Origin of the sequence: Amycolatopsis pithecellobii, assembly GCF_009707865.1 — a bacterium.
GTDB lineage: Bacteria > Actinomycetota > Actinomycetes > Mycobacteriales > Pseudonocardiaceae > Amycolatopsis_E > Amycolatopsis_E pithecellobii.
In genome coordinates this window covers 1-43,935 of the sequence record NZ_WMBA01000066.1, presented here as the reverse complement: position 1 = coordinate 43,935, position 43,935 = coordinate 1, and the positions used below count along the sequence as shown (strand labels likewise).

Genomic DNA, 43,935 nt, shown 5'->3' with positions numbered 1-43,935 from the left:
TTCGTGTTGGTCCGGGGGTGGGAGTGGGCGGTGGGTCCCTCGGCGGCTTTTTGTTGCACGGCGGCGGTTTTGTGCGTGGGGTGGCTGGCCCCCTTACGGCGTGAAGGCGTTCCCCGTGGGGATCTTGGGGCGGCCCAAGATCCCCCGCTCACTGACCCGGGCACGGCGGTACACGTCAGCTGTCGCGGTGGCGATGTGGGTCCAGTCGAAGTCTTCCGCCAGGCGGGCGCGGGCTGTGCGGGCTCGGCGGCGGGCCGACTTCCGGTCCCGCAGTACCGAATCCACCGCCGCGCGGATGGCGGCGCTGTCACCAGGTTCGAAGGCCAGGCCGGTGATGCCGTCGATGATCACCTCACCGAGCCCACCCGCCGTGGAGGCGACCAGCGGGGCTTCGGCAGCCGCGGCTTCCAGCGCGACAATTCCGAAAGGTTCATACCTACTCGGCAAAACTACCGCATCCGCAGCACCCAAAGCGGTCCGCAGTTCCCGGTCCGGTAGGTGGCCGGCGAAGTGAACGGCCCGCCGCACGCGCAGTTTTCGTGCCTGGGCAACCAATTCTTCCTGGTGCCGACCCCGGCCGGCGACCACGAGCCGCGTGCCGGGGTGGTCACGCCGGATCGACGGTAACGCCGCCAGCAGATCCTGCACCCCTTTTTCCCATTCCAGCCGCCCGAAATATAACAGCAACGGTTCCCCGTTCGGTGCGAAAGCCGAGCGGGCGCGTGCGATCTCGTCCGCCGGCACCCGCCAGCCCCGGCCCTCGATACCGTTGTGGATCACCGTGATCTCGTCGGCCGGGACCTCGAACAAGCCGGACACCTCGGCACGCATCGCCTGGGAGCAGGTGATCAGCTCGTCCGCGCGGTTGGCGAGCCACCATTCCGCGGAGTGCACCTGCTGGTTCAGCGGATGTGACAACCATCCCGAATGCCGCCCGGCTTCCGTCGCGTGAATCGTCGCGACCAGTGGCCGTGCGGACGTTTCGGCCAGCGCGATCGCGGGATGGGCGACGAGCCAGTCGTGTGCATGCACCACATCCGGTTGCCACGTGCGCAACAGCTCCAAGCCGCGCCGCACCATGGCGTGGCCCATCGCGAGGGTCCACGCGATCAGGTCCTGCTCGAAGGTGACGTGCATCGGATCCTCGGCGACCCGGATCACCCGCACCCCGTCGACCATGCGATCCGTCGTCGGATGGGTCTGCGCGTCCGTGCCCGCGACATGCCGGCACAGCACCACGACTTCGTGCCCGTCCCGCGCCAGGTGTCGCGCCAGGGCGTGCACATGACGCGCCAGCCCGCCCACGACAACCGGCGGGTACTCCCAGGACAGCATCAGCACGCGCATGGAACGAGGTTACTCACTGGTCAACTTAGGCTTTACGACCGTTACTTCCCGAAGTGCGAGCCGTCCGTGCCCGTTTCGCCCGAAAGGCATGGTGGTGCTGGTGGCCGGTGCAATCCTCGGGTCCTCCGGCCGAGCCCGGCCGGCAACGAGAAAGGACTCTCAATGGGTTCGACTTCGAAGAAGACCAAGAGGAGCGCCAGGGCCGCCATTGTGCTCGCTGCCGCAGCGGCGCTGGGGCTCCTGGCGGTGACCGTGGCGGACGCGGCCGCGCCCAGCACCACGACGGGGGTCGCAGCCTCGGCTACGGATCCCGCCAACTTCATCAACTTCTGACACCCACCGGAAAGGATTCGAAAGTGCGTTCCAAGACCAGGAAGGGTGCCCGTGCGGCCATCGTGCTCGCGGCTGCGGCCGCGCTGGGGCTGCTGGCGGTGACCGTCGCGGCCGCGCCCAGCACCACGACGGGGGCCACCGTCTCCGCCGAGAAGAACTTCAACCCCTTCTGACCGTTCCGCAATCTCGGGAGCTGCGGACCTCTGTCACGGTCCGCAGCTCCGCACTACAGCAGCCGCGCGTCCAGGTGGCCGAACACCCGGTCCTCCCACGGAATCGGGGTCTCGCCACGGACGAGGGCGTCGAACCGGTCGGTGTGCACGCGTGCCCTGCGCCGGGCGTAGTCGGCGGCCGAATCCTTCGTGACCATGAACGCCCAGTCGCTCGAGAGCGCGAGCATCGCCTCGTTGACCGCCAGGTCCAGCACCGGATCGCGGAACGTGCCGGGCCGGATCGCGAGCAGGCGGCGCTGCACCGCGGCGTTGTCCGCCACCATGTCCGCGACCTGCTCACCGTCCCACACCCGCCAGTCCTTGCCCGAACCCCAGGAAGACGCGGGCAGGTCCACCGGTGCGCCCACGTGACCGGCCTCCAGCGCACCCCGCAGCGTGGTGACCCGCACCCCGGCTTCCGGGAGCGCGCGCAGGATCCCTTCCAGCCACGCCGGTCCTTCGTGCCACCAGTGTCCGAAAAGCTCGGTGTCGTAGGCCGCGACGACCAATGCTTCTCGCCCGTTCCGCGCACGCAGGCGGCGCAGCCTGGTCACCACCGTGTCCACGAAGTCCTTGACGTGCAAGCGAAGCGTGTCCGCGGCCAGCGCCGGATCGTAGGGGGCCTTGTCCTGCGGGGCGACGTGATGACCGGTGACCCGCGACGGCTTCACGCCGACTTCGTGCGCCCAGGTATGGAAATCGCGGTAGTTCGGATGCCCGGGGTAACCCGCCTTCGGTGACCAGACCCGGTACGTGACTTCGAGATCCCGTCCGAAACAGACCACAGTGGACGAACCGACCGGACGCGCCACCGAAGTATCACCGCGCAGTGCGGGACCGTCCACAAGGAACCGTTCTACCCCGGCTGAGGCGTAACCGTGCTCCATCCCGGGCGCGTACCCACACTCCGGCGCCCAAATGCCCGCCGGGCGATGGCCGATCCGCAGCGCGGTGTCCTCGAGACCGGAACGCAGCGCGAACGCGCGGATCCGTTCGTCCAGCAGCGGCTGGAACGGATGCGTCAGTGGGCCGCCCAGCAGCTCGATCGTACCACCGTCCACAAGGGACCGTAGTACTGGTGAAAATCCGTGCCGCCACTGGGTTTCGAGCGCTTCGCTTGCCTTGAGTGCGGCTCGGTGCTCGGCCGCGGCCAGCTCCCGGAGCAAGGGATCGTCACGCCACAGCGTGCCGGCCTGTAGTGCCCGCAGCTGCCAGTGACCGAGCCACTCATGGAATGTCCGCAGGCTGTACGGGTCGTCGAGTTGTGCCGCGAGCACTGGGGTGACACCGAGCGTCAGCACCTCCCGGCGACCCTCGTCGGCGAGCCGGCGCAACAACTCGACCACGGGCAGGTACGAATGCGCCCACGCCTGGTAGAGCCATTCCTCGCCGACCGGCCACGACCCGTGATGCGGCAACCACGGCAGATGACTGTGCAGGACAAGGCAAAACGTGCCTTCGCTGCTCATGTCCGGACCGCCACCGCGACCAGATCGAGCGACCGGTCCAGCTCGTCGCCGGTGATCTCGAAGTCCTCCGCGCGAATCGTGCTGATGTCCGCGAGCAGCTCCGCCGGCCATTCGGCCTGCCCAGGCAACTGCCCCATGACGACGTCGAGCTGCGCGTCGATGATCGAGCCGCCGTACTTCTCGTCGAGCGCCCGTACGCCGGGGCCGTGCCGCAAACCGTGCAACAGCTCGACTTCGAACCCGGCTTCACGGAGCAACGAGTCCAATTCGGACGGTGCTAGCTCACGGGTGTGGTAGGGGTTGAGCGGAGTATCGCTGTCGGGCGTGAAGGTCAGCCGGTTCGGCGTGGTCACGATGAGCCGGCCTCCCGGTCGCAGCACCCGCCGGCACTCGGCGAGAAAACCGGCCTGGTCCCACAGATGCTCGATCACCTGGAAGTTCGCTACGACGTCCACAGTGGACGATCCCAGCGGCAGGAACGCGAGGTTTCCTTGAACGACTGACAGTTCCGGGTAGCGCCGCGCGACATGCCTGACGGTCGGCTCGTCGTAGTCGAGTGCCAGTACGTGCGCCGCCCGCCGCGCGATGAGCGCCGCGCCGTACCCCTCACCGCAGCCGGCCTCCAGCACGATCGCCCCCGCGCACTGCGGAAGCAGGGCAAGGTAAGCGGCCTCGTGCCGGCGGAACCAGTACGTCTCCTCCGGTATCCCGGGCACGGTCCGTTCCCCGGTCAGATGCAGCGCTTCGGTGCGTCCGGACGTCGTCACCCGCCCGACCCTACTGGCTGAATGCTCAGGGCCACTTGCGCAGGACGACGCACCACGAGGTCTCGTCGATGTGGAACTCGGGCACCGGGCTGCCCGCGCGAGCCATCGCCGTGCGAATACGCCAGATCCCGCGCCCGAAGCGGTTCACGTACCCGAGCGCCTTCATCGCGCGGGCAAGGCCCGGGTTGCGGTAGTCGCTGACGCGGTCGAAGTTGTCCGCCCGCACCTGGCCGTACGGCCCGCCCGGGTTGGTCACCTCGATCCGATCGTCGAACCAGGCGATGCGTACCGGCGCATTCGACCGCTCGTAATCACGATGCATCAACGCGTTCATGCACGTCTCCCGGAGCGCTTCGAGCGGGTAATCCGGCAGCGTCTCCTCCCGGAACAGCCCCTCGCCCTCGGTGAGTTTCGTGCGCAGGTTCGCGCTCAGCAACGCGCCCAGCCGGGTCGCGGTGCCCACGAGGTTCCCGCGCAACTCGTGCTGGTCGCCGACGGGCGCACCCAGATCCAGCCCCTGGTACCGGACGAACTGCACGTAGGCGCCCGGCACATGCGCGCTGGGGTCCTTGCCGATCGTGAGCACACCGAGGTTCGTGGGCGCGGCGGCCGGCGTGACCAGGCGCAGCCACGCCAGATCCGTCTCGACGGGGCGACGGTTGTCCTCGAGTGACTCGGGAGCGACGAACGACGGGAGGTAGGTCGTGTGGAACAGCCGCAGGTCGAGGTCGTCGATGTCGGCGGTCGGGGCCGGTCTGGCGTCGAATGGCGCGGCCGCGAACCGCCGGATCTCGGCCACCAGCCGCTGCTCGTCACCGGCCGGCTCGTGCGTGGTGATCGTCACCCGGGGCCCCCGGTCAGACGGGGGAGACCGTGACGCTCATGGCGCCGGGCCCCACATGTGAGCCGACCACGACGCTGGACTCGACGATCGACAGGTCGCGCAGGTTGCGTACCCGCCGCCGCAGCGTCCGGACGACGGACAGTTCACGTTCGGTCGGCCGGAAACACGACACCGCCACCTCACTCGGGTACGAGTTCGCCCGCTGCGCGGCGATGTCGATCAGCTTGTTCATCGCCCGCTTCGCCCCCGGTACCCGCGAAAGCGGCGCGACCTCGCCGCGCTGAACGGTGAGCAGTGGCTTGATCGACAGCGCCGTCCCGAGCAACGCCTGCGCCGCACCGATCCGGCCGCCGCGGCGCAGATATTCGAGAGTGTCCACATAGATCAGTTCTGACGTGCTGGTGAACCGCCGTTCCGCCGCCTCGATCACGCGGTTGACGTGTGCTCCCGCGGCGGCGGCGCGCGCGGCCGAGAGCACCCCGAACCCCAGGCTCATCCCGACCGTGCCGCTGTCGACGGTGTACACCGGGATCCGGATCTGTTCCGCGGCCTGGCGGGCGGCCTCCACGGTCGCCGACATCCGCCCGGAGATGTGCACGCTGACGATCGCCGTCGCGCCCTCGCTGACCGCGTCCTGGTAGGTCCAGAAGAACGCGCCCGGGTCGGGTGGCGCGGTCGCCACGAGCCGGTTCGCGCGCAGCGACTCCACGAGCTCGTCGCGGTCGAATCTCGCTTCGTCGTCGATCCGCTCGTCCACCTGGAGCTGCAGCTGGATGACCTTGATGCCCCACTGCCTGACGAGCTGGCCGGAAAGTGACGCGGTCGAGTCGGTCACTACTGCTACGTGAGGAGACACGGTGTGTGAGATTAACCCGAAAGGTCTACGCCGTGTAGCCCGTGCGCCACTGGCGTCCACTTGGAGTAGTGCTATGTCGTGAAAAAATTACTGGGACGATGGTCCCGGTAAATTGGGATTCCAGGTGAATGCGGTCACCTCAGCGCGCCACAGCCCGAAAAGCTCCCTACGCTACCGGCTGGTAGGGCTGGACAACGGACAGGTCGAAGGGGACCCATGACGAAGATTGTTGTTCTGGTCAAGCAGGTGCCGGACACCTATTCGGAGCGAAAGCTCTCCGAAGCGGACCACACGCTTGACCGCGCATCCGCAGACGACGCGGTACTCGACGAGATCAACGAGAAGGCCGTCGAAGAGGCCCTCAAGATCAAGGAAGCCGGCGAGGGCGAGGTCACCGTCATCTCCGTCGGACCGGACCGCGCCACCGACGCCATCCGCAAGGCACTGTCGATGGGTGCCGACAAGGCCATCCACGTCTCCGACGAGACGCTGCACGGTTCCGATGTGATCGCCACCGCCAAGGTGCTCGCCGCCGCGATCGGCAAGGTCGAGGACTACGACCTGATCATCACCGGCAACGAGGCTTCCGACGGCAGCGCGGGCGCGGTGCCCGCCATCCTGGCCGAGCTGCTGGGGCTGCCCCAGCTGACCTACGTGCGCGAGCTGACCGTCGACGGCACCAGCGTCAAGGCCGATCGCGAGACCGAGGACGGGCTCACTCACCTCGAAGCGAGCCTGCCGGCCCTGGTGAGCGTGAGCGAGAAGATCAACGAGCCGCGTTACCCGTCGTTCAAGGGCATCATGGCCGCGAAGAAGAAGCCGGTCGACACGCTCACGATTGCCGATCTGGGCATCGACGCGGGCGAGGTCGGGCTGGCCAACGCGTGGTCGCAGGTCACCGAGGCAGCGCCCAAGCCGCCGCGCACCGCCGGTCAGCGTGTCGACGACGAAGGTGACGGCGGTTCGAAGATCGCCGAGTACCTGGTCGGCCAGAAGCTCATCTGAGAGAGGAGACCGACAAATGGCTGAGGTTCTGGTTCTCGTCGACCACGTCGGTGGCGAGCTCAAGAAGCTGACGTTCGAGCTGCTGACCGCCGCCCGCGAGCTGGGCGAGCCGTCGGCCGTCGTGGTGGGCGCGCCGGGTACGGCGAGCAAGTTCAAAGACCAGCTGGCGAACTACGGCGCCGCGAAGGTCTACATCGCGGAGTCCGACGACGCCGAGAGCTACCTGGTGACGCCGAAGGTGGACGTGCTGGCCCAGCTGGCGGGGCAGGTCTCACCTGCCGCCGTGCTGGCCGCGGCCACCGCCGAGGGCAAGGAGGTCACCGGCAGGCTGGCGGTGCGCCTCGGCGGCGCGCTGCTGTACGACGTGGTCGCGGTGAACTCCGACGGCACCGTCGAGCAGTCGATCTTCGGTGGCGCCTACACCGTGAAGTCCAAGGCCGCGCACGGAATTCCGCTGGTCTCGGTGCGCCCCGGCGCCGTCGAGGCTTCGGAAGCGCCGGCCGCAGCGGCCGAGGAGAGCGTCGAGGTGCCCGCGGTGGACGCTGCGAAGGCCGCCAAGATCACCGGTGTCGAGCCGGTCGTCGGTGGTGACCGGCCCGAGCTCACCGAGGCTTCGATCGTGGTCTCCGGTGGCCGCGGTGTCGGTTCGGCGGAGAAGTTCGAGGTCGTCGAGAAGCTCGCCGACTCGCTCGGCGCGGCCGTGGGCGCTTCGCGTGCCGCGGTGGACTCCGGCTACTACCCGGCACAGTTCCAGGTGGGCCAGACCGGTAAGACGGTCTCGCCGCAGCTGTACGTCGCGCTCGGCATCTCCGGCGCGATCCAGCACCGGGCCGGGATGCAGACGTCGAAGACCATCGTCGCGGTCAACAAGGACCCCGAGGCGCCGATCTTCGAGATCGCCGATTTCGGTGTCGTCGGCGACCTGTTCAACGTCGCCCCGCAGCTGACCGAAGAGGTCGCCAAGCGCAAAGGCTGACAGGTGAGCGAATGGCCCTCCGGTATCCGCGGGAGGGCCATTCTTCACACAAAGTGCACGAAGTGGTCATCCCACCGAGGGCTCGGTGGTTCCGGGCCGCAGTACACCTGAGGCATGACGCGGTCACAGCTACTCGTCAGCACCGAAGCGCAGCTGGACGGGGCACCTCGCTACTCGCTGCTCGTCGCCTCCAACTCCGAGGAAGTTGTTGCGGCGCAACGACTTCGCCACGCGGTCTTCGCCGAGGAGATGGGTGCCGAACTGCACTCGGCACAGCCAGGGCTCGACGTGGACAGATTCGACGAGTTCTGCGATCACCTGATCGTTCGCGAGGACAACTCCGGTGAGATCGTCGGCACCTACCGGATGCTCCCGCCAGATCGTGCGGTCGCGGCGGGCGGGTTGTATTCCGACACCGAATTCGATCTGACGAAACTTTCGGCGCTGCGGCCGTCATTGGTCGAGGCCGGCCGCTCCTGCGTGCATCCCGAGCACCGCACCGGTGCCGTGGTGGGCCTGGTGTGGGCCGGCATCGGCCGGTACATGCTGCTGGCCGGACATCGTTATCTCGCCGGGTGCGCCTCGGTCGAGCTCGCGGACGGCGGCAGCTTCGCCGCCGGGGTGTGGGATGTCATCCAGACCAAGCACTACGCGCCCGAAGTGCAGCGGGTGACGCCGTGGGAGCCTTGGGAGAACACGGAAATCCCCCGGCCGTCGCGCTCGCTGCTGCCGCCGCTACTCAAGGGCTACGCGCGCCTGGGGGCGAAGGTGTGCGGCCCGCCCGCGCACGACCCGGACTTCGGCGTCGCGGACTTCTTCACCTTGCTGGATCTGCACAATGTGGACGAGCGCTACCTCAAGTACTTCCTCGGGACCGGCGGATGAGCCACGCGTGGATGCCCCAGGCGCCGTGTGGTGACGGGTGCCTGACCCGCGGCGCCCCGACGGTTTCCTTGCCACGGCGCATCATGCGGATCGGTTCGGCGGTCTTGGTGGTGGCGGCGGCGCTCGCCTCGACGCCGCTGCTCGCGTTCGCGCGCGCCCGGGAACCGTTGGCGCGCCTCATTTGCCGTTCCGTGCTGCGCGCGTTCGGGGTGCGGTTGCTCGTGCACGGGGGTGACGAATTCCGCCGTGCCGAGCCCGGCCGTGGCGCGCTCGTGGTGAACAACCACATCTCGTGGCTCGACGTGCTCGCGGTCAACGCGATCCGCCCGATGCGGGCGCTGGCGAAGAAGGAGATCGCGAGCTGGCCCGTGCTGGGCGCGATCGTCGCGCGTGGCGGCAGCATTTTCCTTGACCGGGAACGGCTTTCCACGTTGCCGGGCACGATGGCCGAGCTGGCGGGCGCGCTGCGCGGCGGGTCGCTGGTGAGCGTGACGCCCGAGGGCACGACCTGGTGCGGAACGGCCTCCGGCCGGTTCACCCCGGCAGCGTTCCAGGCCGCGATCGACGGCGGGGTGCCGGTGCGGCCGCTCGCGCTGCGCTACCGCCTCACCGATGGCCGCGAGACGACGCAGCCCGCGTTCATCGGACCGGAGTCGCTCATCGATTCGCTCCGCCGGGTGGCCCGCTTGCGAGGGCTGGTGCTGGAAGTGTTCGTGTGCGAGGAAATCGCGCCCGGCCGCGCCGCGGGTCGTCGGGAGCTCGCGGAACTGGCCGAGTCGGCCGTCCGTTCCGCCCTCGGCACGGTCCACCCGCAACGCCGGCCCCGCCGCACGAAGCCGGTTCACGCCGTGCCGGTGGTTCTGTAAGCCGCCTGCGTGCTCTCCGTCACTCGACGGTGGCCCACCCGCGAGTGAATTGGACCGTCTACGCTGGTGGTGTCATGACATATCTCGACCATGCGGCAACCACCCCGATGCTGCCCGAAGCCATTGCGGCGATGAGCGAGGCGCTGTCCACCGTGGGCAACGCCTCCGCGCTGCATTCCTCGGGGCGGCGCGCGCGGCGCATGGTCGAGGAGGCGCGCGAGACGATCGCCGAGGCGATGGGCGCCCGGCCGTCCGAGGTGATCTTCACCGGCGGTGGCACGGAAAGCGACAACCTCGCGGTCAAGGGCATTTTCTGGGCCCGGCACCATGCCGAGCCCGCGCGCAGGCGGATCATTTCCAGCGCCGTCGAGCACCATGCCGTGCTGGACACGGTGCAGTGGCTGGTCGACGAGGCCGGTGCGGAGGTCACCTGGCTGGACGTGGACGAGCAGGGCCGGGTCCAGCCGGAGACGCTGCGCAAGGCCATCGAGCAGGACCCGTCGGACGTCGCGCTGGTCACCGTGATGTGGGCGAACAACGAGGTCGGCGCGATCAACCCGCTGCCGGAGCTCGCCGAGATCTGCGCCGCGCACGAGATCCCGCTGCATACCGACGCCGTGCAGGCGGTCGGCGGCGTGCCGGTCGATTTCGCCGCCAGCGGCGTGAGCGCGCTCACCTTCACCGGCCACAAAATCGGCGGGCCGTATGGCGTCGCGGCGCTGTTGCTGGCGCGGGACACCGAATGCATGCCGCTGCTGCACGGCGGCGGGCAGGAGCGCGACGTGCGGTCCGGCACGCTCGACGTGCCCGCGATCCACGCGTTCGCGACGGCCGTCCGCATCGCGGTGGCGCGCCGGCCCGAGCAGGCGGCGCAGCTCGCGGAACTGCGTGACGAGTTGATCGACGCGATCCGCCGCGAAGTCGGAGACGCGGTGCTCAACGGGCCGCCGCCGGGCGAGGAGCGGCTGCCGGGCAACGCGCACTTCACGTTCTCCGGCTGCGCGGGCGACAGCCTGCTGATGTTGTTGGACGCCAAGGGAATCGAGTGCTCGACGGGCTCGGCCTGCACAGCGGGTGTCGCGGAGCCCAGTCACGTGCTGCTCGCCATGGGCGCGGACGCGAAGGATGCGCGCTGCTCGCTCCGGTTCTCCCTCGGGCACACCTCGACCCGGGCGGATGTGGACGCGGTGGCGCGGGAGATCGGCGCGGTCGTCGCGCGGGCACGCCAGGCGGGACTGACCGGAATGCGGAAGGGGGCGTGATGCGGGTTCTGGCCGCGATGAGCGGGGGAGTGGACTCGGCGGTGGCTGCCGCGCGTGCGGTGGCGGCGGGGCATGACGTGGTGGGTGTCCACCTCGCGCTGTCCGCGCGGTCGAGTCGGGGGACACCCCCGGGCCCCCGGGCGAGCACCCTCCGCACCAGCGCACGTGGATGCTGCACGATCGAGGACTCGCACGACGCGCGCCGGGCCGCGGACATTCTCGGGATCCCGTTCTATGTCTGGGATTTCGCCGAGCGGTTCACCGAAGAGGTCATCGAAAGCTTCGTCGGAGAGTACGCCGCGGGCCGGACCCCGAACCCATGCGTCACGTGCAACGAGAAGATCAAGTTCGAAGCGCTGCTGGACAAGGCGATGGCGCTGGGCTTCGACGCGGTGGCCACCGGCCACTATGCTCGTCTGTCGCTTGTGGACGGTGTGCCGGAGCTGCGGCGCAGCGCGGACGAGGGCAAGGACCAGTCCTATGTGCTCGCTTCGCTGACCCCGGAACAGTTGCGGCACTCGATGTTCCCGCTCGGCGACTCGCACAAGTCACAGGTGCGCGCCGAGGCCGAGGAACGTGGGCTCGCCGTCGCGCACAAGCCCGACAGTCACGACATCTGCTTCATCCCCGACGGTGACACGAAGAAGTTCCTGGAACGCAAGCTCGGCGAGCGCCCCGGCGACCTGGTGGACGCCGAGACCGGCGCGGTGCTCGGGCGGCACACGGGCGTGCACGGCTTCACCATCGGCCAGCGCAAGGGTCTCGGGCTCGACCACCCGGCTGCGGACGGCAAGCCGCGGTACGTGCTGTCACTGGAACCGGTGTCGGGCACCGTCAAGGTCGGCTCGGCCGAACAGCTCGCCGTACGGGAGATCGAAGCCGAGCGGCCGATCTGGCCCGGCGAGCGTCCGCTGGACGGGCCGACCGAATGCGTCATCCAGGTGCGCGCACACGGCGGGACCGCGGACGCGGTCGCGGAGGCCGTCGACGGCGAGGTCCGGATCCAGCTGCGGGAACCGTTGCGCGGGGTCGCGCCCGGCCAGGTCGTGGTGCTCTACCGGCCGGATGCGCGCGGTGATCTGGTGCTGGGCAGCGCGAAAATCTCGCGCACAGCTTGAGTTTTCACGGCTTGAGTTTTCACAGCTTGAGCTTGAAGCCGGCGTGGCTTCGGGCGAAACCGAGGCGCTCGTAGAACCGGTGCGCGTCGACGCGGGAAGAGTGTGAAGTCAGCTGCACGATCGAGCAGCCTCGTTGCCGCGCCTGCTCGATCGCCCAGTTCATCAGCTGCGTGCCCAGCCCGGCGCCGCGCCGGTCCACGCGGACCTGGACGGCTTGGACGAGTAGCTGGCTCGCGCCCCGCTGGGAAAGGCCGGTGAGGAAGCTCAGTTGCATGGTGCCGACGATCTCGCCCGCTTCCTCCGCGACAGCAAGGAACTGGTTGGGGTCCCCGTCCACGTTCTTGAACGCGCGCTGGTAGGGCTCAAGATCGGCGGGGGACTCCCGCTTACGGCCGAGGTGGTCGTCGGCGAGCAGCGTGACGATCGCCTCGACGTCCGCCGCCGTGGCCCGTCGGATCCGGATCATGCGCCTATGCCACCGCGTAGTGCCGGACACCGTCCACTTCGGACATTGTCAGCTTTCCCTGGTAGGCCAGCAGATCCAGGTGCGCCTTGGTTTCGGTGACCGCGAGCATCTGGTTGAACGTGTCCAGCTCGTCGAGCTTGCGCTTTCGCCGCGTCCAGCCCAGCTTCCCGGCGGCCTCGTACGCCGTCGACGCCCCATCGGCCACCGTCTCGGCCGTGCGTGCCAAGCGATCCTCGTGGTGGGCCAGCAGTTCGTCGATGCGGACGTGCACGCTGGGGGACACCACACCGTGCGCCGGCAGCATCCGCCGGTCGGGCATCCCGCGTACCAGGCGCAGCGAGTCCAGGAAATCCCGGAGCGGCAACGGGACCAGCTCGGCCTGGAACCCGATCGACGGCGTGATGTGGGGCAGCACATGGTCGCCGGTGAACATCAGGCCCGCGGCGCCGTCGTCGAACACCACGTGCCCTTCGGTGTGCCCCGGCGTGTGCACCACGTCGAGCGCGCGGCTGCCGAGCACGGTGCGGCGGCCGGGGGTGAGCCACTCGTCCGGCTTTTCCCAGAGCTCGACCTCGGTGTTGCGCATCCCGCCGAACAGCTCGTGCAACGTCCTGACGATCGGTTCGGCGCCGGCCTCGGTCAGCAGCTGCAGCTGTGAGTTCATCGGCCCGGACGCCGGGTTCGCGATGATCTCCAGCGTCGTCCGTTCCCGCTCGCCCAGTGCGATCCGGTTGCCGAACTCCCGCCGCAGCGCGACGGCCTGTGTGTAGTGATCGCGATGGACGTGGGTGACCAGGAACTGGCTGATGTCGCCGAGTTCCGCGCCGATCCCTTTGAGTGCCGCCTGCAACCCGTCACGTGCCTCGTCGAGCGCCCAGCCGGAGTCGATCATGACCAGTTCGGTGCCGTCGGTGATCGCGTAGACGTTCACGGCGCGCAGCCCGTCGTTGGGCAGTGGCAACGGAATCCGGTAGACGCCGGGCGCCACCTCGTAGATTCCCGGCTCTGTCCACGGCCGTGCCGCATCCTCGGCAAGTGGTTCCACGCGAACTCAACGTCCTCTCCATCCCGGATCATTCACTGTGAATCGCCCAGGGACGGGTTGTCCACCGCACGCGGTTGAGACACCGGTCACGTGTCGCGCGCGTCCTGCTTGAGTGCGGTGTCGACGGTCAGCGCCGCGGCGACGACCATGCTGGCCAGCGGATCCGACAGCTGCGTGTGGACCTCGACCACATAGTTGTCCGCGGTCGTGAACGTCTCCTTGAGCACCCCGGCGAAAGTCTTCGTGACGCGGGCGACCTCGGTGCCCGCGGCGTCGGTGATCGAGAAGTTCCACGCGCGCCAGTTCTCCGCCCGCAGCTGGCCGAGCGGCCGCCCGCCCGCGGTGAACGCGAACCGGATCCGGCCGAACACGTTCTCCTGGCTGATCTCACCGATCGGGCTGCCGTCGGCGCGGGTCACCAGAAACCGCGACCGGACCATTTTGGCCGGTCTCGTCACTTTCACCACGACACTTCCGCCGGAATCGCGCACTTCGAAAACATGGTTGAGAAACCGGTCGAAATTCGTGAACAGCCGGAGCGCTTTCCGCGCCAGGCTTTGCCCGGTCTCGACCACCGCACCGAGCCGCTGTCCGTCCCGGTCGAACACCCCGAATTCGGTGACCGTTTCGACCAGCTTGGCCTTCTGGTTCACGACCAGGATCGGCTCGGTGAACAGCGTGCCACCGCCGGCCCGCCGTGAATCGCTCGTCATGCGCTCGAAGAGTAGCCACGGAAATCGTGATCCGGGAGCGCCGAGGCGAATTGCGGAGGAATGTCGGAATTGTTTACGCCGGGGACGGCGAGGGGGCGTGCGACCGGGTGTCAGGGCACCGGCCACAATGAACCGGTGAGCGAACGAGCCTGGCCCGCCGGTGCCGCGACCGGTATCGGTTCCATGCCGGGGACCGACGTGGCCGAAGCCGCCGCGATCATCTTCGGCGAACTGCCCGAATTCCCGCACCTGCCCGAGTTGCCCGCGCGCGGGGTCGGCGCGGACCTGCTGGGCCGGTCCGCCGCGTTCCTGGTTGACCTCGCCATCGAGGAGGTGCCCAGCGGCTACCGCGTCGCGGCCCATCCCGGCCGTGACCACCGCCGCGCGGTGGACCTGCTGCGGTGGGATCTCGACGCGGTGGACGCGGCGGCCACCGGGGCGAAGGTGCTCAAGACCCAGCTCGCCGGGCCGTGGACGCTGGCCGCGGGCATCGAGCTGCCCCGCGGACATCGCGTGCTCACCGACCGCGGCGCCGTCCGCGAGTTCACCGAGTCGATGCTCGAAGGACTCGCCACGCACGTCGCCGAACTCAAGGCCCGTACCGGCGCGGAGGTCGTCGTGCAGTTCGACGAACCGTCCTTGCCCGATGTCCTCGCCGGTTCGCTGTCGACGCCTTCCGGCTACGGCACGGTGTCCGCCGTGGCGGAACCCGAAGCGCGCGACCTGCTCGCGACGGTGATCGAACGGGCAGGGAAGATCACCGGCCGGCCGGTTGTCGTGCACTGCTGTGCGCCGCGGCCGCCGGTCGCACTGCTGCGTTCGGCCGGCGCCGGTGCCCTCGCACTCGACGCGACGCAGCTCGACGGCTCGCCCGCGAAACTCCTCGACGATCTCGGCGAAGCCTGGGACAGCGGAGTGGAGCTGTTCCTCGGTCTCGTCCCGCCGCTTGCGCCCGCGAAACCCTTGACACTGCGCGAAATCGCGGCGCCCGCGCTGCGGCTGACCGATCGGCTCGGCTTCAACCGGTCGATCCTCGCCGAGCGCGCCGTGCCGACCCCGGTCTGTGGTCTCGCCGGTGCGTCGGCAACCTGGCTGCGCCGCGCGCTGTCGTTGACGCGCGATCTGGGCAAGGCGTTCGTGGAGCCACCGGAAGGCTGGTAGGCATGCGGTGGTTCCGGCGGTTCCGGCGCAAGGGCGTGCCCGATCCGCGCACGCCGTGGCCGGTGCAGGAGGTGCCGGCGGACCCGGGCGCGGCGGCGGGGGAGTTCTGGCGCCGCTGGTTCGAGCTGCTGCCCGAGATCAACGCGGCACTCGGTGACCGCGAGCCCCAGCGCGTCGAGCACGAGCTGGCCACGGCCGTCGCCGCACTGCACCCGGAGCTGCACTTTTCGCTCGAACGCGGCCGCCGTGCGATCTACGCGCTCGTCGTGACCGGACAGGAGGACCCGGCGCTGCGGCCGTACACCGACGCGTGGCGCGCGGCGGCGCCGGCGGAGGACGCGATCTGGGAGTTCCACGACTCGGTACCTCCGGTGCCGGATCCATCCGGGGTCACGGTCAACCTCGGCGAACACCGGATCGCCCTCGGCGACTTCCGGGTCGGCGCGCGGGTGACCGGCGAGCTCGTGGACATCGAGGTGTACCACCCGAAGCTCGCCGAGCTGGACGAAGCGGCGCGCACGGCGCTCACGTTCCTCCCCCTCGACGCCACGCTCGGCGAACGGCTGGCGGGCGAGCGGTTACGGAGAGTGGAAGCCGTCGAGGTCGAGCCGGCCGATTCGCTGTCGCTGGTGCAGCTGCGTGACCTGGTCCGGGGCCTCGCCGAGCCGAAGTGAGAAAACTGTCGGGGGTACTGACTAGTCTTACCGGCTGTGAGTGAAGTGCCAGCACCGGAAGTCCAGGACGTGCCCGCCGACGTGCGGGAGCGGTACGGCGAGCTCGCGGAGGAGGTCCGCGGCCACCAGTTCCGCTACTACGTGCTGGACTCGCCGACGATCTCCGACGGCCAGTTCGACGAGCTGCTGCACCGGCTCGAGGCGATGGAGGCGGAGTACCCGTCGCTGGTCACGCCCGAGTCCCCGACGCAGCGGGTGGGCGGCACGTTCTCCACCGAGTTCGCCGCGTACGACCATCTCGAGCGCATGCTCAGCCTGGACAACGTGTTCGACACCGAGGAGCTGCTCGCGTGGTTCGAGCGCATCGAGCGTGAGGTCGGCGGCTCGACGCAGTACCTGGCGGAGCTGAAGATCGACGGGCTGGCCATCAACCTGCTGTACGAGCAGGGCAAGCTCACCCGCGCGCTCACCCGTGGGGACGGGCGCACGGGTGAGGACGTCACGCTGAACGTCCGCACGCTCGACCAGGTCCCGGAGCGGCTCACCGGCACGAGCGAGTTCCCCGTACCCGAGGTCGTCGAGGTGCGCGGTGAGGTGTTCTTCCGCGTCGAGGATTTCCTCGACCTGAACGCGAAACTCGTCGAGGCCGGCAAGCCCCCGTTCGCCAACCCGCGCAACACCGCGGCGGGATCGTTGCGGCAGAAGGATCCCCGGGTCACCCGCAGCCGCCGCCTCCGGCTCATCTGTCACGGCCTCGGCCGGCGCGCGGGCTTCGAGCCGGGGCGCCAGTCGGAGGCCTACGAGGCGTTGAAGGCATGGGGGCTGCCGGTTTCCACGCACACCAAGGTGTTCGACAAGGCCGGCGAGGTGGTCCGCCACATCGAGTACTGGGGGGAGCACCGGCACGACGCCGAGCACGAGATCGACGGCATCGTGCTCAAGGTCGACCAGGTTTCGTTGCAGCGCAGGCTCGGCACCACGTCGCGCGCTCCCCGCTGGGCGATCGCGTTCAAGTACCCGCCGGAAGAGGCGATCACGAAGCTGCTCGACATCAAGGTGAACGTGGGACGCACCGGGCGCGTCACGCCGTACGCGGTGATGGAGCCGGTGAAGGTCGCCGGGTCGACGGTCGCGATGGCCACCCTGCACAACGCCGAAGAGGTCGAGCGGAAGGGGGTGTGGATCGGGGACCGCGTGGTCATCCGCAAGGCCGGTGATGTGATCCCCGAGGTGCTCGGCCCGGTCATCGACGCGCGCCCCGCCGACGCGCACCCGTTCGTGATGCCGACCAGGTGCCCGGAGTGTGACACGCGGCTGGCGCACCAGAAGGAGGGCGACGTCGACATCCGTTGCCCCAACTCGCGGTTCTGCCCCGCGCAGCTTCGGGAACGGCTGTTCCACCTCGCCGGGCGCGGCGCGTTCGACATCGAGGTGCTCGGTTACGAGGCGGCTGTCGCGTTGCTGCAGTCCGGTGTGGTGGCCGACGAGGGCGACATCTTCGATCTCGATGCCGGGAAGCTGACCGAGGTGGAGTTGTTCCGCACCAAGGCGGGGGAGCTGTCGGCCAACGCCCGCAAGCTGCTGTCCAATCTGGACACGGCGAAGGATCGTCCACTGTGGAAGGTCTTGGTGGGCCTGTCGATCCGGCATGTGGGTCCGACCGCGGCGCAGGCGCTGGCGCGGGAATTCGGTTCGGTGGAGGCGATCGAGGCCGCGAGCGAGGAGGAACTGGCCGATGTGGACGGTGTCGGCCCGACCATCGCGGCCGCGGTGAAGGAATGGTTCGCGGTCGACTGGCATCGCGAGGTCGTGGACAAGTGGCGCCGGGCCGGGGTGCGGATGCGCGAGGAGCGGGACGCGTCGATCCCGCGGAATTTGGAGGGCCTGTCGATCGTCGTGACGGGTTCACTGTCGACGTACTCGCGGGACGAGGCCAAGGAAGCCATCATGTCGCGAGGTGGCAAGGCGGCGGGCTCGGTGTCGAAGAAGACGGCTTTCGTGGTGGTCGGCGATTCACCGGGCTCGAAGTACGACAAGGCCGTGCAGTTGAAGGTCCCGGTGCTCGACGAGACCGGGTTCGGCATCCTGCTGGAGCGGGGTCCCGACGCGGCGGCGGAGGTCGCGCTGCCGGCTGAGGAGGTGGCCGGTGAGTGAGGTTGTCTGTGACATCACCATTTCGCTGGACGGGTATGCCGCCGGGCCGGAGCAGAGCCGCGAGGATCCCCTCGGGAAAGGCGGCGAGGGGCTGCACACGTGGATGTTCGAGACGCCCGAGGAGAACCGGGCGGAGCTCGACGGGATCCTCAGCGCCGGGGCGTACATCATGGGCCGCAACATGTTCGGCCCCATCCGTGGCGAGTGGGATGTCGACTGGACGGGCTGGTGGGGTGATGAACCGCCTTACCACGGGCCGGTCTTCGTGCTGACGCACTATCCACGCGAGCCGCTGACCATGGCGGGAGGCACCACGTTCACGTTCGTCACCGACGGCATCGAGTCCGCGCTGGACCAGGCGCGGGACGCCGCAGGCGAGGCGAACGTCGCCATCGCGGGCGGTCCGTCCACAGTGGACCAGTACCTGTCGGCGGGCCTGCTCGACGAGCTACGCTTGCACGTCACCCCGATCCTCCTTGGTGGCGGTGAGCGCCTGTTCGCCCGGGTACCGGCCCTTCGCCTCCGCCCGACGTCCGCACGCTCGGCGTCACTGGTGACCCACGCGGTATACCGGATCCCCAGGGCTTCCTAGGGTCCGTTTGCTGCTGCTGGGAGCGAGCGGGGTGCCGCGACCGCGCCATCACCGAGCCCCGGCGCCACGCCGTATCACCATCGCGCCGGCTACTCCGCTTTCATGCCGCGCCACAGCAGGTCGGCGAGGTCTGCGCTTTGGGCGCGCCAGTCGTCGTTCGGGTCGAGGTAGAACAGGCCGCCGAGGCCGCGCATGACTGTCGCCGGGGCAACGCCGGCCCGGACGGTGCCGGCTTCGACGTTCGCCTCCAGCAGGGTGGCGACCGCGCCGACCATGGCGTCGTAGGCGCTGCTGGGCAACTCCCGGTTGGCCGTCGCGACGCCGAAGGCCTTCGCCAGGCCACGCTTGGTCATCATGGCGCGCGCCAGATGCTCGGTCACCCACACCCGGAACGCCGCCGCCGGGGTGTGCGTCGTGAGGAGGCTCTGCGCGACGTCGACGAGCTGGCGCACCTCGCGCTTGTAGACCGCGAGGATGAGCGCTTCCGCCGTGGGGAAATGCCGGTACACCGTGCCGACCCCCACCTTGGCCTTCTTCGCGATGGCATTGAACGACACCTCACCCGACGTGGTCAGCTCCTCCGCGGCCACGATGAGGATGCGCTCGTGGTTGCGCCGGGTGTCCGCGCGCCGCGGACTCACCGATCCCGTCGTCATCGTTCCTCCGCTCGTCCGCTTGGCGCCCCGCTGGAGTAACTTCACGGGTGCGAAGCGGATTGTAATCCGCTAGCATTGTTCCGAGCGGATGAATATCCGCGCGACGGTCGGCGGATCTCCCCGCCGGGACAGCTCAAGCCGCCGAACTCGCGCTACAGACGATCGTTGGGGAATATGGACATCTCGCTTGAAGTCAACGGCAGGGCGGCACAACTCAGTGTCGATCCCGGCGTGACGCTGCTGGACGCGCTGCGCGAACGGCTCGACATCACCGGCCCGAAGAAGGGCTGTGACCGCGGTCAGTGCGGCGCCTGCACCGTACACGTCGGCGGCAGGCCCGTGCTTTCGTGCCTCACCCTGGCCGCCACCGTGCGGCAGGAGGTGACAACGGTGGAAGGACTGTCCACAGAGGACGGTCTGGCTCCGGTGCAGCGGGCGTTCGTCGAGGCCGACGCCCAGCAGTGCGGGTTCTGCACGCCAGGTCAGCTCATGTCCGCGGTCGCCGCGATCCGTGACGACGTCGACGACGTCCGGGAGTTCATGTCCGGCAACATCTGCCGCTGCTCGGCCTATCCGAACATCGTCGCGGCGATCGAGCAGGTGAGGCAGGCCGATGCGTCCCTTTGAACTCACGGCACCGGCGACGGTCGAAGCCGCGCTGTCGGCGCCCGGCACCTTCCTCGCCGGCGGGACCACGCTCGTGGACCTGATGAAGCTCAACGTCCTGACACCGCACCACGTCGTGGACATCAACGACCTGCCGTTGCGGGGCATCGACACTCGCGACGGCCTGCGGATCGGCGCGCTGGAGCGGATGAGCGACGTCGCCGGGCATCCCGGGGTGTACCCGGTGATCTCCCGCGCCTTGCGGCTGAGCGCATCCCAGCAGTTGCGGAACATGGCCAGCATCGGCGGGAACCTGTTGCAGCGCACCAGGTGCACGTATTTCCGGGACGTTGCCATGCCGTGCAACAAGCGGCAACCGGGCAGTGGCTGCTCCGCGATCGCGGGAGCCAACAGGATGCACGCCGTGCTGGGCACGAGCGAAAACTGCGTCGCGACACACCCCAGCGACCTGGCCGTCGCGCTGATCGCACTCGACGCTGAGCTCCGGCTGGCCGGCGCGGACGGCAGTCGTACCGTCAGGCTGGCCGATTTCTACCGGCTGCCCGGTGATACGCCCGAGGTGGAGAATGTGCTGCGGCCCGGTGAACTGATCACCGAGATCGTGGTGCCACAGCTGGACTGGGCCGAGCGTTCCACCTATGTCAAGGTGCGGGACAGGCAGTCCTACGAGTTCGCGCTCTGCTCCGCCGCCGTCGCACTGGACATCCAGGACGCGCAGGTCGTCGACGCGCGGGTCGCCGTCGGTGGGGTGGCGACCGTGCCGTGGCGGCTGCCCGCTGTCGAGGCGGCCCTGCGTGGCGCGCCCGCGACACCGGAGTCCTTCGAAGCCGCGGCTTCCGTGGCGGCCGAAGGTGCCAAACCGTTGTCCCACAACGGTTTCAAGCTGTCACTGCTGCCGCGGACCATTGTCCGCGCACTGCTCGAACTGACCGAGGGGAGCCGCTGATGCCGAGCCGCCTGGACGCCCCGCAGAAAGTCACCGGCAGGGCCAAGTACGGGTTGGACCACAATTTTGCCGGCATGGTCTACGGATATGTCGTGGTCAGCACCATCGCGCATGGCGAGATCGCGGCCATGAACATCACGGCGGCGGCGAGCGCGCCCGGTGTTATCAGCGTCTATACGCCCTTCGAGCCGCTGGAGCTGCGCGCGCCGGCTTCGATGCTCGGCCTCGCCGTCTGGGTTCCCTTGCAGGACAAGGAGGTCGCCTACTACGGCCAGCCGATCGGTTTCGTCGTGGCGGAGACCTTCGAGCAGGCCAGGGACGCCGCCATGCTGATCGAGGTCACGTATCACGAACGGCCGGCGCTGACCTCTCTGGACGACGGGCTCGCCACGGCCGAGGAGGCGGCGCCGGTCGTCTCGGAAGACCCACCGTCGTTGGAGATTCTCGCACCCGGCGTCGAGTCGATTGAGGACGCACTGGCGGAGAGCCCGGTGGTCGTGGACGCGACCTACCGCACCGCCACCCAGAATCATGCCGCGCTGGAGCCACATTCCGCCGTCGCGGTGTGGGAGTCCGGGACCATGACTGTCTACAGTGGAAACCAGGGCTCACACCTGCAGGCGATGGAGCTGGCCGGCGCGCTGGGCATCGAGCCGTCGGCGGTCCACGCGGTCAATCCGTTCGTGGGCGGCGGATTCGGCGGCAAGGGGGGTACGTCGGTGCCGGCGTTCCTGGCGGCCGCGGCGTCCCGCGCGCTCGGCCGCCCGGTCAAGGCCGCGCTCACCCGGGAGCAGGTGTTCACCGCCACCGCAGGCCGGGCCGCGACGGTGCAGAGAATCTCCCTCGGCGCGGACACCGACGGCAGGCTGATCGCGGTGCGCCACGACTCGTGGTGCAGCACCGCGGCGGACCGTTCGTTCGTCGAGCCGACCTCACACGGGACCTCGCGCGAGTGGTACGCCACGCCGAACCTGGCCATCAGCCAGAAAATCGTGCCGCTGAACGTGCCGCCGACGACGTTCATGCGGGCGCCGGGCGAGGCACCGGGGTCCTTCGCGCTGGAGAGCGCGCTCGACGAACTGGCGATCGCGCTGAACATGGACCCGATCGAGCTGCGTATCCGGAACAACTCGACGGCGCCTCCCGGCAAGGACCTGCAGTGGTCGAGCAAGCATCTCGACGAGTGCTTCCGCATCGGCGCGACGCGGTTCGGCTGGGCGAACCGGGCACCGCACGGTCGGATTGACGGTGACTGGCAGGTCGGGCTCGGCACCGCCACGGCGGTATTCCCGGCATTGCGGTTCCCGGCGACCGTCGAGGTGACACTGCAGGCTGACGACGCGGCCGTGGTTTCGACCGCCGGGGCGGACCCGGGGACCGGCCTGCTGACCGTGATGGCCTTGGTGGGTGCCGAATCGCTCGACATCTCCGCGGACAAGGTCACCCCGCGGCTGGGTGACTCGGCTCTCCCGCCGGGTGGCCTGTCCGGCGGTTCGACCGCGACGGCGAGCGTCGGCACGGCCATCATGATCGCCGCGTCGACGGTGATCGACGACCTGCGCGCACTCGCGTCGGCTCCGGGCGCGCCGTTCGAGGGGCTCGACGTCTCCTACGCGAACGGTCAGGTGCTGGCCGACGGCCAGTCGATGACGTTCGGCGAGCTGCTCCGGGCGGTAGGCCGGACGTCACTTTCCGCGACCGGATCGTCCGCGCCCGGCGAGGAACTGACCAAGCACTCGTTTTCCTCGTTCGGTGCGCAGTTCTGCGAGGTCCGCGTGCACCGGTGGACCCGGGAGATCCGGGTGTCGCGCCTGCTCGGCGTGTTCGACGCCGGCCGGATCATCAACGAGACGACCGCGCGCAGCCAGCTCAGCGGCGGCATGATCTGGGGCGTGTCGGCCGCTCTGCACGAGGGGATAGAGATCGAGGCGAACGGCCGCTTCGCCAACGGTGATCTGGCGGGTTACCTGGTCCCGGTGAACGCGGACATCCCCGATATCGATGTCCATTTCGTCGAGTACCCGGACACCCTGCACAACGCCGTCGGCGCGAAGGGACTGGGCGAAATCGGCGTGGTCGGCATGGCGGCGGCCATCGCCAACGCCGTCCACAACGCCACCGGCATCCGGGTGCGCCACATCCCCATCGTCATCGAGGACCTGCTCGCAGACGGCAGCTGACCCGGCTGTCCAGGCGTCACTGTGGCCGGGGGCCGGTAGGCCCCCGGCCATTTCAGGGCTCACCGGGGAAGCCGACTCGTCATTTCGATTCGAGTACGAGGATCGGGAACCGCCGGTCGGTCTTCGCCTGATATTCGGCGTACGACGGGAAAGCCTTGACGGCGCGCTCCCACCACGCGGCCCGCTCGGCACCGCCGACCTCCCGTGCGACGCAGAGCTTGGTCTCGGTTCCGTCCAAAAGCGAAACCTCCGGATCAGCCTTGATACTGAAGTACCAAGTCGGATGCTCGGAGGCACCCCTCTTGGACGCGACGACCGCGTAACTGCCGTTGTCCTCCACCCGCATCACCGGCTTGTAATAGAGTCGGCCGGTTTTCGCGCCGCGTAACGTCAGCAACACGACCGGCGAGCCGAGGACTTCCACGCCTTCGGTGCTGCCCGTCTCCCGCATCCGGGCGGTGTGTTCTCGCACCCGGTGCCAAGGGATGTACACAGTTTCGGTGGCCATGCTTGCCTCCCCGTTGCTTGCCCGATGTTTCCCGGGAACTGTCGATCCCATGTGGACGTTGGCCGAATGCGGCTCAGCCGTGTAGCAGGACCGGGAGCCCTGCCGGCCCGCGCCAGATGGTGCCGTTGTCCCAGTCCACTTCGTCCGGGCTCACGGCCAGCCGCACATCCGGGAACCTGGTCAACAGGGCCTGGACAGCGGTCGTGACGACGAGCTTGGTGAAATGCTGCGCGACGCACGCGTGGACCCCGGCACCAAAGGTCAGATGCTTGGCATCCTTGCGGTGCAGATCGATTTCCTCCGGGTTCGGAAACGCGTTTTCGTCCCGGTTTCCGCTGGTGTAGGAATACACCAGCACTTCTCCACGCTTGATCGTCACGCCACCCAGTTCCAGGTCGGTCGTCGCCACCACCGGCGGACCGAATCCGTGGATGACGGGCGTGAACCGTGCCAGTTCGTCGAAGCCCTCGACAATGGTGCCCGGATCGGCGCGGATCCCGGCAAGCCGGTCATCGGTCAAGAGCTGGTAGCAGATGTTGCTCAGCAACGAGTTGGACGGCGCGATGCCCACCGCGATGAGCTGCACGGTCATCCCGACCATCGCGCCGACGCTGAACTTTCCATCCGGGTCCGCGACGATCCGGCTCAGCAGATCGTTTCCGGGCTGGTCCTTGCGTGCATGCACCAGACCGGCGCTGTATTCACCGAGTGCCTTCTTCGCCGCGAGAGTCTGTTCAGTCTCCTCGGGACGGATGGAGAACATCAGCCGGGTCCACGCGCGAATGTCGGCGAGGTCCGATTCGGGAATGCCGATGAGCCGCGCCATGACGTCGAGCGGATACCGGCCGGTCAGTGCTTCCAGCAGGTCGACCGGTCCAGGCTCGCCGGCGATCCGGTCGAGGAGTTCGCCGACAATCGCTTCGGCGACCGGCCGGAACTTCGCCATACGCCTGCTGGTGATGCCCATGCCCATCGCTTCCTGGAGATGCGATGCCTTGGGGGCGTCCTGCAGTTGAACGGCATCGGGCGGTGGCACGAAAGCGGGCATCAACCGCGGGATCTCAACCTCCTTCCCCAGCGGGGCCCGGCTCAGCCGCTTGTCGTTGGTGACGGCTTGAATGTCGGCATAGCGCGACACCAGCCACGGCCCGTCGTGACCATAGGGGAGCGTCACGCGCGTGACAGGGGCGCTTTCGAGCAGCGTCGCCAGGGTCGGATCGAATTCGAGTGCATTGGTGTTCGGTCTTATTTCCGGCCGGGTTCTGAGGTCTTCGGCTGGTTGCATGGAATGCCTTCCTGCTTACTCGTCGAATGGCAGGCGCAACCTATTGCTGCCCAGCGGGAGCGGCTGCCCCCAGCGCCCGGCCGAGTTCGGCGGCATCGAACGCGTTTTCCCAATGTTCCACGAGCTTCCCGTTTTCGAACCGCCACAGTCCGCAGAATGGCATGGCCACGGTCTCCGGGGACGTCGCGCGGAGAATGCCCAGTACCGCGCCGAAATGGTCACTGGTGGCGATCTGCGTCACGTCCATCACCAGCGTCCCCCCGGTCGCGGCGATCAGACCCTGTTCATGGGCCAGTACTTCCTTCACCCCGACGCGGGGATCGCTGTGGTCCGCCGGGTGCAGGACGATGTCGTCGGACGCGGCTTCGGCGATCCGTTCGAGATCCGCGTAGACATAACGGAGAATTTCGCAGTGCTTTTCGTTGCCGATGTGCGGCGGGAATTTTTCGGTCATGTCCGTCATCTCATTCTGCAGCAGGAGTCGGTCGCCAAGGGGTGATTTCGGCGCAAATCGCTTCGATGTCCACCCATTCCGTGTCGGAAAGGGTGATCTCGGTGGCGGCTATGTTCTGTTCCAAGTGGTGGATCGATGTGGTGCCCGGGATGAGCAGGATGTTCGGCGACCGTCGCAGCAGCCAGGCCAGGCACAGCTGTGCACTGGTCACCCCGAGGCCGGCCGCCGCCTCCTGAAGTGCCCCAGTCGGCCCGACCAGATCACCGTGGCCGAGCGGGAACCACGGGATGAACGCGATACCGCGCTCCTGGGCGAGGTCCACCATCGGATCACTGTCGCGGTCCGCGATGTTGTAGAGGCTCTCGATCGCGACGATCTCGGCGAACTCACTAGCGGCGTCCAACTGTTCCCGCGTCACGCCCGGCTGGCCCGAGAGTCCGAGGTGCCGGATCTTTCCCTGTTGCTGCAACGACACGAGCTCGCCGAGCTGGTCGGCCAGCGGCACGAGCGGGTCGATCCGGTGCAGCTGGTAGAAGTCGATGCAGTCGACGCCCAGGTTCCGCAGGCTCAGCTCGACCTGCTGCCGCAGGTACGCGGGCCGGCCGAGAGCGACGATGTAGGGCTGCGTGCCCTCGCCGTGCAACCAGTCGCTCGGACCGGTCCGCAGCATCCCGCCCTTGGTGCAGATCACCAGGTCTTCGGGGTACGGATGCAGCGCCTCACGGATGATCTGTTCGTTGTAGCCAGGGCCGTAGGAGTCCGCGGTGTCCAAGAAGTTGATGCCAAGCTCGTGCACTGCCCTCCGCAGCAGAGCCTTTGCGGCCTCCGGGTCCTCCGGCGGCCCCCAGACGCCATGGCCGGTCAGATGCATCGCGCCGTAGCCCATGCGGTTGATCACCCGGTCACCGAGCGTCCAGGTCCCGGTGTTCGCCGTGGCGGAACTCGTCATTGTCCTTATGTCCTTAGGAGAGTGGGGAGTGGGAGTCGGTAGCTGGTTCAGACCAGGCTCGGCTGGGCGTCCTGGTGGGCGTCGGCGCTCACTGTTTCCGTTGCGGCCCAGGTGCCCAGCGATACTTCGGCGGTGATGCCGGGCCCGAAGCCGGCAAGCATCCCGCGAGCACCCGTCACGAGATCCCCGTCGTCGAAGAAACGCTCGAGCGCGGCGAGGACGACCGCGGAGGCGATGTTGCCGTAGTCCGCCAGCACCCCCCGGCTGTGCCGGAACGCGTCGGCCGGTACGTCCAGAAAACGGGACAGGTCATCGAGGATACGCGGACCGCCGGCGTGGATGACGTAGAAGTCGAGTGCCGAAGCGCGCCAGCCCTGCCCATCGGCCAGCCGGCGCAGGGCGGGCGCGATCATGGACATGGTGCCGGGCACGCGCCGGTCAAGGCGGAAGTGATATCCGGTTTCCTTGATTTCGTAGGAAATCCAGTCCTTGGTGTCGGGCACCACGTGCGAGGCGTTGCCACGCAGCATCATGCCCTCCCCGCCGCTGCCCCGGACCACGGCGGCCGCGATCGCGTCACCGAACAGTCCATTCGACAACAGGGTTCCGACATCGGACTCCGAGGGCTGGTAACACAAGGAGCAGAACTCGCAGGCCACGACCAGCACGTTGGCATCGGGGTAAGCCAGGCAGAAGTCATGCGCCCGGTTGATCGCGGCGCCGCCTGCCGCGCAGCCCAGCTGCGCGATCGGAATCTGACGCACATCGTTGCGGAAGCCAAGATCGTTGATCATCCAGGTGGTGATCGGTGGCATCGTGAACCCGGTGCAGGACACGAAAACGATGGCGTCGATGTCCTGGGCCGAGAGGTCCGCCAAGCGGAGCGCATCGTGGACCACTCCGGGCAGATTCCGGTGGATCTCGCGCTCGTAGATATTGGTCCGGACCGCCACGCCGGGATGGCGCAGGGTGTCCTCGATCGGCTGGATGATGTGGCGTTTGGACACTCCGGTGTTCTCGATCATCCGCAGGACCGTACGAAGCTTTTCGTGGCCGCCATGTAAACGGCGGCACAGCGCCAGCGTCTCGTCCAAAGTGATTACGTGGTCGGGTACCCACAGCGCGGGCCGGCACAAGGTCGGTCCAGGAGCGGCTGGGGACTCACCACCATGCTCACGATTTCCATTCAGCATGGTTCTCCAGTTCAGCTAACGACAAATACATGCGGTCGCGCCAACACGAGTGCGATGCTGTGAACGTTAAGGGCGGATGTGCCGCTCTCCGAAAATGCTTACCCGTTTTTCCCCGGCGTTCGACCGCTGAGGGAAAGACGTCGCCGCCGCTGCCGTTCGCGAGCGGCACAGGGCAGGCGCGGGCCGGGCGTCCCGAGTGGACGTCGTGTGCGATGCACTGCCACGACATGTCGTGGCAGCGGGAGCCTCAGCCCTCCAGTACGACGGCCACGATCCCGGCGAAGTGGGCCAGCCTGGCGACTTCCGCGGCGCGGAACATCGGTCCGCCGGGGCGGCCGACCAGCAGCGTCTTCCCCGGCTTCCCGAGCGGCGTCGCGGCCAGCTCGGTCCCCAGCTCCTGCCACGTCTCCGGCACCCAGTCGTCCTCGCCGTCGAGCACGGTGGCGCGTTCCAGCGGCAGCCACGGCAGGTGCGTGATCGGCACCTCGGGTGCGGCGCTCGAAGACGCCAGCCGCTGGATGCCGTCCTCCGTGGCGGCCACCACGATCGACCAGCCTGCCCGGATGATCCTCGGCACGCCCTCCACCAGGATCTCCAACCCGGACGCCGGCTGCCCCGCGATCTCCTCCACCAGCTCGAGCTCGCGATGCGTGTCCAGCACACCCGCATACGGGCGGACCGCGTCGACCTCCACACCGGGGATGCTTTCCGCGGCGGTGATCAACGCGTCCGGCAGCCGCCCTGACGGCAGTTCGATCACCAGGTCGTCGATCGCGACGCCACCGGTGCGCTCGACGACGTCCACGCTGAGGATGTCCGCCCCGACGGTGCCCAGTGCCGTGGCGACCGCCCCCAGGGTTCCTGGCGAGTCCGGGAGCTGAACCCGGATCAGGAAGGACAACGCGATCCCCTCTCGGGACTGTGCGCTCCCGCCTTGCCGGGAAGCGCATGCCGGCCGCTGATTGTGACAGACGCGGCGTCCCACCGGGAGCCACTGTCCGCGTTCCGAGACCGTTCTGGTGGCAACCGTCCATAACCCAGTCGAGCCGGTCAGCACGCCCGCCATAGACTTGCGGGTGCCGAACCCATTGCCCAGCACAACCCGGGAGAAACCCGCGTGCCCAACATTTCCCGTGCCGAGGTCGCGCATCTCGCCAAGCTCGCACACCTGGCGGTGACCGACGAAGAACTCGACGTCTTCGCTGGTCAGCTGGACCAGATCCTGGACTCGGTCGCCAAGGTCGGCGAGGTCGCGGGCGAGGACATCCCGCCGACCTCGCACGCCGTGCCACTGACCAACGTCTTCCGTGACGATGTGGTGCGCCCGGGGTTGACGCAGCAGCAGGCGCTCTCCGGCGCACCGGCCGCCGAAGAGGGCCGGTTCCGGGTGCCGCGGATTCTGGGGGAGGAACAGTGACTGACCTAACACGTCTCACGGCCGCGGAGCTGGCCGAAAAGATCCACCGCCGCGAGGTGTCCTCGGTCGAGGTCACGCAGGCGCACCTGGACCGCATCGGGCAGGTCGACGACTTCGTGCACGCCTTCCTGCACGTGGACGCCGAGGGCGCGCTCGCCGCGGCGAAGGCGGTCGACGAGTCCATCGGGGACGGCGCGTCACCGGTGTCGCCGCTGGCCGGGGTGCCGCTCGCGCTGAAAGACGTCCTGACCACCAGGGGCGTCCCGACCACCTGCGGTTCGAAGACCCTCGAAGGCTGGCTCCCGCCCTATGACGCGACCGTCACGCGGCGGCTGCGCGAGGCCGGGGTGCCGATTCTGGGCAAGACGAACATGGACGAGTTCGCCATGGGCTCCTCCACGGAGAACTCCGCGTACGGCCCGACACACAACCCGTGGGATCACTCCCGCATCCCTGGCGGTTCGGGCGGCGGCTCGGCGGCTTCGGTCGCGGCCTTCGAAGCACCGCTGGCGATCGGCACCGACACCGGTGGTTCGATCCGGCAGCCCGGCGCCGTCACCGGCACGGTCGGCGTGAAACCGACCTACGGCGGGGTTTCCCGGTACGGGCTGGTGGCGTTCTCGTCGTCGCTCGACCAGGCGGGCCCGTGCGCGCGCACGGTGCTCGACGCGGCACTGCTGCACGAGGTGATCGCGGGGCACGACCCGATGGACTCCACCTCGATCGACGCGCCGGTGCCGCCGGTGGTCGCGGCCGCCCGTGCAGGTCTGCGCGGCGACCTCACCGGAGTCAAGATCGGCGTGGTCAGCGAGTTCTCGGGCGAGGGCTATCAGGGCGGGGTGCTGCGCTCCTTCGAGGGCGCGGTCGCGCAGCTGCGTGAGCTGGGCGCCGAGGTCGTCGAGGTGTCCTGCCCGAACTTCGTCTACGCGCTGCCGGCCTACTACCTGATAGCGCCGAGTGAATGCTCGTCGAACCTCGCCCGGTTCGATGCGATGCGATACGGCCTGCGCGTCGCCGACGATGGTGCGCACAGCGCCGAGGAGGTCATGTCGCTGACCCGTGAGGCCGGTTTCGGCCCGGAGGTCAAGCGCCGCATCATGCTCGGTACTTACGCGCTGTCGTCGGGCTACTACGACGCGTACTACGGCTCGGCGCAAAAGGTGCGCACGCTCATCGCCCGCGATTTCGACGCCGCGTTCGAGCAGGTTGACGTGCTGGTCTCGCCGACGACGCCGACCACGGCGTTCAAGCTCGGTGAGCGGGTCGACGACCCGCTGGCCATGTACCTGTCGGACATCTGCTCGATCCCCGCGAACCTCGCGGGCAACGCCGCCATGAGTGTCCCTAGTGGACTGTCCGATGAGGACGGTCTGCCGGTGGGCCTGCAGATCATGGCCCCGGCACTGGCCGACGACCGGCTGTACCGGGTCGGCGCGGCTTACGAGGCCGCGCGCGGCTCCATTTTGGACCGTCTTCCCGAGCTGAAGGGGGTGTCGGCATGACGGTGGTTGCCGACCTGATGGACTACGCCGAGGTCATCGAGCGGTTCGACCCGGTGCTGGGGCTTGAGGTGCACGTCGAGCTCAACACGAACACGAAGATGTTCTGCGGCTGCTCCAACGTTTTCGGTGGTGAGCCGAACACGCACGTCTGCCCGACGTGCCTCGGCCTGCCGGGCGCTTTGCCGGCGCTCAACAGCAAGGCGGTCGAGTCCGCGATCCGGATCGGGCTCGCGTTGAACTGTGAGATCGCCGAGTGGTGCCGGTTCGCGCGGAAGAACTACTTCTACCCCGACATGCCGAAGAACTTCCAGACGTCGCAATACGATGAGCCGATCGCGTTCAACGGTTACCTTGACGTGACGCTGGATGACGGCGAGGTCGTGCGGGTCGAGATCGAGCGCGCGCACATGGAGGAGGACACCGGGAAGTCGCTGCACGTGGGCGGCGCCACCGGCCGGATTCACGGTGCCGACTACTCGCTGCTCGACTACAACCGCGCGGGCGTGCCGCTGATCGAGATCGTCACGAAGCCGGTAACCGGTGCGGGGGAGCGAGCGCCGGAAGTCGCGCGCGCGTACGTGAGCACGCTGCGGGATCTGTTGCGGGCGCTGGATGTTTCGGACGTCCGGATGGATCAGGGCTCGTTGCGTTGTGACGCGAACGTGTCGCTGATGGCGAAGGATGCAACAGAGTTCGGTACGCGTACCGAGACGAAGAACGTCAACTCGCTGCGCAGTGTGGAGCGCGCCGTCCGGTACGAAATGACGCGGCAGGCCGCGGTGCTTGCCGGCGGTGGCACCGTCACGCAGGAGACGCGACACTTCCAGGAGGCCGATGGTACGACTTCTTCGGGTCGTACCAAGGAAACCGCGGAAGACTACCGGTATTTCCCGGAGCCCGACCTGGTGCCGATCGCGCCTTCACGTGAATGGGTCGATGAGCTGCGGAAGACGTTGCCGGAGAAGCCCGCGGACCGTCGGAAGCGCATTCAGACCGAGTGGAATCTGACCGCCGAGGAATTGCGGGACCTGTTCAACTCGGGCGCGGTGGAATTGGTCGAGGCAACGGTCGCGGCGGGCGCGAAACCCGGCGAGGCGCGTGGCTGGTGGGTCAACTTCCTCGCGCAGGAAGCGAATTCGCGCGACACCGAGTTGACCGCGCTGCCGATCACCCCGGCGCAGGTCGCGCGGGTGACAGAATTGGTGGCGTCCGGCGAGTTGACGAACAAGCTCGCGCGTGAGGTCGTGAAGGGCGTGCTGGCCGGCGAAGGCGAGCCGGACGAGGTTGTGGAGAAGCGCGGCCTGAAGGTCGTCTCGGACGATTCGGCTTTGCTTGCCGCGGTGGACGAAGCACTGGCCGCGCAGCCGGACGTCGCGGACAAGATCCGGGGCGGGAAGGTCCAGGCCGCTGGGGCGATCGTCGGCGCGGTCATGAAGGCGACCAAGGGCCAAGCCGATGCCAAGCGGGTGCGGGAGTTGATCATCGAGCGGGTGGGCGCCTGAATTGCGTCGTGTGGCCCCGGCGCCGGGATACTCGCTGACCGGTGTCTCGTGGCGGGAATGGGTTGCCCTCGCGGCGGGTACCGTTGCGGTGGGCGCCCTATTCTTGCCGTGGACGAATCTTTCGGCGACCCGGCAAGATGTCGAGGACGCACTCAACTCGCTGCCGTCGGACGAAATTGCCCGGGACGCCTTCACGACGGGTTTCCTGGCGTGGTCTGGACCAGTATTGTTGGCGCTGGCAGGCCTGGCGGTAGTCCTTTTCGGACAACGCCCAGCGATGCGGCGCAACGGTTTGCCACACTTGTGGTTGATCACGGCGGCTGTATCGTTGGTGTTGATGCTGCTGGCCTGGCTGGGAATAGGCTGGCAGTTCTCCGCAGACGTGCGAGATTTCCTGAGCCAAGAAGGCGGCGTATCCTTCTACGGCGGTTTAGGTCGCTACTTGGCAATGGCATGCGGGCTGGTTTCTTTCGCAACAGCAACCCTAGACGTAAGAGCAACAAGAAGGCGATAAAAGCACCCAACTCGACCACCTCGACAAGGCGAGCCGACAACGTCCCCCCGTTATCCCGGAGCCAGCCCGCCGGCGAGGCAATCTTTTTGGGTCGCGTTCCGCGCGATGCCCTGGGTCCTTTTGGGTGCGGATTTGACCGGGCGCGGGGCGCCCTCGAAAGTGGACCCACCCCCGCCCCACTTCGCCTGATCGTTTAACGGTCGGCCCACCGCGTCAAGGGCGCCTTCGGCGTCGCTGCGCGATGGACTTCGTCCACCCTTGACCCGGCGTGCCGACCGCTAAGAAGGCTTCGTGTTGGTCCGGGGTGGGAGTGGGCGGTGGGTCCCTTGGTCAGCTTTTGCTGCACGGCGCCGGATTCTGCGTGGGGGCCGCTTCACACTAGCCCGGTCTTGTTGCCGCGTGGCGGTTTTATCGGTGGTGTGCGGGCCCGCTTCACACTCGCCGGGTTTTTTGTCGCCGGGTGGCGGTTTCGTAGGTAGTGGGTGAGTTCATTTCGCACTCGCCCGGTTTTCGTTGCACGGTGATGGTTTGTAGGCGGTGGGCGCGCGCCCCGCTTCACACTCGCCGGTTTTGTCGCCGGGTGGCCGTCTTGTCGGTGGTGAGTGGCCCGCTTCAAGCTCGCCCGGTTTCATTGCCAGGTGGCGGTTTCGTCGATGATGGGTGCGCCCGCTTCACACCCGCCCGGCTTCGTTGCACGGCGACGGTTTTCGGAATGCGCCTGGGCGAGGAAGTCCGGCCCTTGGCGTGTTGTGTTGCCAGCTGGCGGTTTTTCGAGTTGGCGCACACGCGGGCGCGGCGGATCATTGCGCGCGTTGCCGGGCCGCCCCGTCAATCCTTACCGCTGCCGCCGCCGGAGGGGGGTTGTAGTTGGATCAGCACCACACGGTCATCGCTCGATACGGGGTTGCCGCCGTCCTTGTTGACGGTGCCTACGAACGCGTACCGGGTGTCGACCGGGTCCATCCCGCCGTAGCGCCCGTACCCGATGCCGTTTTTCCCATCCATGATCGCCTTTGGCTGACCGCCCACCGAACCGTCCAAAGTGATCGGGACCTGCTGTACGTTGCCGGCCACCGAGGTGCCGATCATCAGCGACTGGCCGCTGTCCGCGCAGCCCGCCAGCCCCGGTTTGTCCGGCCACGTCCACGCCGGCGCCACCAGTGAAGCACCGGCCGTCACCCGGTACACCAGGTCCGCCGTATCACCGTGGTCGGTCACCCACACCCGACTGCCGTCCGCGGATTTGCACAGGCCACCTGGCGAGCGCACGCCCGTCGCCAGCACCCGCGAGCCCGGCGTCGGGTTACCGGCCGCCGCATTACCTGCCGTGTCGATGCGCAAAACCTTGCCTGCCAACGAGTTCGGATCGGCACCCGCCGAAGGGTTGCCCGCATCCCCGGTGGCCACCAGTAAAGCACCCTTCCCGTCGGTCAACAGCGCACCCCGATTACCGCTGGCGCCCTTGGGAATCCCCGTCAGGATCGGCTTCGCCTGCTGGCCCTTCGTGAAACGCACCACGCGATTGTCGGTGGCCGTCGTGACGTAGGCGAAAACAAGCTGATCTTCACCAAAGGTCGGCGACAAGGCCAATCCCGTCAAACCGCCGTCACCAGCTGCGTTGACATCCAGTTTGGTCAGTTGCGTCGCCGGGCCACCGCTCGCGACCTGCAGGACCCGCCCGCTCGTGCGCTCCGCCGCGAGCGCAGCCGGGCCCGAGTCGGTTCCGGGCAGCGCCGCCACCGCCGACACCGTGTCCAGGCACGTGGCGACAACCGCCTTGTCGAAATCCGTGCACCCCTGCGGCGGCGGGATCGGCGTCGGCGACGCCTGCGGTCGTGGCGTCGCGGAACCCGAACTGCCGTCGATCTCGGGCAACTGCGGCTGCGGCCCCGCCGGTGCGCTCAGTTCGGGCGCGGGTTCGAACGTCTGCCCCGCGGCCCGGTCGTCGAAGCTCGCGCAGCCCGCCAGTACGACGCCGCACGCCGCGAGCAGCCAAGGAGCCCGTCCCCACCGAATGCGCATAGACCTCCAGACTAGGCCCAGATCCGTGAGTCACCCGTGAGTCCCTGCCACTACGTTGGTGATCATGAACCTTACGGTGCTGGTCCCTGGCGACGACGGAATGCGAGCGCTCACCGAGCTCACCGGCGTCCAACCAGTGCGCTACACGCCCGGTGAACCCTTACCACCTGAAGCCGACAGCGCCGAAGTCGTCATTTGCGGCAATCTTTCGCCCGAAACCCGCGCGCACCTGCTGGCACGGCTACCGAACCTCAAGCTCGTCCAGTTGCTCACGGCCGGCGCCGAGCAATGGCTCAGCTCTGTGCCCGGCGGCGTGCTGCTGTCAACCTGCCGCGGCGCCCACGGCGGCAGTACGGCCGAATGGGTGGTCGCGGTACTGCTTTCGATGCATCGTGAGCTGCTCTCGTTCGCCGCGGCGCAGGCGGCCCGACAGTGGACGCACCGCGGCACCGACACGGTGCAGGACAAGCGAGTCCTGATCATCGGCGCGGGTGACCTCGGCAATCAGTTGCGCCGCAGGCTCGAGCCGTTCGACACGGTGGTGACGATGGTCGGCGTGCAAGCCCGTGACGACATCCACGCCGTCGACGAGCTGCCCGGCCTGCTCGGCGAGCATGACATCGTCGTGCTCGTGGTGCCGTTGACGTCCCGCACCCGCGGCATGGTCGACGCGGATTTCCTGGCCCACATGGCGGACGGGGCGATCCTCGTCAACGCCTCGCGCGGCCCCGTCGTGCGAACCGACGCGCTGCTGGCGGAACTGAACTCAGGCCGCCTCCGTGCGGCGCTCGACGTTGCCGACCCGGAGCCGCTGCCGCCCGGGCATCCATTGTGGACAGCCCCCAACCTGGTGCTCACCCCGCATATCGCCGGTTCGGTCCGTGACTCCAAACGTCGTGCGTATGCGGTTGCCGCGGCGGAAATCGCCCGGTACGCCAGTGGCGAACTACCGCACAATCTGGTGCGTGGCGAATATTGAGCGCCGAAACTGTTCACTCGGCGGGGGTAGTGTTCTACTCTGCGCGGCGTGACAACCGAAAGTGAAGACTACGGTCGGCGCGCATACTCCAGTTCCGGTTATTTCGACGAGGCGGGCGGGGACACGATGCTGTCCGAACCCGAAGACCGGCTCGGGTACGACGATGACCGGTCACCGCAATGGCACGGCGGGCTGAGCTTCGGACTGCTCATCCTGCGTCTGGTGCTGGGCGGCACCCTCGGTGTGCACGGCCTGCAGAAGGTGTTCGGGTTGTGGGGTGGCCCGGGGATCGCCGAGTTCTCGCGAATCCTCGGTGACCAGGGCTACACCAGCCAGCTCACCGTGTTGTCCTGGGTCGGTGGGGTCACCGAGATCGCCGGGGGCGCCCTGCTGATCGTCGGCCTGTTCACCCCGGCCGCGGCGGCGGCGCTGCTCGCGGTCACCGCGAACGCCGTCTACCTCGGTTACGACTCGGGGTACTTTTTGGGCGCCGGCAACGGTTTCGAGTACCACCTCACGCTCGGCGGCATCGCGCTGGCGCTGCTGTTCACCGGTCCCGGCGGGATTTCCATCGACACCAACACCCCGTGGCGCCACCGCCCCGTGTGGTTCGGCGTCACCGGCCTGGTGCTGGCGGCCGGTGCCGTCGTCGCGGTCACCCTCCTCTTCCGCGCGAGTTGAACGTTCGCGTGGGGTGAGTTGCGCGTTCCGTGCGACCGGAACGCGCAACTCGCGCGCGCCCAACGCGCAACTCGCGCCCGCCCAACGCGCAACTCGCGCGCGGCGGGCGAGCTGCGAGCTGCGGGGGCGGGGGTTAGCGGGTGACGTCGCGTACTGCGCCTCGGTCGGCGGAGGTGGCCATTCGGGCGTAGGCGCGTAGCGCGGCCGTCACCGGGCGCTGGCGGTCGACCGGCTGCCACGGGCGTTCGCTGGCGTCCATCTTCGCCCGGCGCTCGGCGAGCACCTCGTCGTCCACCAGCAGTTCCAGCTTCCGCTCGTGCACGTCGATGACGATCCGATCGCCGTTCTCGACCAGCCCGATCACACCGCCCGAAGCGGCCTCCGGCGAGATGTGCCCGACCGAGATCCCCGAAGAACCACCCGAGAACCGGCCGTCGGTGATCAGCGCGCACTTCTTGCCGAGGCCCGCGCCCTTGAGGAACGCCGTCGGGTGCAGCATCTCCTGCATGCCCGGCCCGCCCGCGGGACCTTCGTAGCGCACCACGAGCACCTCGCCGGGCTGGATTTCCTTGCCCAGGATGACCGAAACCGCTTCCTCCTGGCTTTCCACGACCCGCGCCGGGCCCTCGAAATGCCACAGGGACTCGTCGATACCCGCGGCCTTGATCACCGCGCCGTTCTCGGCGAGGTTGCCGCGCAGGATGGCCAGCCCGCCGTCCTTGGTGTAGGCGTGCTCGAGATCTCGAATACAACCAGCTGCACCGTCCGTGTCCAAAGAGGACCATCGGTTCGCCGTCGAGAACGCCTTGGTGGTGCGGACTCCGCCGGGCGCGGCGTGGAACAGCTCGACCGCTTCCGGCGACGGCGATTCCGCGCGAATGTCCCAAGTGGACAGCCATTCGTCCAGTGAAGCGGCGTGCACGGCTGTGACATCCTCGTTGAGCAGCCCGCCTCGGCGCAGCTCGCCCAGGATCGCGGGAATGCCGCCGGCGCGGTGCACGTCCTCCATGTGGTAGTCGGAGTTGGGCGCGACCTTCGACAGGCACGGCACCCGGCGCCCGATCGCGTCGATGTCGGAGATGGTGAAGTCGACTTCGCCCTCCTGCGCGGCGGCGAGCACGTGCAGCACGGTGTTCGTCGAGCCGCCCATCGCCATGTCGAGCGCCATCGCGTTCTCGAACGCGGCCTTCGTCGCGATGTTCCGCGGCAGCGCGCTCTCGTCGTCCTCGCCGTACCACCGCTTCGCCAGCTCGACCACGGTGCGGCCGGCGTTGGCGAACAGCGCGCGCCGGGCCTCATGTGTGGCGAGCGTGGAACCGTTGCCCGGCAAGGAAAGCCCAAGCGCCTCGGTGAGACAGTTCATCGAGTTCGCGGTGAACATGCCCGAGCACGAACCACACGTCGGGCACGCGGAACGCTCCACAATGGACAGACCGTCCTCGTCGACGGCGGGGTTGGCCGAGGCGGAGATGCTGGTGATCAGGTCGGTCGGCGCGTGCGCGACACCCTCCACGACGACCGCCTTGCCGGCCTCCATCGGGCCGCCGGAGACGAACACCGTCGGGATGTTGAGCCGCATCGCGGCGTTGAGCATGCCCGGGGTGATCTTGTCGCAGTTCGAGATGCACACCAGCGCGTCGGCCTGATGCGCGTTGACCATGTACTCGACCGAGTCGGCGATGATCTCGCGCGAGGGCAGCGAGTACAGCATGCCGCTGTGCCCCATGGCGATCCCGTCGTCGACGGCGATCGTGTGGAACTCGCGAGCCACACCACCGGCCTCGGCGACGGCCTCGGCGACGATCTCACCGAGATCCTTGAGGTGTACGTGACCCGGGACGAACTGGGTGTAGGAGTTGGCGATCGCCACGATCGGCTTGCCGAAGTCGCTGTCGGTCATGCCGGTGGCCCGCCACAGGGAACGGGCGCCCGCGGCGTTGCGGCCGTGGGTGGTGGTTCGGGAGCGCAAAGCAGGCATGTGTCGAGGTTACGCCCGCGCCGGGCATCGCTCTGCCGGGGCGGCGGGGTGCGCCGAAATATCGGCGGAACTGCGACCGGAATGTGGGAAACAGCAGGTCAGCGCGTATGGGTAAGGGGTGTGGAATCGGCGTAACAGGGCGCACCGAAAGCGGATACGCACCGGCAATACGCCGCTGACAGCTTTCGCTCAACCCGAGCGAAGGGATCAAGAATGGGCCTCGCTGACAATCCGCAGATGGAAGACTACTCACTGCGTTATACGCCGGCGGCGTTCCGCAAGTGGTCGCCGTGGATGGTCTTCCTGTCCTGTCTCGTGGGCATTTCCGCGATGGCGGGCTACGCGCTGGACGCCGCGTTCGTGGACGCCTTCGGGTTCACCAACGCGCTGGCCGGTTTTCTCGTCGCGGCCGCGGTGACGCTGCCGCTCACACTGGTGATCGCGTTCGCGATCGCCCGCAAGCACGTCGACATCGACCTGCTCACCCGCGGCTCCGGCTTCGGGTACCTGGGTTCCACCCTGACGTCGCTGGTCTACGCCACTTACACGCTGATCTTCCTCGCCTACGAGGGCGCGATCATGGCGCAGGCGCTCACCGCGCTGACCCACCTCGACCTCCACATCTCCTACGTCGTGGTCTCCGCGGTGATGATCCCGCTCACGCTGTACGGGATGTCGTTCTCCTCGAAGTTCCAGGCGTGGACGTGGCCGATCTGGATCGCGCTCATCGGGATCGCACTGGTCACCGCGGCGACGGCGCCGGACGCCGGGCACAACATGGTCCACCCGGCGACGGTTTCGCCCGCGGGGCTGGCCGGGCTGACGGTGATCGCGGTGTTCACGATCGCCGCCGCGAACCTGTCGCTGGCGACCCAGGTGGGGGAGCAGGGTGACTACCTGCGCCTGATGCCGGACCCGACGAGCAGGAACCGCGGCCGGTGGCGGCTCGCGGTGATCATGGGTGGTCCGGGGTTCGCCTTGTTCGCGGTGGGGATCTTCTTCGCCTCGACCCTGCTCGTGGGCTACGCCTCGACGAAGATCGACGCCGCGCATGTCGGCGTGCCGGTGGATCTGTTCACCACGGTCTACGAGCGGCTGACCGGCAACCACACGGTCGCGCTGATCCTCGCCGGGGTACTGGTGCTGCTGTCCCAGGTCAAGATCAACATCATGAACACCTACTCGGGTTCGCTGTCCTGGTCGAACTTCTTCTCGCGGCTGCTGCACCGCCACCCCGGCCGCGCCGCGTGGGTGTTCCTGCAGGTCGGGCTGTCCCTGGTGCTGATGGAGCTCGACATCTTCAACCACATCGTCGAGGTGCTCGCCTGGTATTCGAACGTCGGCGTCGCCTGGATCGGCGCGATGGTCGCGGACGTCGTGATCAACAAGCGGTGGCTCAAGCTGGCGCCGCCGGAGCTGGTGTTCCACCGCGCGCATCTCTACCACGTGAACCCGGTCGGCTTCGGCTCGATGATCGTCGCCGGCGCGGTCTCGATGATCGCCTACTACGGCGCGTTCGGGTCGACCGCCGCCGCGCTGTCCCCGTTCATCGCGCTCGCCGTGGCGGTGGTGCTGCCCCCGATCGTCGCGCTCGCCACCCGTGGCCGCTGGTACATCGCGCGTCTGTCGGAACTGCCGGACAACGACGGCGAGCTCCCGTGCTCGGTGTGCAAGGGCAGCTACGACGTGCTCGACATGGCGACCTGCCCGCATCACGGCGGCACCATTTGCTCGCTGTGCTGCTCGACCGAAGGCGCCTGCCACGACGCCTGCAAACCGAACGCCTGGCGCCCGCCCAAGGGCGCCGTCCCGCTCGGCATGCCGAGCATCCGCCGCGAGAAGGAACTGGAGATCGCGTGATGAAGGCCCTGATCGTCATCGACATGCAGAACGGTTTCTGTCACCCCGAGGGGTCGCTCCCGAAACTCGGCCACGCGCTCGCGGGTGCCGACGCCGCGGTAGCGGGCGCGGCGGTCGCCGTCTCGAGTGCCCGTGAACAGGGCATGCCGGTGATCTTCACCCGGCACGTGTACCGGCCCGGGTTCTCGGACGAAGGCCCGTGGCTCACCGGCCGCAGCCCCGATCTCGCGGCGGTCGGCGGCCTGCTCGCCGGAAGCTGGGACGGTGACGTCGTCGACGAGCTGAACGTCGCGAAGGACGATCTGATCGTCGACAAGTGCCGGCTCGACGCCTTTCAGTGGACATCGCTCGAACCGCTGCTGCGCGGCCTCGGCGTGACCGAACTGGTGGCGTGCGGGGTGGTCACGAACTTCTGCGTCGAGACCACCGTGCGCTCGGCGATCATGCGCGATTTCGAGGTGACGCTGCTCGAAGACTGTTGTGCCGCACAGACTCCGCGGCTGCACGAGATCGGCGTCGAGGTGATGCGCGACTGCGGGTTCGCGACCGTCACCAGGGTCGCCGCGTTCGCCGGGGCAACGGTGGCCGCATGATCGGGCTGACGCGTAACAGCGAGGTCATCGACCGGAGACCGGTGGGAAACGGCCCCTGCCTAGCGTCCGGGCGGGTGAGCGTCGATTCCGGCAGACAGCGGGCGCACGCGGTGCGGCGCCTGCGTGACCTGCTGCGCGGCGCCGTCCAGGGCGGCCACTTCCCCGGCGGGCAGCTGCCCGCCGAGGCCGAGCTGATGACGTCGCATCGCGCGTCGCGGGCGACCGTGCGCGAGGCACTGGCGTTGCTGCGGTCCGAAGGGCTCATCGAACGCACCCAGGGCGTCGGCACGCATGTCGTCATCAAGCCCGTGCAGACGTCGCTGCCCGAGGCACATGGCGTGATCAAGCCGTCCCGCACCAGCATGCTCAACCAGCGGATGCGTCCCCGCGAGCTCGACCGCTCCGTGGTGGCGGCGCCGCCGACCGTCGCCGGACGACTCGGGGTGCCGGACGGGACGCCGTGCCTGCGGCTGGAGTACGTGGCACTGCACGACGAAGAGCCCGTCGCGGTGGCCACCAACTACGTGCTGTTTCCCGAAGCCGCGCAGCTGCGCGACACGCCGTTCGTGCACGACTGGTACCGGCTGCTCGACGACGCCGGCGTCCGGCTGTCGGACTCCGAATTCATCTTCGACTGCGAGCTGGCGGACGCGCCGCTGGCCTCGGTCCTCGGCATTCGCGAGGGCGTACCGCTGATCTTGCTGGAACAGATCATCTATGACCTTGCCGGGCGCCCGTTCGACCTCGCCTTCATCCACACCCGCGGCGAGCGCTTCCGGTTCGTTTCCCGTGGCCACGAGGAGCTGTCATGACACCCGAAACCCTGACCGATGCGGCGAAAGCGTTGCGTGCGGGCACCGTCACCTCGGTCGCGCTGACCGAAGCCGCGATCGCGGCCGCCGACGCACTGGACCCGGCGATCGGCACCTATCTCGCGCGGTTCGACGAGTACGCCCTCGATCGCGCGGCGCAGGCCGACGCCGAGCTGGCGCGCGGCGAGGACCGTGGTCTGCTGCACGGAATTCCCTTTGGTGTCAAGGACATTCTCGCGATGGCCGAGGGGCCGACGACGGCGCAGAGCCTGATCCTCGACCGCACGTGGGGCGCCGGAAAGGACGCACCCGTGGTGGCCAGGCTCAAGGCGGCGGGCGCGGTCATCACCGGCAAGACCACGACGATGGAGTTCGCGTGCGGGATGCCGGACGCGACGAAACCGTTCCCCGTCCCGCGCAACCCGTGGAATCCCGAAACCTGGCCCGGTGGCTCGAGTTCCGGCACCGGCAGTGGCGTCGCGGCGGGCATGTTCTTCGCCGGCCTCGGCACCGACACCGGCGGCAGCATCCGCATCCCGGCGGCGTTCTGCGGGGTGAGCGGTCTGATGCCGACGTTCGGCCGGGTACCGAAGTCCGGTTGCGTGCCGCTGGGCTACAGCCTCGACCACATCGGCCCGCTTGCCCGTACCGCGCGGGACTGCGCCGTGGTGCTCGAGGTCATCGCCGGCCTCCACGACAGCGACCCCGACTGCGTGGACGCGCCGTTCACCGCACCGGAGTTCACCGGGGACCTCAGCGGAATGCGCATCGGCGTCGTGCGCCGCCACCATTTCCCGGAGGGCAGTGATCCCGCGGTGGCCCCGAGTTTCGACGCCGCGCTTGCCGTGCTCGCCGAGCAGGGCGCGACGCTCGTGGAGGCCGAACTGCCGTACTGGCAGGAGATGATCACCGCGGACATGGTCACCATGGGCTGCGAGGCGCTGGCCTACCACCGCGGTGACCTGCTGTCCCGGTGGCCGGACTATTTCGTCGCGACCCGCGCGATGATGGCGACCGGCGCGATGGTCTCCGGCGCGGATTACGTGCAGGCGCAACGAGTCCGGAGGGTCGCGCAGGACGCGCTCGCCGCGTTGTTCGAGACCGTCAACGTGATCGCGTGCCCCACCGCCTCGACCGGCGCGCCGAAGATCGACGATCTCGCCGGCCCCGACGGGCAACCGGACGTCGGAACGTTGTTCTCGACGGTGCACACGCCGTACTGGGACAGCGTCGGCAATCCGGTGCTGGCCGTGCCGATGGGCTTCACCGGCGACGGCCTGCCGCTGTCGTTGCAGCTGGCCGGACCGGCCTTCGGCGAGGCCGCGATCCTGCGCGCCGGCGACGCATTGCAGCAGAGCACCGACTGGCATCTGCGGATTCCCCAGCCCGCCGTCGAAGGAGTGGCATGACCGAGACGCTCAAGACCCTGCTCGCCGTGGCACAACTGCCGGCTTCCGAAGCGGAAATCGCGGCATATCTCAAGAGTTTCGAGACGCAGCGGGCGGCCGTGGAGGCGCTTTACGACGTCGCGGCTGCCCGGTATGTCGACCCGGCGCTGCGATTCCGCGCCGGGGCCCGGATCACTCCGTGGGCTTCGGAGTCTCCGGGGACTCGCTGACCAGATCGTCGATCAGCCCGGTCGGATCCTTGAGCCGGCCGCCCGATACGAGGGCGAGCACCGGCAGGTGACGCGTGCGGACCGACGGCAGCGGGATCGTGCTGTCGTCGGTCAGCACCGCACGTACCTTGGCGCGCTTGCTGATCGACAGCCCTTTCAGTGCCTCCCACGGCAGGTCCCGGTGCCCGAACACGGTGCGGACGGCCAGCCCCTGCGGGGTCGCGACCGTCCTCGTCCGCACGACGAACACGATGAGCCCCAACGGAACCACGTACAGCGCCCACAGTCCGGGCACGTCGGCGAACGCCGTCGGCGCGAGGCACACCATCAGGCCGAAGATGGCGAGCAAGGCGATGAGGGGCACGCGGAACGTCGCCTTCCTGCGCTTGACCTGCCGCTGCGGCTCGGGGGTTTCGGGCACGTACAAATGGTGCACCCCGACGGCCGCTTCACCGAAACCAGGGCCTCCGACCATAGGAAAACCCAGTATCCGGGATCACCATCCCGAGAGTTGACACCCCTGACGGCGACCGGTTAACGTCGGAGCCGTGAAATCCCAGACCAGCATCGTACTTCCCGAGCGCGTCGACGCTTAGGGATACGGCTGCGTCGACGCGCGACCCTCGTGCGACCAATCATGGTCGGCGGGGGTTTTTTGTTGCCCAGCCCCATCCGTAGCCCGATCCAGTGAACACGAGACCCCCGAGGCAGAACTGATGACAAGCGCCACCTCGCGATCGGAATCGAAGGCAGGATCGACGCCGACTCCGGCGTCGCTCGGCCGACCCAAGCCCACCCCGCCTGTTGGTACTCCGGTACGGGTGACGGGCGCGCAGTCGCTCGTGCGGTCGTTGGAGGCGGTCGGGGCCGAGGTGGTGTTCGGTATTCCGGGTGGCACGATTCTGCCTGCTTAT

Annotated in this window: 44 protein-coding genes and 1 pseudogene; 27 read left to right on the top strand and 18 right to left on the bottom strand. The window is 68.3% G+C overall.

Going from position 1 to position 43,935, the window contains the following annotated elements:
- Window positions 1–93 precede the first annotated feature (93 nt).
- Window positions 94–1,347 carry a glycosyltransferase family 4 protein gene (locus GKO32_RS31040; RefSeq protein WP_154760466.1) on the bottom strand — a complete coding sequence of 418 codons (1,254 nt, stop codon included), beginning with the start codon at window positions 1,345–1,347 and terminating at the stop codon, window positions 94–96.
- A 162-nt stretch (window positions 1,348–1,509) separates the two neighbouring features.
- On the opposite strand from GKO32_RS31040, the gene GKO32_RS31035 reads away from it, so the two are divergent.
- Window positions 1,510–1,680: a hypothetical protein gene (locus tag GKO32_RS31035; RefSeq protein ID WP_154760465.1), complete on the top strand. Its 171-nt coding sequence runs from the start codon at window positions 1,510–1,512 to the stop codon at window positions 1,678–1,680.
- Between the two features lie 23 nt (window positions 1,681–1,703).
- Entirely contained in the window at window positions 1,704–1,853 is a 150-nt protein-coding gene (locus GKO32_RS31030) for a hypothetical protein (RefSeq protein WP_154760464.1), read from the top strand.
- A gap of 53 nt (window positions 1,854–1,906) precedes the next feature.
- Here GKO32_RS31030 and GKO32_RS31025 read toward each other — a convergent pair whose 3' ends face one another.
- Genes GKO32_RS31025 through GKO32_RS31010 form a run of 4 tightly spaced genes read right to left on the bottom strand, consistent with a single transcriptional unit; the run spans window position 1,907 to window position 5,828 of the window.
- Complete coding sequence (locus tag GKO32_RS31025) at window positions 1,907–3,361, bottom strand: glycoside hydrolase family 57 protein (RefSeq protein ID WP_154760463.1); 1,455 nt, start codon at window positions 3,359–3,361, stop codon at window positions 1,907–1,909.
- A complete protein-coding gene (locus GKO32_RS31020; protein WP_312868863.1) occupies window positions 3,358–4,128 on the bottom strand; it encodes a class I SAM-dependent methyltransferase in 771 nt (256 codons plus the stop codon). Before GKO32_RS31020 ends, GKO32_RS31025 begins: the two co-directional genes overlap by 4 nt.
- Before the next feature lie 25 nt (window positions 4,129–4,153).
- Window positions 4,154–4,972 (bottom strand): ATP-binding protein, encoded by an 819-nt coding sequence (locus tag GKO32_RS31015; RefSeq protein ID WP_312868862.1) that lies wholly within the window; start codon window positions 4,970–4,972, stop codon window positions 4,154–4,156.
- 13 nt (window positions 4,973–4,985) lie between these two features.
- Window positions 4,986–5,828 (bottom strand): DegV family protein, encoded by an 843-nt coding sequence (locus GKO32_RS31010; protein ID WP_312868860.1) that lies wholly within the window; start codon window positions 5,826–5,828, stop codon window positions 4,986–4,988.
- A gap of 216 nt (window positions 5,829–6,044) precedes the next feature.
- Here GKO32_RS31010 and GKO32_RS31005 point away from each other — a divergent pair, with 216 nt between their 5' ends.
- The 6 genes from GKO32_RS31005 (at window position 6,045) to mnmA (ending at window position 11,940) form a co-directional block, all read left to right on the top strand.
- Window positions 6,045–6,833 (top strand): electron transfer flavoprotein subunit beta/FixA family protein, encoded by a 789-nt coding sequence (locus GKO32_RS31005; protein WP_154760462.1) that lies wholly within the window; start codon window positions 6,045–6,047, stop codon window positions 6,831–6,833.
- 16 nt (window positions 6,834–6,849) lie between these two features.
- Window positions 6,850–7,809 carry an electron transfer flavoprotein subunit alpha/FixB family protein gene (locus GKO32_RS31000; protein ID WP_154760461.1) on the top strand — a complete coding sequence of 320 codons (960 nt, stop codon included), beginning with the start codon at window positions 6,850–6,852 and terminating at the stop codon, window positions 7,807–7,809.
- Window positions 7,810–7,923: 114 nt separating this feature from the next.
- Window positions 7,924–8,694 carry a GNAT family N-acetyltransferase gene (locus GKO32_RS30995; protein ID WP_154760460.1) on the top strand — a complete coding sequence of 257 codons (771 nt, stop codon included), beginning with the start codon at window positions 7,924–7,926 and terminating at the stop codon, window positions 8,692–8,694.
- Window positions 8,691–9,560, top strand: a complete 870-nt coding sequence (locus tag GKO32_RS30990) for a lysophospholipid acyltransferase family protein (protein WP_154760459.1) — start codon at window positions 8,691–8,693, stop codon at window positions 9,558–9,560. The genes GKO32_RS30995 and GKO32_RS30990 overlap by 4 nt, the downstream gene beginning before the upstream one ends.
- 74 nt (window positions 9,561–9,634) lie before the next feature.
- On the top strand, window positions 9,635–10,822 hold the full coding sequence (locus GKO32_RS30985; protein WP_154760458.1) for a cysteine desulfurase family protein: 1,188 nt from the start codon (window positions 9,635–9,637) through the stop codon (window positions 10,820–10,822).
- The gene (mnmA, locus tag GKO32_RS30980) at window positions 10,822–11,940 is read left to right on the top strand and encodes a tRNA 2-thiouridine(34) synthase MnmA (protein ID WP_154760457.1); all 1,119 of its coding nucleotides are present in this window, start codon (window positions 10,822–10,824) and stop codon (window positions 11,938–11,940) included. The genes GKO32_RS30985 and mnmA overlap by 1 nt, the downstream gene beginning before the upstream one ends.
- Window positions 11,941–11,959: 19 nt before the next feature.
- On the opposite strand, the gene GKO32_RS30975 is transcribed toward mnmA, so the two are convergent.
- From GKO32_RS30975 to GKO32_RS30965, 3 genes are all read right to left on the bottom strand, one after another.
- A complete protein-coding gene (locus GKO32_RS30975) occupies window positions 11,960–12,406 on the bottom strand; it encodes a GNAT family N-acetyltransferase (RefSeq protein ID WP_154760456.1) in 447 nt (148 codons plus the stop codon).
- A 4-nt stretch (window positions 12,407–12,410) separates the two neighbouring features.
- Complete coding sequence (locus tag GKO32_RS30970) at window positions 12,411–13,451, bottom strand: MBL fold metallo-hydrolase (protein WP_312868859.1); 1,041 nt, start codon at window positions 13,449–13,451, stop codon at window positions 12,411–12,413.
- Between the two features lie 86 nt (window positions 13,452–13,537).
- Window positions 13,538–14,164 (bottom strand): LURP-one-related family protein, encoded by a 627-nt coding sequence (locus GKO32_RS30965; RefSeq protein ID WP_154760455.1) that lies wholly within the window; start codon window positions 14,162–14,164, stop codon window positions 13,538–13,540.
- 135 nt (window positions 14,165–14,299) lie between these two features.
- On the opposite strand from GKO32_RS30965, the gene GKO32_RS30960 reads away from it, so the two are divergent.
- Genes GKO32_RS30960 through GKO32_RS30945 form a run of 4 tightly spaced genes read left to right on the top strand, consistent with a single transcriptional unit; the run spans window position 14,300 to window position 18,745 of the window.
- Window positions 14,300–15,325, top strand: a complete 1,026-nt coding sequence (locus GKO32_RS30960; RefSeq protein WP_312868857.1) for a uroporphyrinogen decarboxylase/cobalamine-independent methonine synthase family protein — start codon at window positions 14,300–14,302, stop codon at window positions 15,323–15,325.
- A 2-nt stretch (window positions 15,326–15,327) separates the two neighbouring features.
- A complete protein-coding gene (locus GKO32_RS30955) occupies window positions 15,328–15,999 on the top strand; it encodes a hypothetical protein (protein WP_154760453.1) in 672 nt (223 codons plus the stop codon).
- Between the two features lie 36 nt (window positions 16,000–16,035).
- Window positions 16,036–18,153 carry an NAD-dependent DNA ligase LigA gene (ligA, locus tag GKO32_RS30950; protein WP_312868856.1) on the top strand — a complete coding sequence of 706 codons (2,118 nt, stop codon included), beginning with the start codon at window positions 16,036–16,038 and terminating at the stop codon, window positions 18,151–18,153.
- On the top strand, window positions 18,146–18,745 hold the full coding sequence (locus GKO32_RS30945; protein ID WP_312868854.1) for a dihydrofolate reductase family protein: 600 nt from the start codon (window positions 18,146–18,148) through the stop codon (window positions 18,743–18,745). The genes ligA and GKO32_RS30945 overlap by 8 nt, the downstream gene beginning before the upstream one ends.
- 89 nt (window positions 18,746–18,834) lie before the next feature.
- On the opposite strand, the gene GKO32_RS30940 is transcribed toward GKO32_RS30945, so the two are convergent.
- On the bottom strand, window positions 18,835–19,401 hold the full coding sequence (locus GKO32_RS30940) for a TetR/AcrR family transcriptional regulator (protein WP_154760451.1): 567 nt from the start codon (window positions 19,399–19,401) through the stop codon (window positions 18,835–18,837).
- Window positions 19,402–19,575: 174 nt separating this feature from the next.
- Here GKO32_RS30940 and GKO32_RS30935 point away from each other — a divergent pair, with 174 nt between their 5' ends.
- From GKO32_RS30935 to GKO32_RS30925, 3 genes are read left to right on the top strand one after another with little or no spacing between them, the layout of a single operon-like run.
- Window positions 19,576–20,028 carry a (2Fe-2S)-binding protein gene (locus GKO32_RS30935; RefSeq protein ID WP_154760450.1) on the top strand — a complete coding sequence of 151 codons (453 nt, stop codon included), beginning with the start codon at window positions 19,576–19,578 and terminating at the stop codon, window positions 20,026–20,028.
- On the top strand, window positions 20,015–20,974 hold the full coding sequence (locus tag GKO32_RS30930; RefSeq protein ID WP_154760449.1) for an FAD binding domain-containing protein: 960 nt from the start codon (window positions 20,015–20,017) through the stop codon (window positions 20,972–20,974). Before GKO32_RS30935 ends, GKO32_RS30930 begins: the two co-directional genes overlap by 14 nt.
- Complete coding sequence (locus tag GKO32_RS30925) at window positions 20,974–23,154, top strand: xanthine dehydrogenase family protein molybdopterin-binding subunit (protein WP_154760448.1); 2,181 nt, start codon at window positions 20,974–20,976, stop codon at window positions 23,152–23,154. The genes GKO32_RS30930 and GKO32_RS30925 overlap by 1 nt, the downstream gene beginning before the upstream one ends.
- A 79-nt stretch (window positions 23,155–23,233) precedes the next feature.
- Here the strand turns inward: GKO32_RS30925 and GKO32_RS30920 are convergent, their stop codons facing one another.
- From GKO32_RS30920 to GKO32_RS30895, 6 genes are all read right to left on the bottom strand, one after another.
- Window positions 23,234–23,662, bottom strand: a complete 429-nt coding sequence (locus tag GKO32_RS30920) for a nitroreductase family deazaflavin-dependent oxidoreductase (protein ID WP_154760447.1) — start codon at window positions 23,660–23,662, stop codon at window positions 23,234–23,236.
- A gap of 73 nt (window positions 23,663–23,735) precedes the next feature.
- Window positions 23,736–24,947 carry a cytochrome P450 gene (locus tag GKO32_RS30915; RefSeq protein WP_154760446.1) on the bottom strand — a complete coding sequence of 404 codons (1,212 nt, stop codon included), beginning with the start codon at window positions 24,945–24,947 and terminating at the stop codon, window positions 23,736–23,738.
- A 40-nt stretch (window positions 24,948–24,987) separates the two neighbouring features.
- Entirely contained in the window at window positions 24,988–25,401 is a 414-nt protein-coding gene (locus tag GKO32_RS30910; RefSeq protein WP_154760445.1) for a nuclear transport factor 2 family protein, read from the bottom strand.
- 10 nt (window positions 25,402–25,411) lie between these two features.
- Window positions 25,412–26,350: an aldo/keto reductase gene (locus GKO32_RS30905; protein WP_154760444.1), complete on the bottom strand. Its 939-nt coding sequence runs from the start codon at window positions 26,348–26,350 to the stop codon at window positions 25,412–25,414.
- A gap of 47 nt (window positions 26,351–26,397) precedes the next feature.
- Complete coding sequence (locus GKO32_RS30900) at window positions 26,398–27,543, bottom strand: type III polyketide synthase (protein WP_154760443.1); 1,146 nt, start codon at window positions 27,541–27,543, stop codon at window positions 26,398–26,400.
- 247 nt (window positions 27,544–27,790) lie between these two features.
- A complete protein-coding gene (locus tag GKO32_RS30895; RefSeq protein ID WP_154760442.1) occupies window positions 27,791–28,444 on the bottom strand; it encodes an ACT domain-containing protein in 654 nt (217 codons plus the stop codon).
- Window positions 28,445–28,660: 216 nt separating this feature from the next.
- Here GKO32_RS30895 and gatC point away from each other — a divergent pair, with 216 nt between their 5' ends.
- The 4 genes from gatC to GKO32_RS30875 all read left to right on the top strand — a co-directional run bounded on the left by gatC (window position 28,661) and on the right by GKO32_RS30875 (window position 32,478).
- Complete coding sequence (gene gatC, locus GKO32_RS30890; RefSeq protein ID WP_312868853.1) at window positions 28,661–28,960, top strand: Asp-tRNA(Asn)/Glu-tRNA(Gln) amidotransferase subunit GatC; 300 nt, start codon at window positions 28,661–28,663, stop codon at window positions 28,958–28,960.
- Window positions 28,957–30,462 carry an Asp-tRNA(Asn)/Glu-tRNA(Gln) amidotransferase subunit GatA gene (gatA, locus tag GKO32_RS30885; protein WP_312868852.1) on the top strand — a complete coding sequence of 502 codons (1,506 nt, stop codon included), beginning with the start codon at window positions 28,957–28,959 and terminating at the stop codon, window positions 30,460–30,462. Before gatC ends, gatA begins: the two co-directional genes overlap by 4 nt.
- Entirely contained in the window at window positions 30,459–31,964 is a 1,506-nt protein-coding gene (gene gatB, locus GKO32_RS30880) for an Asp-tRNA(Asn)/Glu-tRNA(Gln) amidotransferase subunit GatB (RefSeq protein ID WP_154760441.1), read from the top strand. Before gatA ends, gatB begins: the two co-directional genes overlap by 4 nt.
- Window positions 31,965–32,052: 88 nt before the next feature.
- Entirely contained in the window at window positions 32,053–32,478 is a 426-nt protein-coding gene (locus tag GKO32_RS30875) for a hypothetical protein (protein ID WP_312868851.1), read from the top strand.
- Between the two features lie 828 nt (window positions 32,479–33,306).
- Here GKO32_RS30875 and GKO32_RS30870 read toward each other — a convergent pair.
- Window positions 33,307–34,500 (bottom strand): PQQ-dependent sugar dehydrogenase, encoded by a 1,194-nt coding sequence (locus tag GKO32_RS30870; protein WP_154760439.1) that lies wholly within the window; start codon window positions 34,498–34,500, stop codon window positions 33,307–33,309.
- Between the two features lie 64 nt (window positions 34,501–34,564).
- Here GKO32_RS30870 and GKO32_RS30865 point away from each other — a divergent pair, with 64 nt between their 5' ends.
- Window positions 34,565–35,479, top strand: a complete 915-nt coding sequence (locus GKO32_RS30865; RefSeq protein WP_154760438.1) for a 2-hydroxyacid dehydrogenase — start codon at window positions 34,565–34,567, stop codon at window positions 35,477–35,479.
- 126 nt (window positions 35,480–35,605) lie between these two features.
- Complete coding sequence (locus GKO32_RS30860; RefSeq protein WP_154760468.1) at window positions 35,606–36,160, top strand: DoxX family protein; 555 nt, start codon at window positions 35,606–35,608, stop codon at window positions 36,158–36,160.
- Between the two features lie 133 nt (window positions 36,161–36,293).
- Here the strand turns inward: GKO32_RS30860 and ilvD are convergent, their stop codons facing one another.
- Entirely contained in the window at window positions 36,294–38,138 is a 1,845-nt protein-coding gene (gene ilvD, locus GKO32_RS30855) for a dihydroxy-acid dehydratase (RefSeq protein WP_154760437.1), read from the bottom strand.
- Window positions 38,139–38,375: 237 nt separating this feature from the next.
- On the opposite strand from ilvD, the gene GKO32_RS30850 reads away from it, so the two are divergent.
- From GKO32_RS30850 to GKO32_RS30830, 5 genes are all read left to right on the top strand, one after another.
- Window positions 38,376–39,998 carry a purine-cytosine permease family protein gene (locus GKO32_RS30850; RefSeq protein WP_246244978.1) on the top strand — a complete coding sequence of 541 codons (1,623 nt, stop codon included), beginning with the start codon at window positions 38,376–38,378 and terminating at the stop codon, window positions 39,996–39,998.
- Window positions 39,998–40,591: a cysteine hydrolase family protein gene (locus GKO32_RS30845; RefSeq protein WP_154760467.1), complete on the top strand. Its 594-nt coding sequence runs from the start codon at window positions 39,998–40,000 to the stop codon at window positions 40,589–40,591. The genes GKO32_RS30850 and GKO32_RS30845 overlap by 1 nt, the downstream gene beginning before the upstream one ends.
- A gap of 74 nt (window positions 40,592–40,665) precedes the next feature.
- Entirely contained in the window at window positions 40,666–41,403 is a 738-nt protein-coding gene (locus GKO32_RS30840) for a GntR family transcriptional regulator (protein WP_312868849.1), read from the top strand.
- A complete protein-coding gene (locus GKO32_RS30835) occupies window positions 41,400–42,812 on the top strand; it encodes an amidase (protein ID WP_154760434.1) in 1,413 nt (470 codons plus the stop codon). The genes GKO32_RS30840 and GKO32_RS30835 overlap by 4 nt, the downstream gene beginning before the upstream one ends.
- Window positions 42,809–43,021, top strand: coding sequence for a hypothetical protein (locus GKO32_RS30830; protein WP_154760433.1), 213 nt, complete (start codon window positions 42,809–42,811; stop codon window positions 43,019–43,021). The genes GKO32_RS30835 and GKO32_RS30830 overlap by 4 nt, the downstream gene beginning before the upstream one ends.
- Here the strand turns inward: GKO32_RS30830 and GKO32_RS30825 are convergent.
- Window positions 42,984–43,442, bottom strand: coding sequence for a PH domain-containing protein (locus GKO32_RS30825; RefSeq protein WP_312868848.1), 459 nt, complete (start codon window positions 43,440–43,442; stop codon window positions 42,984–42,986). The genes GKO32_RS30830 and GKO32_RS30825 overlap by 38 nt on opposite strands.
- Before the next feature lie 295 nt (window positions 43,443–43,737).
- On the opposite strand from GKO32_RS30825, the pseudogene GKO32_RS39445 reads away from it, so the two are divergent.
- A pseudogene (locus GKO32_RS39445) lies at window positions 43,738–43,935 on the top strand (acetolactate synthase large subunit); the annotation flags it as partial.

Bases quoted from the DNA above. Each gene is read 5' to 3' on its own strand.
- GKO32_RS31040 (WP_154760466.1), bottom strand. From the start codon at position 1,347: ATGCGCGTGCTGATGCTGTCCTGGGAGTACCCGCCGGTTGTCGTGGGC.
- GKO32_RS31035 (WP_154760465.1), top strand. From the start codon at position 1,510: ATGGGTTCGACTTCGAAGAAGACCAAGAGGAGCGCCAGGGCCGCCATT.
- GKO32_RS31025 (WP_154760463.1), bottom strand. From the start codon at position 3,361: ATGAGCAGCGAAGGCACGTTTTGCCTTGTCCTGCACAGTCATCTGCCG.
- GKO32_RS31005 (WP_154760462.1), top strand. From the start codon at position 6,045: ATGACGAAGATTGTTGTTCTGGTCAAGCAGGTGCCGGACACCTATTCG.
- GKO32_RS31000 (WP_154760461.1), top strand. From the start codon at position 6,850: ATGGCTGAGGTTCTGGTTCTCGTCGACCACGTCGGTGGCGAGCTCAAG.
- GKO32_RS30995 (WP_154760460.1), top strand. From the start codon at position 7,924: ATGACGCGGTCACAGCTACTCGTCAGCACCGAAGCGCAGCTGGACGGG.
- GKO32_RS30990 (WP_154760459.1), top strand. From the start codon at position 8,691: ATGAGCCACGCGTGGATGCCCCAGGCGCCGTGTGGTGACGGGTGCCTG.
- GKO32_RS30985 (WP_154760458.1), top strand. From the start codon at position 9,635: ATGACATATCTCGACCATGCGGCAACCACCCCGATGCTGCCCGAAGCC.
- mnmA (WP_154760457.1), top strand. From the start codon at position 10,822: ATGCGGGTTCTGGCCGCGATGAGCGGGGGAGTGGACTCGGCGGTGGCT.
- GKO32_RS30975 (WP_154760456.1), bottom strand. From the start codon at position 12,406: ATGATCCGGATCCGACGGGCCACGGCGGCGGACGTCGAGGCGATCGTC.
- GKO32_RS30965 (WP_154760455.1), bottom strand. From the start codon at position 14,164: ATGACGAGCGATTCACGGCGGGCCGGCGGTGGCACGCTGTTCACCGAG.
- GKO32_RS30955 (WP_154760453.1), top strand. From the start codon at position 15,328: ATGCGGTGGTTCCGGCGGTTCCGGCGCAAGGGCGTGCCCGATCCGCGC.
- GKO32_RS30940 (WP_154760451.1), bottom strand. From the start codon at position 19,401: ATGACGACGGGATCGGTGAGTCCGCGGCGCGCGGACACCCGGCGCAAC.
- GKO32_RS30935 (WP_154760450.1), top strand. From the start codon at position 19,576: ATGGACATCTCGCTTGAAGTCAACGGCAGGGCGGCACAACTCAGTGTC.
- GKO32_RS30930 (WP_154760449.1), top strand. From the start codon at position 20,015: ATGCGTCCCTTTGAACTCACGGCACCGGCGACGGTCGAAGCCGCGCTG.
- GKO32_RS30925 (WP_154760448.1), top strand. From the start codon at position 20,974: ATGCCGAGCCGCCTGGACGCCCCGCAGAAAGTCACCGGCAGGGCCAAG.
- GKO32_RS30920 (WP_154760447.1), bottom strand. From the start codon at position 23,662: ATGGCCACCGAAACTGTGTACATCCCTTGGCACCGGGTGCGAGAACAC.
- GKO32_RS30915 (WP_154760446.1), bottom strand. From the start codon at position 24,947: ATGCAACCAGCCGAAGACCTCAGAACCCGGCCGGAAATAAGACCGAAC.
- GKO32_RS30910 (WP_154760445.1), bottom strand. From the start codon at position 25,401: ATGACCGAAAAATTCCCGCCGCACATCGGCAACGAAAAGCACTGCGAA.
- GKO32_RS30905 (WP_154760444.1), bottom strand. From the start codon at position 26,350: ATGACGAGTTCCGCCACGGCGAACACCGGGACCTGGACGCTCGGTGAC.
- GKO32_RS30900 (WP_154760443.1), bottom strand. From the start codon at position 27,543: ATGCTGAATGGAAATCGTGAGCATGGTGGTGAGTCCCCAGCCGCTCCT.
- gatB (WP_154760441.1), top strand. From the start codon at position 30,459: ATGACGGTGGTTGCCGACCTGATGGACTACGCCGAGGTCATCGAGCGG.
- GKO32_RS30870 (WP_154760439.1), bottom strand. From the start codon at position 34,500: ATGCGCATTCGGTGGGGACGGGCTCCTTGGCTGCTCGCGGCGTGCGGC.
- GKO32_RS30865 (WP_154760438.1), top strand. From the start codon at position 34,565: ATGAACCTTACGGTGCTGGTCCCTGGCGACGACGGAATGCGAGCGCTC.
- GKO32_RS30860 (WP_154760468.1), top strand. From the start codon at position 35,606: ATGCTGTCCGAACCCGAAGACCGGCTCGGGTACGACGATGACCGGTCA.
- ilvD (WP_154760437.1), bottom strand. From the start codon at position 38,138: ATGCCTGCTTTGCGCTCCCGAACCACCACCCACGGCCGCAACGCCGCG.
- GKO32_RS30850 (WP_246244978.1), top strand. From the start codon at position 38,376: ATGGAAGACTACTCACTGCGTTATACGCCGGCGGCGTTCCGCAAGTGG.
- GKO32_RS30845 (WP_154760467.1), top strand. From the start codon at position 39,998: ATGAAGGCCCTGATCGTCATCGACATGCAGAACGGTTTCTGTCACCCC.
- GKO32_RS30835 (WP_154760434.1), top strand. From the start codon at position 41,400: ATGACACCCGAAACCCTGACCGATGCGGCGAAAGCGTTGCGTGCGGGC.
- GKO32_RS30830 (WP_154760433.1), top strand. From the start codon at position 42,809: ATGACCGAGACGCTCAAGACCCTGCTCGCCGTGGCACAACTGCCGGCT.